This window comes from Geodermatophilus sp. SYSU D00867 (assembly GCF_054050315.1).
Map to the genome: position 1 here is coordinate 1 of NZ_JBJGZC010000011.1, position 55029 is coordinate 55029.

Annotated in this window: 59 protein-coding genes and 1 tRNA gene (1 of these 60 only partly in view); 29 read left to right on the plus strand and 31 right to left on the minus strand. The window is 76.3% G+C overall.

The genetic code is table 11. The annotated features are described in order from the left end of the window. Positions 1 to 263: 263 nt before the first annotated feature. Both ACI8AK_RS11885 and ACI8AK_RS11890 read left to right on the plus strand, forming a co-directional pair. Positions 264 to 815, plus strand: coding sequence for a DUF5994 family protein (locus tag ACI8AK_RS11885; protein WP_387986009.1), 552 nt, complete (start codon positions 264 to 266; stop codon positions 813 to 815). 138 nt (positions 816 to 953) lie between these two features. After that, entirely contained in the window at positions 954 to 1931 is a 978-nt protein-coding gene (locus ACI8AK_RS11890) for an NAD-dependent epimerase/dehydratase family protein (protein ID WP_456956379.1), read from the plus strand. 56 nt (positions 1932 to 1987) lie between these two features. Here the strand turns inward: ACI8AK_RS11890 and ACI8AK_RS11895 are convergent, their stop codons facing one another. The 4 genes from ACI8AK_RS11895 to ACI8AK_RS11910 all read right to left on the minus strand — a co-directional run bounded on the left by ACI8AK_RS11895 (position 1988) and on the right by ACI8AK_RS11910 (position 5585). Then, positions 1988 to 2992, minus strand: coding sequence for a sulfite exporter TauE/SafE family protein (locus tag ACI8AK_RS11895; protein WP_456956381.1), 1005 nt, complete (start codon positions 2990 to 2992; stop codon positions 1988 to 1990). Between the two features lie 302 nt (positions 2993 to 3294). Further along, positions 3295 to 4296 (minus strand): inorganic phosphate transporter, encoded by a 1002-nt coding sequence (locus ACI8AK_RS11900; RefSeq protein ID WP_387986002.1) that lies wholly within the window; start codon positions 4294 to 4296, stop codon positions 3295 to 3297. A gap of 6 nt (positions 4297 to 4302) precedes the next feature. After that, on the minus strand, positions 4303 to 4920 hold the full coding sequence (locus ACI8AK_RS11905) for a DUF47 domain-containing protein (RefSeq protein ID WP_387985999.1): 618 nt from the start codon (positions 4918 to 4920) through the stop codon (positions 4303 to 4305). Positions 4921 to 5027: 107 nt separating this feature from the next. Then, positions 5028 to 5585 (minus strand): sigma-70 family RNA polymerase sigma factor, encoded by a 558-nt coding sequence (locus ACI8AK_RS11910; protein ID WP_456956383.1) that lies wholly within the window; start codon positions 5583 to 5585, stop codon positions 5028 to 5030. Between the two features lie 68 nt (positions 5586 to 5653). Between ACI8AK_RS11910 and ACI8AK_RS11915 the strand changes: the two genes are divergently transcribed. From ACI8AK_RS11915 to ACI8AK_RS11935, 5 genes are read left to right on the plus strand one after another with little or no spacing between them, the layout of a single operon-like run. After that, entirely contained in the window at positions 5654 to 6298 is a 645-nt protein-coding gene (locus ACI8AK_RS11915; protein WP_456956384.1) for a zf-HC2 domain-containing protein, read from the plus strand. Next, entirely contained in the window at positions 6295 to 8100 is a 1806-nt protein-coding gene (locus tag ACI8AK_RS11920; protein WP_456956386.1) for a copper resistance CopC/CopD family protein, read from the plus strand. Before ACI8AK_RS11915 ends, ACI8AK_RS11920 begins: the two co-directional genes overlap by 4 nt. A 31-nt stretch (positions 8101 to 8131) precedes the next feature. Continuing rightward, positions 8132 to 8866 carry a YcnI family protein gene (locus tag ACI8AK_RS11925; protein WP_387985988.1) on the plus strand — a complete coding sequence of 245 codons (735 nt, stop codon included), beginning with the start codon at positions 8132 to 8134 and terminating at the stop codon, positions 8864 to 8866. Then, positions 8863 to 9546 carry an SCO family protein gene (locus ACI8AK_RS11930; RefSeq protein ID WP_456902872.1) on the plus strand — a complete coding sequence of 228 codons (684 nt, stop codon included), beginning with the start codon at positions 8863 to 8865 and terminating at the stop codon, positions 9544 to 9546. Before ACI8AK_RS11925 ends, ACI8AK_RS11930 begins: the two co-directional genes overlap by 4 nt. Beyond that, a complete protein-coding gene (locus ACI8AK_RS11935; protein ID WP_456956387.1) occupies positions 9543 to 10640 on the plus strand; it encodes a hypothetical protein in 1098 nt (365 codons plus the stop codon). The genes ACI8AK_RS11930 and ACI8AK_RS11935 overlap by 4 nt, the downstream gene beginning before the upstream one ends. Before the next feature lie 27 nt (positions 10641 to 10667). Here the strand turns inward: ACI8AK_RS11935 and ACI8AK_RS11940 are convergent, their stop codons facing one another. Genes ACI8AK_RS11940 through ACI8AK_RS11955 form a run of 4 tightly spaced genes read right to left on the minus strand, consistent with a single transcriptional unit; the run spans position 10668 to position 14926 of the window. Then, on the minus strand, positions 10668 to 11486 hold the full coding sequence (locus tag ACI8AK_RS11940) for a phosphocholine cytidylyltransferase family protein (RefSeq protein WP_387985980.1): 819 nt from the start codon (positions 11484 to 11486) through the stop codon (positions 10668 to 10670). Beyond that, positions 11473 to 12600: a CDP-glycerol glycerophosphotransferase family protein gene (locus ACI8AK_RS11945; protein ID WP_387985977.1), complete on the minus strand. Its 1128-nt coding sequence runs from the start codon at positions 12598 to 12600 to the stop codon at positions 11473 to 11475. Before ACI8AK_RS11945 ends, ACI8AK_RS11940 begins: the two co-directional genes overlap by 14 nt. Beyond that, positions 12597 to 13376 carry an HAD family hydrolase gene (locus ACI8AK_RS11950; protein WP_387985974.1) on the minus strand — a complete coding sequence of 260 codons (780 nt, stop codon included), beginning with the start codon at positions 13374 to 13376 and terminating at the stop codon, positions 12597 to 12599. The genes ACI8AK_RS11945 and ACI8AK_RS11950 overlap by 4 nt, the downstream gene beginning before the upstream one ends. Next, a complete protein-coding gene (locus ACI8AK_RS11955) occupies positions 13373 to 14926 on the minus strand; it encodes a mannitol dehydrogenase family protein (RefSeq protein ID WP_387985971.1) in 1554 nt (517 codons plus the stop codon). Before ACI8AK_RS11955 ends, ACI8AK_RS11950 begins: the two co-directional genes overlap by 4 nt. A 504-nt stretch (positions 14927 to 15430) precedes the next feature. Between ACI8AK_RS11955 and ACI8AK_RS11960 the strand changes: the two genes are divergently transcribed. The 3 genes from ACI8AK_RS11960 (at position 15431) to ACI8AK_RS11970 (ending at position 17841) form a co-directional block, all read left to right on the plus strand. Further along, complete coding sequence (locus ACI8AK_RS11960) at positions 15431 to 16336, plus strand: M23 family metallopeptidase (protein ID WP_456902867.1); 906 nt, start codon at positions 15431 to 15433, stop codon at positions 16334 to 16336. A 96-nt stretch (positions 16337 to 16432) separates the two neighbouring features. Beyond that, a tRNA-Ala gene (locus ACI8AK_RS11965) sits at positions 16433 to 16505 on the plus strand. A 484-nt stretch (positions 16506 to 16989) separates the two neighbouring features. After that, the gene (locus ACI8AK_RS11970) at positions 16990 to 17841 is read left to right on the plus strand and encodes an ANTAR domain-containing protein (protein WP_456956389.1); all 852 of its coding nucleotides are present in this window, start codon (positions 16990 to 16992) and stop codon (positions 17839 to 17841) included. A 385-nt stretch (positions 17842 to 18226) separates the two neighbouring features. Here ACI8AK_RS11970 and ACI8AK_RS11975 read toward each other — a convergent pair whose 3' ends face one another. Continuing rightward, a complete protein-coding gene (locus ACI8AK_RS11975; protein WP_456956391.1) occupies positions 18227 to 18856 on the minus strand; it encodes an ANTAR domain-containing protein in 630 nt (209 codons plus the stop codon). Between the two features lie 446 nt (positions 18857 to 19302). On the opposite strand from ACI8AK_RS11975, the gene ACI8AK_RS11980 reads away from it, so the two are divergent. Further along, entirely contained in the window at positions 19303 to 20571 is a 1269-nt protein-coding gene (locus ACI8AK_RS11980; protein WP_456956393.1) for a PP2C family protein-serine/threonine phosphatase, read from the plus strand. 15 nt (positions 20572 to 20586) lie between these two features. Here the strand turns inward: ACI8AK_RS11980 and ACI8AK_RS11985 are convergent, their stop codons facing one another. Further along, positions 20587 to 21018: an ATP-binding protein gene (locus tag ACI8AK_RS11985; protein ID WP_456948687.1), complete on the minus strand. Its 432-nt coding sequence runs from the start codon at positions 21016 to 21018 to the stop codon at positions 20587 to 20589. A gap of 102 nt (positions 21019 to 21120) precedes the next feature. Then, the gene (locus ACI8AK_RS11990) at positions 21121 to 21438 is read right to left on the minus strand and encodes a hypothetical protein (RefSeq protein ID WP_387985945.1); all 318 of its coding nucleotides are present in this window, start codon (positions 21436 to 21438) and stop codon (positions 21121 to 21123) included. 292 nt (positions 21439 to 21730) lie between these two features. Here ACI8AK_RS11990 and ACI8AK_RS11995 point away from each other — a divergent pair, with 292 nt between their 5' ends. Next, the gene (locus ACI8AK_RS11995) at positions 21731 to 23281 is read left to right on the plus strand and encodes a phospholipase D-like domain-containing protein (protein WP_387985942.1); all 1551 of its coding nucleotides are present in this window, start codon (positions 21731 to 21733) and stop codon (positions 23279 to 23281) included. Positions 23282 to 23292: 11 nt separating this feature from the next. Here ACI8AK_RS11995 and ACI8AK_RS12000 read toward each other — a convergent pair whose 3' ends face one another. From ACI8AK_RS12000 to ACI8AK_RS12010, 3 genes are read right to left on the minus strand one after another with little or no spacing between them, the layout of a single operon-like run. Beyond that, positions 23293 to 24594, minus strand: coding sequence for a hypothetical protein (locus tag ACI8AK_RS12000; protein WP_387985939.1), 1302 nt, complete (start codon positions 24592 to 24594; stop codon positions 23293 to 23295). After that, entirely contained in the window at positions 24591 to 25004 is a 414-nt protein-coding gene (locus ACI8AK_RS12005; RefSeq protein WP_387985936.1) for a cupredoxin domain-containing protein, read from the minus strand. Before ACI8AK_RS12005 ends, ACI8AK_RS12000 begins: the two co-directional genes overlap by 4 nt. Then, positions 25001 to 26872: a hypothetical protein gene (locus tag ACI8AK_RS12010; RefSeq protein WP_456956395.1), complete on the minus strand. Its 1872-nt coding sequence runs from the start codon at positions 26870 to 26872 to the stop codon at positions 25001 to 25003. Before ACI8AK_RS12010 ends, ACI8AK_RS12005 begins: the two co-directional genes overlap by 4 nt. 72 nt (positions 26873 to 26944) lie before the next feature. Between ACI8AK_RS12010 and ACI8AK_RS12015 the strand changes: the two genes are divergently transcribed. Next, on the plus strand, positions 26945 to 27709 hold the full coding sequence (locus tag ACI8AK_RS12015) for a MerR family transcriptional regulator (protein WP_456956397.1): 765 nt from the start codon (positions 26945 to 26947) through the stop codon (positions 27707 to 27709). 10 nt (positions 27710 to 27719) lie between these two features. On the opposite strand, the gene ACI8AK_RS12020 is transcribed toward ACI8AK_RS12015, so the two are convergent. After that, entirely contained in the window at positions 27720 to 27917 is a 198-nt protein-coding gene (locus ACI8AK_RS12020) for a hypothetical protein (RefSeq protein WP_456956399.1), read from the minus strand. Positions 27918 to 27994: 77 nt separating this feature from the next. Between ACI8AK_RS12020 and ACI8AK_RS12025 the strand changes: the two genes are divergently transcribed. From ACI8AK_RS12025 to ACI8AK_RS12045, 5 genes are all read left to right on the plus strand, one after another. Then, positions 27995 to 28885, plus strand: coding sequence for an arginase family protein (locus ACI8AK_RS12025; RefSeq protein ID WP_456956401.1), 891 nt, complete (start codon positions 27995 to 27997; stop codon positions 28883 to 28885). 40 nt (positions 28886 to 28925) lie between these two features. After that, the gene (locus ACI8AK_RS12030) at positions 28926 to 29702 is read left to right on the plus strand and encodes a meso-2,3-butanediol dehydrogenase (RefSeq protein ID WP_387985923.1); all 777 of its coding nucleotides are present in this window, start codon (positions 28926 to 28928) and stop codon (positions 29700 to 29702) included. 12 nt (positions 29703 to 29714) lie between these two features. Then, positions 29715 to 30242, plus strand: coding sequence for an SAM-dependent methyltransferase (locus tag ACI8AK_RS12035; RefSeq protein ID WP_456956402.1), 528 nt, complete (start codon positions 29715 to 29717; stop codon positions 30240 to 30242). 33 nt (positions 30243 to 30275) lie between these two features. Next, entirely contained in the window at positions 30276 to 31451 is a 1176-nt protein-coding gene (locus ACI8AK_RS12040; protein WP_387985917.1) for an acyl-CoA dehydrogenase family protein, read from the plus strand. A gap of 115 nt (positions 31452 to 31566) precedes the next feature. Continuing rightward, entirely contained in the window at positions 31567 to 32262 is a 696-nt protein-coding gene (locus ACI8AK_RS12045) for a response regulator (protein WP_456956404.1), read from the plus strand. Here ACI8AK_RS12045 and ACI8AK_RS12050 read toward each other — a convergent pair. The 5 genes from ACI8AK_RS12050 to ACI8AK_RS12070 all read right to left on the minus strand — a co-directional run bounded on the left by ACI8AK_RS12050 (position 32244) and on the right by ACI8AK_RS12070 (position 36129). Next, complete coding sequence (locus ACI8AK_RS12050; RefSeq protein ID WP_456956406.1) at positions 32244 to 32465, minus strand: hypothetical protein; 222 nt, start codon at positions 32463 to 32465, stop codon at positions 32244 to 32246. The two genes, ACI8AK_RS12045 and ACI8AK_RS12050, sit on opposite strands and share 19 nt — an antisense overlap. Positions 32466 to 32537: 72 nt before the next feature. Continuing rightward, the gene (locus tag ACI8AK_RS12055) at positions 32538 to 33716 is read right to left on the minus strand and encodes a sensor histidine kinase (protein ID WP_456956408.1); all 1179 of its coding nucleotides are present in this window, start codon (positions 33714 to 33716) and stop codon (positions 32538 to 32540) included. A 188-nt stretch (positions 33717 to 33904) separates the two neighbouring features. Continuing rightward, positions 33905 to 34633, minus strand: coding sequence for a DUF3618 domain-containing protein (locus ACI8AK_RS12060; protein WP_387985907.1), 729 nt, complete (start codon positions 34631 to 34633; stop codon positions 33905 to 33907). Between the two features lie 51 nt (positions 34634 to 34684). Further along, complete coding sequence (locus ACI8AK_RS12065) at positions 34685 to 35272, minus strand: phage holin family protein (protein ID WP_387985905.1); 588 nt, start codon at positions 35270 to 35272, stop codon at positions 34685 to 34687. A gap of 2 nt (positions 35273 to 35274) precedes the next feature. Beyond that, positions 35275 to 36129 carry an ATP synthase subunit B family protein gene (locus tag ACI8AK_RS12070; protein WP_387985903.1) on the minus strand — a complete coding sequence of 285 codons (855 nt, stop codon included), beginning with the start codon at positions 36127 to 36129 and terminating at the stop codon, positions 35275 to 35277. A gap of 301 nt (positions 36130 to 36430) precedes the next feature. Between ACI8AK_RS12070 and ACI8AK_RS12075 the strand changes: the two genes are divergently transcribed. Further along, complete coding sequence (locus ACI8AK_RS12075) at positions 36431 to 37273, plus strand: siderophore-interacting protein (RefSeq protein WP_387985900.1); 843 nt, start codon at positions 36431 to 36433, stop codon at positions 37271 to 37273. Positions 37274 to 37279: 6 nt separating this feature from the next. Here ACI8AK_RS12075 and ACI8AK_RS12080 read toward each other — a convergent pair whose 3' ends face one another. The 3 genes from ACI8AK_RS12080 to ACI8AK_RS12090 form a co-directional block, all read right to left on the minus strand. Next, complete coding sequence (locus ACI8AK_RS12080; protein ID WP_387985898.1) at positions 37280 to 38074, minus strand: enoyl-CoA hydratase/isomerase family protein; 795 nt, start codon at positions 38072 to 38074, stop codon at positions 37280 to 37282. 4 nt (positions 38075 to 38078) lie between these two features. Then, the gene (gene ypfJ, locus ACI8AK_RS12085) at positions 38079 to 39002 is read right to left on the minus strand and encodes a KPN_02809 family neutral zinc metallopeptidase (protein ID WP_387985895.1); all 924 of its coding nucleotides are present in this window, start codon (positions 39000 to 39002) and stop codon (positions 38079 to 38081) included. A gap of 96 nt (positions 39003 to 39098) precedes the next feature. Continuing rightward, positions 39099 to 39944 carry a formate/nitrite transporter family protein gene (locus ACI8AK_RS12090; protein ID WP_387985892.1) on the minus strand — a complete coding sequence of 282 codons (846 nt, stop codon included), beginning with the start codon at positions 39942 to 39944 and terminating at the stop codon, positions 39099 to 39101. A 126-nt stretch (positions 39945 to 40070) separates the two neighbouring features. Between ACI8AK_RS12090 and ACI8AK_RS12095 the strand changes: the two genes are divergently transcribed. Both ACI8AK_RS12095 and ACI8AK_RS12100 read left to right on the plus strand, forming a co-directional pair. Next, complete coding sequence (locus ACI8AK_RS12095; RefSeq protein ID WP_387985890.1) at positions 40071 to 40451, plus strand: hypothetical protein; 381 nt, start codon at positions 40071 to 40073, stop codon at positions 40449 to 40451. After that, positions 40452 to 41675: a glutathionylspermidine synthase family protein gene (locus tag ACI8AK_RS12100; RefSeq protein ID WP_387985888.1), complete on the plus strand. Its 1224-nt coding sequence runs from the start codon at positions 40452 to 40454 to the stop codon at positions 41673 to 41675. A 3-nt stretch (positions 41676 to 41678) separates the two neighbouring features. Here the strand turns inward: ACI8AK_RS12100 and ACI8AK_RS12105 are convergent, their stop codons facing one another. Then, positions 41679 to 42260 (minus strand): dihydrofolate reductase family protein, encoded by a 582-nt coding sequence (locus ACI8AK_RS12105; protein ID WP_456956410.1) that lies wholly within the window; start codon positions 42258 to 42260, stop codon positions 41679 to 41681. A gap of 50 nt (positions 42261 to 42310) precedes the next feature. Here ACI8AK_RS12105 and ACI8AK_RS12110 point away from each other — a divergent pair, with 50 nt between their 5' ends. Continuing rightward, positions 42311 to 42757: a nitroreductase family deazaflavin-dependent oxidoreductase gene (locus ACI8AK_RS12110; protein ID WP_387985884.1), complete on the plus strand. Its 447-nt coding sequence runs from the start codon at positions 42311 to 42313 to the stop codon at positions 42755 to 42757. A gap of 79 nt (positions 42758 to 42836) precedes the next feature. After that, positions 42837 to 43808, plus strand: a complete 972-nt coding sequence (locus ACI8AK_RS12115; protein WP_387985881.1) for an ABC transporter substrate-binding protein — start codon at positions 42837 to 42839, stop codon at positions 43806 to 43808. Here the strand turns inward: ACI8AK_RS12115 and ACI8AK_RS12120 are convergent. Next, complete coding sequence (locus tag ACI8AK_RS12120) at positions 43805 to 45283, minus strand: FUSC family protein (protein ID WP_456902851.1); 1479 nt, start codon at positions 45281 to 45283, stop codon at positions 43805 to 43807. The two genes, ACI8AK_RS12115 and ACI8AK_RS12120, sit on opposite strands and share 4 nt — an antisense overlap. 89 nt (positions 45284 to 45372) lie before the next feature. Here ACI8AK_RS12120 and ACI8AK_RS12125 point away from each other — a divergent pair, with 89 nt between their 5' ends. Continuing rightward, positions 45373 to 45888 carry a DUF2127 domain-containing protein gene (locus ACI8AK_RS12125; RefSeq protein ID WP_456902850.1) on the plus strand — a complete coding sequence of 172 codons (516 nt, stop codon included), beginning with the start codon at positions 45373 to 45375 and terminating at the stop codon, positions 45886 to 45888. Here the strand turns inward: ACI8AK_RS12125 and ACI8AK_RS12130 are convergent. From ACI8AK_RS12130 to ACI8AK_RS12145, 4 genes are read right to left on the minus strand one after another with little or no spacing between them, the layout of a single operon-like run. Next, positions 45824 to 46795, minus strand: a complete 972-nt coding sequence (locus ACI8AK_RS12130; RefSeq protein WP_456956412.1) for an aldo/keto reductase — start codon at positions 46793 to 46795, stop codon at positions 45824 to 45826. The genes ACI8AK_RS12125 and ACI8AK_RS12130 overlap by 65 nt on opposite strands. A 42-nt stretch (positions 46796 to 46837) precedes the next feature. Further along, complete coding sequence (locus tag ACI8AK_RS12135) at positions 46838 to 47905, minus strand: winged helix DNA-binding domain-containing protein (RefSeq protein WP_456956414.1); 1068 nt, start codon at positions 47903 to 47905, stop codon at positions 46838 to 46840. A gap of 29 nt (positions 47906 to 47934) precedes the next feature. Continuing rightward, positions 47935 to 48573 carry a hypothetical protein gene (locus tag ACI8AK_RS12140; protein WP_456956416.1) on the minus strand — a complete coding sequence of 213 codons (639 nt, stop codon included), beginning with the start codon at positions 48571 to 48573 and terminating at the stop codon, positions 47935 to 47937. Between the two features lie 32 nt (positions 48574 to 48605). Then, positions 48606 to 49136: a GNAT family N-acetyltransferase gene (locus ACI8AK_RS12145; RefSeq protein WP_387985837.1), complete on the minus strand. Its 531-nt coding sequence runs from the start codon at positions 49134 to 49136 to the stop codon at positions 48606 to 48608. A gap of 59 nt (positions 49137 to 49195) precedes the next feature. Between ACI8AK_RS12145 and ACI8AK_RS12150 the strand changes: the two genes are divergently transcribed. The 4 genes from ACI8AK_RS12150 to ACI8AK_RS12165 all read left to right on the plus strand — a co-directional run bounded on the left by ACI8AK_RS12150 (position 49196) and on the right by ACI8AK_RS12165 (position 52272). Then, complete coding sequence (locus ACI8AK_RS12150; RefSeq protein WP_456956418.1) at positions 49196 to 49774, plus strand: class I SAM-dependent methyltransferase; 579 nt, start codon at positions 49196 to 49198, stop codon at positions 49772 to 49774. Between the two features lie 83 nt (positions 49775 to 49857). Then, positions 49858 to 50283: a DUF1801 domain-containing protein gene (locus tag ACI8AK_RS12155; protein ID WP_387985832.1), complete on the plus strand. Its 426-nt coding sequence runs from the start codon at positions 49858 to 49860 to the stop codon at positions 50281 to 50283. A 116-nt stretch (positions 50284 to 50399) separates the two neighbouring features. Next, positions 50400 to 50606: a three-helix bundle dimerization domain-containing protein gene (locus tag ACI8AK_RS12160; RefSeq protein WP_387985830.1), complete on the plus strand. Its 207-nt coding sequence runs from the start codon at positions 50400 to 50402 to the stop codon at positions 50604 to 50606. Positions 50607 to 50652: 46 nt separating this feature from the next. Next, the gene (locus ACI8AK_RS12165; RefSeq protein WP_456902845.1) at positions 50653 to 52272 is read left to right on the plus strand and encodes an ABC-F family ATP-binding cassette domain-containing protein; all 1620 of its coding nucleotides are present in this window, start codon (positions 50653 to 50655) and stop codon (positions 52270 to 52272) included. A gap of 57 nt (positions 52273 to 52329) precedes the next feature. Here ACI8AK_RS12165 and ACI8AK_RS12170 read toward each other — a convergent pair whose 3' ends face one another. Beyond that, on the minus strand, positions 52330 to 53187 hold the full coding sequence (locus ACI8AK_RS12170; RefSeq protein WP_387985824.1) for a DUF4190 domain-containing protein: 858 nt from the start codon (positions 53185 to 53187) through the stop codon (positions 52330 to 52332). A 188-nt stretch (positions 53188 to 53375) separates the two neighbouring features. On the opposite strand from ACI8AK_RS12170, the gene ACI8AK_RS12175 reads away from it, so the two are divergent. After that, positions 53376 to 53765: a hypothetical protein gene (locus ACI8AK_RS12175; RefSeq protein WP_387985822.1), complete on the plus strand. Its 390-nt coding sequence runs from the start codon at positions 53376 to 53378 to the stop codon at positions 53763 to 53765. Positions 53766 to 53870: 105 nt separating this feature from the next. Here ACI8AK_RS12175 and ACI8AK_RS12180 read toward each other — a convergent pair whose 3' ends face one another. Beyond that, positions 53871 to 55029, minus strand: the 3' portion of a protein-coding gene (locus tag ACI8AK_RS12180) for an alanine racemase (RefSeq protein ID WP_387985819.1). The gene runs 47 nt beyond the window's last position; the window shows 1159 of its 1206 coding nt (coding positions 48-1206); its start codon lies beyond the right edge, outside the window — the gene reads right to left on this strand; the stop codon is at positions 53871 to 53873.

The window sequence follows — 55029 nt, forward strand, 5'->3', positions numbered from 1 at the left end:
CCCCCCCCCCCCCCCCCCCCCCCCCCCCCCCCCCCCCCCCCCCCCCCCCCCCGCCCCCCCCCCCCCCCCCCCCCCCCCGGCCCCCCACGCCTCGCCGAGCCCCCGTCCGGTCCGCCGGACGGGGGCTCCTGCGCGTCTGCGCGGAAGTGCCCGCGGGCTGCCGTCACCGGATCGTGACCGGCGGTGATGACCGGCCGTCCGGGCGCGACAGGCCCGGCCGCGGCGCGCGGGGATCCCGCGGCGCGCCGACCTACCGTCGCCCGGTGGGCCCGGACGCGGGCCTGCAGCACGCTGAGCGGGAGGCGGGACTGCTGATGACGACGACGGAGGCGACGGGGACCACGGGGGGCTTCCGTGGCGGCATCGACGTCCGCGTGAGCCTGCGGGCCGACGCCGGGTCGGGGGAGAACGCCTTCGACGGGGCCTGGTTCCCGCGCGGTCGCGACCTCGCCGTCGAGGTGCCCGAGCTGATCGCCGCGCTCGACCGCCGCGGCGTGCGGGTCGAGCGGTTCACCTACGCGCTGGACTCGTGGCTGCCGGCGCCGCGCAAGGTCGTCGTCGACGGCCGGGTGGTGCGCACCGGCGGGTTCCGCAGCATGGACCCCGGCGTCGTGTGCTTGAGCTGGGCCGGCGGCAACCGGCGCGCGGACCTGCTGGTCGTCCCGCCGGAGACCGACGTCATCACCGGCGTGCGCGCGCTGCGGCTGTGCACCCGGCGGGGCCTGCCGCGGTCGCCGCAGATGGTGCTCGCCGCGGCCCGCTCCCAGCCGCTGCCGCAGGTGCCCGACCTCCCGGTGGTCACCCGGGCGGTCTAGGAGGGCCCCGTCCTCCCCGCCCTCCGCACGCTCGGGGCGGGACCCGGGACGGGGCCGTCCGAGTCGAGGACGCCCGGGTCCTTGCGCCGTCCGCGAACCGGGTGGACGGCGGGGGAGCGGCTCCGCTGGGGTGGGCCCGTGCGACTCCTCGTCCTCGGCGGCACCCACTTCCTCGGCCGGCACGTGGCGACGGCGGCCCTCGACCGCGGCCACGAGGTCGCCGCGTTCAGCCGCGGCGTCACCGGCGCGCCGCCCGACGGCGTCCGCCCGCTGCACGGCGACCGCGACGACCCCGCCGCCCTCCCGCGCGCCCTGGACGGCTGGACGCCGGAGGTCGTCGTCGACACCTCCTGCCAGACCCGCCCGGCCGCCGACCACGCCGCGGCCGCCCTGGCCGGCGTGCGGGCGTACGCGTTCGTCAGCAGCCTCAACGCCTACTCGACCTGGCCGCCGGGCCCGGTCCGCGGCGAGGACGGCCCCACCTGGGACACCCCCGACGACGACTACGGCCCGAACAAGGCGTACGCGGAACGGGTGCTGGGCGCGGCGCTGCCCGGGCGGTTCCTCACCGCCCGCGCGGGCCTGATCCTCGGTCCGCACGACAACGTCCGCCGGCTGCCGTGGTGGCTGCAGCGGATCGCCCGCGGCGGCCGCGTCGTCGTCCCCGACGCGCTGGAGCAGCCGATCGCGCTGGTCGACGTCCGCGACCTGGCCGGCTGGCTGGTCGAGATGGCCGCGCGCGGGCAGGCCGGTCCCGTCAACGCCACCGGCCCGGCCGGGATGACGACCCTGGGCGGGCTGCTGGAGACGTGCCGGGAGGTCACCGGCAGCGACGCGGAGCTCGTCCCGGTGCCGGAGGAGGACCTGCTGGCCGCCGGCGTGGAGCCCTGGCTGCACCTGCCGTTCTGGCTGCCCCGGGAGACGGCGGCGACGGCGTGGGACGTCGACACGGCCCGCGCGCGGGCGCTGGGGCTTCCCAGCCGGCCGGTCCGCGACACCGTCGCCGACACCTGGGCCTGGCTGCGGCAGGACCCCGAGCGGCTGCCCACGCCGCACGGCCTGCCCGAGCCCGGCCTCCCCGGGGAGCTCGAGGCGACGCTGCTGGCCGGCCGCTGAGACGACGGGAGGCCCCGCCCGGCGGTTGCCGGACGGGGCCTCCTGCACGGCGTTGCCTAGTCCCGCGGGTCGGCGGGGCGGCCGGCGCGGAGGCTGCGCTCGAGGTCCGCGACGTCCGCCGCGTCCGGGGAGTGCAGGTGCTCGTCCTCGGCCAGGCGGGCGGCCTCGGCGGCGAGGGCGTCGGCCGACTCCTGCGCGCGGTCCTTGCGGTACTGGAGGAAGGAGTGCGCGACGGCGGCGGCCCAGACCAGGTAGATGACCGCGTAGACCGAGTAGCGGACCGGGTCGGAGGCGTCGATCCAGTCGCTGCGCAGCAGCGTGCGGGTGTTGGTCAGGACGATCATGCCGCCGACCAGGGAGCCGAGCAGCCGCGGCGGCACGTGACGCACCAGCCACGCGGCGATCGGCGCGGCCACCAGGCCGCCGGCGAGCAGGCCCAGGGCCCACACGAAGTCGATGCCCTGCGACCCGAGTGCGAGGAGGAAGCCCAGGCTGGCGGCCAGCGCGACGAGGAACTCGGAGGTGTCGATCGAGCCGATGACCTTGCGCGGCTCCATGCGGCCGCTGGCGAGTAGCGCCGGCGTCCCGACCGGGCCCCAGCCGCCGCCGCCGGTGGCGTCGACGAAGCCGGCCACCAGGCCGAGCGGGGCCAGGAAGCGCTTGCGCACCGGCCTGCCGATGTTGCGGCGGTCGACGCCCCGCAGGGTGAAGCGGACGAGCAGGTAGACGCCGAGCGCCAGCAGGATGACCGACATCACCGGGGCGGCGACCTCGGTGGAGAGGCTGGAGAGGACGTGTGCGCCGGCGAAGGCACCGACGGCGCCGGGGACGCCGACCTTGGCCACGACCTTCCAGTCGACGTTGCCGAACTTCCAGTGGGCGACGCCCGACATCAGGCTGGTGCCGATCTCGGCGAAGTGCACGGTCGCCGAGGCGGCGGCGGGGTTGGTGCCGAAGGCCAGCAGCAACGTCGTCGAGGTGACGCCGTAGGCCATGCCCAGGCTGCCGTCGACGAGCTGGGCGCCCAGCCCGGCGAGGGCGAGCACGATGAGGGTCTTCACGGGGGTGGGGGCTCCTGTCCGGCTGGGAGGCGGGCCGCGGGCGCGCGTCAGGGCGCGACTCGGCGCGGGTCGTGCGAGGGGGAGGGGCGCCCCGTAGGGCGCGGGCGTCAGCGGCCCGGACAGGTGGCCGTGCAGACGCGCAGCAGGTCGACGTGGATCCGCCCCACCAGGAGCACCGCCGTCGCCGCCACGGGGTCTATGTCTACCAGATCGATCGGGATATGCCAGCGGGGGGTCGGCGAGACGGAGGTCACCCCGCGAGCGCCCCGCGGGGTGACCCTTCGATCAGGGGAGCGGCGGCGTCAGCCGACGACGAGGCCGGTGAGGAGGTACGCCAGCGCGGCCACCGCCCCGGCGGCCGGCAGGGTGACGATCCACGCGACGACGATGTTGCCGGCCACGCCCCAGCGGACCGCCGACAGCCGCCGCGTCGACCCGACGCCCATGATCGACGTCGTCGTGATGTGCGTGGTCGAGACCGGCACGGCGAAGACCGTCGCCGTCGTCACCATGACGCCGGAGGCCACGGTCTGGGCGGCGAAGCCGCCGGCCGGGGTGAGCTGGATGATCCGCCGGCCCAGGGTGCGCATGATGCGGAAGCCGCCCGCGTAGGTGCCCGCGCTGATGGCGAGTGCCGCGGCGAGCACGACCCACAGCGGCACCTCGAAGTCGTCGATCTCGCCGGCGGTGAACAGCGCCAGCGTGATGATCCCCATCGTCTTCTGGGCGTCCTGCAGGCCGTGGCCGAGGGCCATGGTGGCGGAGCTGACGATCTGCGCGTAGCGGAAGCCGCGGTTGGCGCGGGTGACGTTGGCCCGCCGGAAGGTCCACAGGATGGCGAGCATGAACAGGTAGCCGAGGCCGAAGCCGACCAGCGGCGACACGACCATCGGGATGACGACCTTGTCGACGACGCCCAGCCACTGGACGTCGTGGGCCGCGGCGATCGCGGCGCCCACCAGGCCGCCGATCAGCGCGTGCGAGGACGACGAGGGCAACCCGAAGTACCAGGTGACGAGGTTCCACACGATCGCGCCGACCAGCGCGGCGAAGACGATCTCCAGCCCGCCGGTCCCGGTCGGTGCCTCGATGATCCCGGCGCCGACGGTCTTGGCGACCTCGGTGGACAGCAGGGCGCCGACCAGGTTCATCACCGCCGCCAGCGCCAGCGCCACCCGCGGCGTCAGCGCCTTGGTGGAGACGGCGACGGCGATGGCGTTGGCGGCGTCGTGGAACCCGTTGGTGTAGTCGAACGCCAGGGCGACGACGACGATGACGACCAGCGCGACGAAGGCCGCGTCCATCGACGCTCAGGACTCCTTGACCGCGATGGACTCGACGACGTTGGCCACCTTCTCGAACGCGTCGGCGGCCTCCTCGAGCTGGTCGGCCACCTCCTTGAGCCGGAGGACCTCCAGCGCCTCGAACTCGCCGCTGTAGAGCCGGGACAGCAGCCGCCGGTACAGCTTGTCGGCCTCGTTCTCGATGCGGTTGACCTCGATCCAGTAGTCGGGGAGGCCCTTCATCGTCTGCAGCCGCGGCATCGCCTCGGCGGTGGTCTCCGCGGCGCGCTGCAGCAGCGCCGTCTGCTGGCTCATCTCCGCCGGCAGGGTGCCCAGCCCGGTGAGGACGACGAGGTCGGCGGCGGCCTCCACGTAGTCCATGACGTCGTCGAGGTGGCTGGCCAGGCTGTAGATGTCCTCGCGGTCGAACGGCGTCACGAAGCTGGAGTTCAGCTGCCGGAAGATCGCGTGCGTCGACTGGTCACCGGCGTGCTCGAGGTCGCGCAGCCGGTCGGCGAGCTCCCTGCGGCGGGCGTGGTCGTGGATGAACTCGCCCAGGACGTCGGTGGCCGCCACCAGGTTCTGCGCGGAGTCGCTGAACAGGGTGTAGAAGCTCTGGTCCTTGGGGGTCAGGCTGAAGGGCACGAAGGGGCTCCGGATCGGCGGGGTTCGGGAGGGCGCCCGCCGCGGATGAGCGGTCGCACGGCCGTCGGGCAGCATAGGTACCCGTTCACGCGCGGTTCAGCGCAGGTTCACCCGCGGGCCGCGTCCGGCCCCTCCAGCGCGCCCCCGCCGAGCGCCTCGACCAGGTCGGCGCGGGCCCGGGCGACCCGCGAGCGGATCGTGCCCACCGGGCAACCGGCCACCTCGGCGGCCTCGGCGTAGGAGAGCCCGAGCAGCTGGGTCAGCGCGAAGGCCTCCCGGCGGTCGGGGTCCAGCCGGGCCAGCAGGTCGGTGACGGCGGCGCCCTCGCCCACCCGGTCGGCGTCGTCGCCGCGGCCGAGGGTCTCCAGGTCGGTGTCGTCGCGGACCAGGGTCAGCCGACGGCGGCGCCGCGAGCGGACGGCGTCGGCGCAGACCCGCCGGGCGATCGCCAGCAGCCACGTCCGCAGCGAGGAGCGGCCCTCGAAGCGGTGCAGCGTGGCGAAGGCGCGGGCGTAGGTCTCCTGGGTCAGGTCGTCGGCGGAGTCCCGGTCGCCGAGCGCGGCGCACAGCCGCCAGACGTCGGACTGGGTGGACCGCACGAGGGTGGCCGCGGCGAGGGGGTCGCCGTCGACGGCGGCCGCCGCGACCCGCTCGAGCTCGTCCACGTGTTCCCTCCGTCACATCCGGGCCGGTCCCGGGAACCGGACGGGCCCTCCGTGACGACTACGACGACATGCAGTGTGCCCCCTTCCGCGAGGCGGTCTCCGCGCGACTCGACGGCGAGCCGCTCGGCGTGCCCGCCGCCGACCTCGACCGCCACCTCGCCGCGTGCCCCGCGTGCGCCGGGTGGGCCGACGCAGCGGAGGCGGTGACCCGCCGGGCGCGGCTGGCCCCCGCGCCACCGGTGCCCGACCTCACCGCCGCCGTCCTCGGCGCGCTGCCGCGGCAGCTGCCCGGCACCGCGGCCGCCGCGCGCGCCCGGCTGGTGCGGTCGGCGCTGCGGCTGGCCCTGCTGGCCGTGGGCGTGGCGCAGGCCGGCCTGGCGTGGCCGGCGCTGTCCGGCGGCACCGCGGCGATGAGCGCGCCGGTGCACGTGGCGCACGAGACCGGCGCGTGGAACCTCGCCATCGCGGCCGCCTTCCTCGCCGTCGCCGCCGCGCCCCGGCTGGCCGCGGGTGCGCTGCCGTTCCTCGCCACCTTCACCGTCCTGCTGACCGTCACCACGGTGCGCGACCTGCAGGCCGGGCACGTGCACGCCGACCGCGCCGCCGCGCACCTGCTGCTGCTCGCCGGCGTCGTGCTCATCGCCGTGGTCGCCTGGCGGCAGCGGCCGCGACGGGCGGCCGCGCCCGCGGCGGCCCGGCGGGTGGTCGCGTGAGCACCGCCGTCCCGGCACGCCGCTCGCCGCGGCCGGCCCTGCTGCTGCTCGTGCTGCTCGCCGGCTGGCTCGGCCTCGGCGTGGCCACCGCCGGCCCCGCCGCCGCGCACGCCGAGCTGGTCTCCACCGACCCGGGGGAGGGTGCCCGCCTCGACGCGGCGCCCGGCCAGGTCACCCTGCGCTTCACCGAGGGCGTGTCCCTCGGGGCCGGCTACGCCCGCGTCCTCGGCGACGACGGCGAGCGCGTGGACACCGGCGCCGCGTCGGTGCAGGACGACACTGTCACCGTCCCGCTGCGCGGCGACCTGCCCGACGCCAGCTACGTCGTCACCTACCGGGTGATCTCCGCGGACTCGCACCCGGTCAGCGGGGCCTACGCCTTCGTCGTCGGCGACGGCGAGCTCGCCGACGCCGGGGCGGTCGCCACCGACCCCGACGCCGACCCGTTCGTCGCCACCGCGCTGCCGGCCGCGCGCGCCCTCGGGTTCGCCGGGGAGGCCGTGGGCCTGGGCGTCCCGGCGTTCCTGCTGCTGTGCTGGCCGGCCGGCTGGGCCTCGCGGCGGATGCGGCGGCTGACCACGGCCGGGCTGGCGACGGTCGCCGGGGCCGCGGTGCTCACCTTCCTGCTGCAGGGCCCCTACGCGGGCGGGGTGGGGCTCGGGTCGCTGCTCGACCCGGCGCTGCTGTCCACCACCGGCTCCTCGGCCTACGGACTGACCACGCTCGGCCGCGGTGCGCTCGCGCTGCTGCTCGCCGCGCTGCTGGTGCCGCTGTGGCGCCGCGCGGCCGCGCCGCAGCCGCCGGAGACGGTGGGCGTGGCCGTCCTCGGCGCCGGCGTCGTCCTCACCACCGCGGCGGTCGGGCACCCGGTGGCCGGCAGCGTCCCGGTGCTCGCCACCGCCGTCACCGCGGTGCACGTCGCGGCCATGGCCCTGTGGCTGGGCGGGCTGGCCGCGCTGCTGGCCGGCCTGGTGCGGCCCGGCGTCGAGGCCGGGGAGCTGGCCGCGGCGCTGCCGCGCTGGTCGCGGATCGCCTCCGGCTCGGTGGCCGCGCTGGTGGTCACCGGCGTCGTCCAGTCGGTGCGCGAGGTCGGCTCGCCGGCCGCGCTGGTCTCCACCACCTACGGCTGGATCCTGCTGGCCAAGCTCGCGCTGGTCCTGCTGCTGCTGGCCGCCGCCGGCGTCTCGCGGGTGTGGGTGCAGCAGCACCTCGGCCTCACCCGCCCGCGGCCGGGCGGCCGCCGCCGGGTGACCGCGCACGCCTTCGCCGCCCCCGGCGCCGGCGCCGAGGAGCCGGCGGTCGCCGAGGCCGCCCGCGCCCGCGCCGCGGTGCAGGCCCGCGGCGCCGTCGAGGACGTCGCGCCGCTGCGCCGCACGGTCCTGGTCGAGGCCGCCGTCGCCGCCGTCGTGCTGGTGCTGTCCGCGATGCTGGTGGGCACCCCGCCGGCCCGCGCGACGGCCGCCCAGCCGGTCGACGTCACCCTGCCGCTGCAGTCGTCGGCGGGGGAGTCCGGCAGCGTCCAGCTGTCGATCGACCCGGCCCGTCCGGGCGCCAACACGCTGCACCTCTACCTGTTCGACGACGACGGCCGGCTGGCCCAGCCGGCCGACCTGCGCGTGACGCTCACCGAGCCCGAGCAGGAGATCGGCCCGCTCGACGTCGACCTCGAGCCCGCCGGCCCCGGCCACTGGGTGGCCGACGGGATGTCGATCCCGGGCGCCGGCACCTGGACCGTCGCCGTCAGCGTCCGGCTCGGCGAGTTCACCGCCACCACCGCGAGCACCGAGTTCCCGGTGCGCTGAGACCCCTCCCCGGATCGACAGAAGGAGAACCGTGTCCCTCATCCTGCGACCGCTGGCCCGTGCCGGTGTCGTCCTGGCCGCCGTGCTGACCGCCCTGGTCGCGTCCGTCGTGGTCGCCGCCACCGCGTCGGCGCACGTGACGGTCTCGTCGGCCGACGCCGCCGCCGGCGGCTACGGGAAGCTGACCTTCCGGGTGCCCAACGAGAGCGACACCGCGAGCACCGTCTCGGTGCGCATCTCGATCCCGGAGGACGAGGCGCTGGCCTCGCTGCGGACGATGCCGGTGCCGGGCTGGTCGGTCGTCACGACCTCCGCCGAGCTCTCCTCGCCGGCCGACGACCACGGGACGGAGATCACCAGCTACGTGTCGGTGGTCGAGTTCCGCGCCGACGCCGGCGGCGGGATCGCGCCCGGCCAGTTCCAGGAGTTCTCGCTGTCCGGCGGCCCGTTCCCGGACGCCGACACGCTGTCGTTCCCCACGGTGCAGACCTACAGCGACGGCACCGAGTCGGCGTGGATCGAGCCGACCGTCGAGGGCCAGGAGGAGCCGGCGAACCCGGCGCCGACCCTGACGCTGACCGCCGCCTCGTCCGGGGACGGCGCGGCCACCGACACCGCGGCCGCCACGGACGAGCACGCCCACGACGCCGAGGTGAGCAACGCGCCGGCCGGGCTGGCGCTGTTCCTCGCCATCCTGGCGCTGGCCGTCGGGGTCGCGGGCGTCGCCCTCGGATACCGCGCCGGCCGACGTACCGTGTCCTCGTGACCGCTCCCGGACGCGGCCGGAGCGCCGCGCTGCTCCTCGCCGCCGGCCTGGCGCTGTCCGCCTGCGGCTCCGACGACGGGGACCAGGCGGCGGCCGCCGAGGGCCACTCCCACGCCGACGGGGACCACTCCGGCGGCTCCCTCGCCACGGTGGAGGGGCCCGACGACACCTACGCCGGCCTCGACCTGCCCGACCCCTACCAGCGGCCCGCGTTCACCCTGACCGACCAGACCGGCGCGTCCTACGACTTCGCGTCCGTCACGGCGGGGCGCCCGACGCTGCTGTTCTTCGGCTACACGAACTGCCCCGACATCTGCCCGACGACGATGGCCGACGTCGCCCTCGCCCTGCGCGACACCGACCCGGCGCTGGCCGAGCAGGTGCAGGTGGTGTTCGTGACCACCGACCCGGCCACCGACACCCCGCAGGTGCTGGGGGAGTACCTGGACCGGTTCGACGCCGACCTGTCCACGCAGTTCGTCGGGCTGACCGGCGACCAGGACGCGATCGACCAGGCGCAGCTGTCGGCCGGCGTGCCGCTGGCCGAGGAGGACGGCCGGCTGCACAGCTCGCTGCTGCTGCTCTACGGCGCCGACGACCAGGCGCACGTCGCGTTCGACGCCGGCAACACCGCGCGGGACATCGCCGGCGACCTGGCCCTGGTCGCCGACGGCGCGTGAGCGGCGCCGTGCAGCGGGGCCGGGCCGCCGGCGCGCGGCTGCTGGTCGTCCTGCTCGGCGTGCTGGCCACGCTGGCCCTCGCCGGGCCGGCGCAGGCGCACGTCGGCGGGGAGGTCGCCGGCAGCGACTTCGACGGCCGGGTCACCTCGGTGCAGCCGCCGGTGCCCGGGGTGAGCGTCCGGGTGCTGGAGTTCGGGGACTCCCTGGAGCTGGTGAACACCACCGGCACCGAGGTGGCCGTGCCGGGCTACTCCGACGAGCCCTACCTGCGGATCGGTCCGGACGGCGTCTGGCGCAACGCGCACAGCCCGGCCACCTACATCAACCTCGACCGCTTCGGCCGGGTCGCCCTGCCCGCGGACGCCGACCCGCGGGCCGAGCCGGAGTGGGTGCGCGTCTCCACCGAGCCGCAGTACACCTGGCACGACCACCGCACGCACTGGATGACCGAGGGACAGCTGCCGCCGGCGGTCGCGGCCGACCCCGACCAGGCGCAGACGGTGTTCGCCTGGACCGTCCCGATGCGGCACGGCGACACCGCGCTGACCGTGCGCGGGGTGCTCACCTGGAGCCCGCCGCCGCCGACGGCGCTCACCTGGGGGCTGCACCTCGCGCTGGCCGCCGCCGTCGCGGCCGCCGGCCTGCTGGCCCGGTCGCCGCGGCCGCTGGGCTGGGCGCTGGCCGCGGGCGGCGCCGCCGCGCTCTGGCACGCGGCGAGCACGCCCGAGCCCCCGGTGACGGTGTCCTCGCACGCGGCGGCGGTGGTGTCCGCGCTGCTGCCGGCGGTCACCGCGGCGCTGGTGGCGGTGCTCGGCCGGGTCGCCGCCCGGCGCGGCCGCGGGGTCGTGGCCGGGCTGTGCGCGGTCGTGCTCGGCTGGCTGCTGCTGGTGCAGGGCCTGCCCGACGTCGACGTGCTGTGGAGCGCGCACGTCGCCACCGGCGGCCCGGAGCTGCTGGCCCGGGTGGCGGTCGCCGTGCTCGTGGCCGGTGGTGCCGGTCTCGTCGTCGGCGGGCTGGCCGCCGCCCGGCGCTTCCGCGACCCGGAGCGGGCCCGCCCGCAGGACCCCGCCCCCGAGCCCCAGCCGGTCGCCTGACCGGCCGGGGCCCGGGGGCCGTTCCGGCTAGGCGGTCCCGTCCGGCACCGGGTGCAGGTGCGGGCGCGCACCGGAGAGCATCTCGTTGGCCCGGTCCAGGTCGGCCTCGAAGTCGACCTCGACGGCGGCCCACCGCGAGATGTCCACCGGCCGGAAGCGCACGCCGGCCTCGATGATCGCCGTCTCCATGCCGCGCTCGAAGTAGTCCTGGTCGCCGCAGCCGTCGAGGTGCTCGACCAGCACGGCCTTGTCGGCCGAGGAGACGTAGTTGATGCCCACGGCCTCGCCCAGGCCGCCCTTCACCGTCTTGGACAGCTCGGCGATGTAACCCTCCCCGTCGAGGGTGTACTTGACCTCCTCGTCGGCGACGGTGGAGGTGTCGACGCACACGAAGCTCTCGTCGGCCTGCAGCGCGGGCAGCACGGCCTCCAGCACGGCGGCGTCGAAGACGACGTCGCCGTTGAGCCACAGCACGCCGCCCTCGCGGGTGGTGCGCAGGCCGCGCAGCAGGCTCTTGGAGGTGTTGGTCCGCGCGAAGTGCGGGTTGTAGGCGAAGCGCAGGTCGGGCGCGGCCTGCATGAGCAGCTCGCACTGGAACCCGACGACGGCGGTGACGTCGACGGCGGGGCCGAAGACCTGCGCGAGCGTGTCCAGCTGGCGGTGCAGGATGCTGCGGCCGTCCACCAGCGGGGTCAGCGGCTTGGGCAGCGGGCGCCCCAGCCGGGTGCCCATCCCGGCGGCCAGGATGACCACCTGCGGCGGGAAGGGCTGCGTGCGGGCGGCCGGCCGGACTGCTCCGGTCCTGCGGCCGGGCACTCGGGTCTGCACGAGGTCAGCGATGCGCACTGTCGTCCCCTCCTCGGGTCGGGTCAGCCGCGCCGGCGGGGCCGCCGGGCGGGAAGAACAGGTCGAGGACGCGCCCGGTGGCGTTGCCGTCCTCCAGGGCGGTGTAGGTCTCGCGGAAGGACCGGTAGCGGTCGGCGTGCTCCGCGGTGACGGCGTCCAGGTCGGCGAGCGCGTCGACCAGCTCACCGCTGGTCGTCACGATCGGCCCGGGCGCAACCTCCTCGAGGTCCACGTAGAAGCCGCGCAGCCGGTCGCGGTACTCGTCGAGGTCGTAGGGGAACAGCAGGATCGGCTTCCCGGTGACCGCGAAGTCGAACATCGTCGACGAGTAGTCGGTGACCAGCACGTCGGCGGCCAGGTACAGGTCGCGGATGTCCGGGTACGACGACACGTCCTGCACCGGCATCCCGTCGATCGACTCGAGCCGGTCGGAGACCATGTTGTGCAGCCGCAGCAGCAGCACGTGGTCCTTGCCGAGCCGGTCGGTGAAGTCCGCGAGGTCGACCGGGAAGTCGAAGTCGCGCTCCCCGGTGCCCTCGAAGACCAGGTCGTCGCGCCAGGTGGGCGTGTAGAGGACGACGCGGGCGTCGTCGTCGATCCCGAGCCCGGCCCGCACCCGCGCGCGCACCGCGTCCCGCTCGGGGCTGGAGAGCAGGTCGTTGCGGGGGTAGCCGGTCTCGTGCACCGGCCCGCGGAAGCCGAAGGCCTGGCGGAACCGGCCGGTGCTGTAGGGGTTGGGGGAGAGCATCGCGTCCCAGCGGGCGATGTCGTGCTCCAGGTAGGCCAGCCGGCCCTCCGGCGCCCAGAGGACGTCGTTGTGGATCCGCTTGAGCGGGGTGCCGTGCCAGGTCTGCAGGTAGAAGGCGTCCGGGCGCTTCTCCCAGTCCAGCGGCACGTGGTCGTTGGACACGACGACGTCGGCGGCCTCGAGCGCGGCGATGCTCTCCGGGCTGCCGAACGGGACGGTCTCGACGTCGGCCGGGAAGGCGGACTCGGCGACCGGCGCGGTCAGCCACGTGTGCGTGACGTCGTCGCCGCGCGCCACCAGCGCCTCGTAGACGGCGCGCGGGCTGTCGGAGAACAGGCCGCGGAAGCTGGTGTAGACGATCCTCATCGACCACCTCCGGTCAGGACGGGCAGCAGCAGGTCGGCGAGCTCCTGCCAGGACGAGACGACGGCGAGCACGCCGGCCTCCCACAGCGCGGCCTCGCGCTCGGCGCGCTCGGCGGGCTGGACGAACAGCAGGTTCCCCACCGTGGGACAACCCGCGCGGACCGCGGAGAGTGCCCCCGGGACGGAGTCCTCCACGGCGAGGCCCTGCCCGGGGGCGATCCCCAGGCGCTCGCAGGCGTACAGGTACACCGCCGGGTCGGGCTTGCTCGTGGGCACCGGCAGCGAGTCCTCGGCGCTGAACCGGGCCGACGGCGGGATCAGCGCGTCCAGGTCCGTGGCGGTGAAGCAGGCGGCGAGCCGGGCCAGCGCGCTGGAGCTCACCGCGGCCAGTCGCAGGTGCGGGGCGAGCGCGGTGAGGGCGGCGTTCGTCGGCCCGTGCGGGCGCAGGTGCTCGCCCAGGTAGGCGGTGACCGCGCGCTTCTCCTCGGCCACCCACGGCTCGACGTCGACCTCGGGGCGGCCGGCCTCGGCGGCCAGCCGGCGCGACGTCGTCCGGAAGTTCATCCCGGTGGTGGCCAGGCGCAGCTCCTCCGGGGTGTACCGGCGCGCGTCGCCGAGCTCGGCGAGGAAGCGGTTGGTGACCTCGGCGGAGGCGACGAAGGCCGGCTCCTCGGAGGGGAACAGGTTGCCGTCGGCGTCGCACAGCAGCGCGGTCAGGCCCGCGACGACGTCGCGGGGGAGGACCGCGGCCGCCCCGCCGGTGCGGGGCGCGCTCACCGGGCGCTCGCGGCGGTGGCGGCGGCGACGGTCTCGCGGACGCCGTCGCACCGGAGCCGGCGCACGGCGTCGGCGAGTTCGTCGGGGAACCCGGGGACCGAGCCGAGGTCGCCGAAGACCGGCTCGTCGGTCAGCAGCAGGCGCGGGTCGTCGCCGCCGGCGCGGGCCAGGGCCTGCAGGTGCGGCCCGCGGTCGTCCTCGATCGGCAGCGACCGGCCGTGCTCGTCGACCTGCTGCAGGTAGCGGACCCAGCCGGCGAGGGCCAGGGTCAGCAGCGCGTGCGGGCGGTCCTCGGCCAGGGCCTGGCGCAGAGACGGCAGCAGGTGGTGCGGCAGCTTGGTGGACCCGCGGCGGCACAGCCGGGACAGCCGGTCGGCGATGGCCGGGTTGGCGAAGCGCTGCAGCAGCGTGGCCTTGTACTCGTCGAGGTCGATGCCCTCCGGCACGGGGATCAGCGGGGTGACCTCGTCGTCCATGAGCCGGGCGGCGTACGCGGCGAACACCGGGTCGCCCATGAGCACGTCGATCCGCTCGTGCCCGGCCAGCGTGCCGAGGTAGCCGAGCGCGGAGTGGCTGGCGTTGAGCAGCCGGGTCTTCATCAGCTCGTGGTCGGTGACGTCGCGGACGAACCGGACGCCGACCGCGTCCAGCGGCGGGCGGCCGTTGCAGAAGGAGTCCTCGATCACCCACTGGGAGAACGGCTCGGTGACGACCGGCCAGCGGTCGTCGATCCCGTGCCGGCGGGCGAGCGCCTCGCGCTCCTCGGGCGTCGTCTGCGGGGTGATCCGGTCGACCATGCTGCTGGGGAAGGCGACGCGGTCGGTGATCCACCGGGCGAGGACCTCGTCGCGCAGCGCGGCGAACCCGGTGACGGCGGTGCGGGTGGCGTCGCCGTTGCGGTGCAGGTTGTCGCAGGAGACGACGGTGAACGGCGCCGTGCCGGCCCGGCGGCGGCGGTCGAGGGCCTCGACGAGGAAGCCGAAGACGGTGCGCGGGGCGCCGGGGTGCGCGAGGTCGTGCCGGACGTCGTCGTCGGGGGCGAAGACGCCGGTCGTGGGGTCGAGCAGGTACCCGGCGCCGGTGATCGTCATGGTGACCACGCGGGTGCGCGGGTCGCTGAGCCGGTCGAGGACCGCGTCGGGGGCGTCGGGGGCGAACAGGTAGTCGGTGAGGACGCCGACCACCCGGGCGCGCTCGCCGTCGGGGCTGCGCTCGACCACGGTGTAGAGGTTGTCCTGCGGCGCGAGGGCCTCCCGCAGCCGCCGGGCCCGCAGGCCGACGCCCACGACGCCCCACTCCGCGGAGATCCGCTGCTGGGCGACCTCGTCGAAGTAGATGAGCTGGTGGGCGCGGGAGAACCCGCCCACGCTCAGGTGCACGACCGACGGGATCAGCGCCGCCCGGTCGTAGGTGGGGACGGTGAGCCGGGCCCCGTGCTGCTCGAGCGTCGCCGCGGTCAGCGGCCGGACGCGGCCGACGGGGAGTGCCGTCGGCTGCGCGGCCGTGCCGGCCCGCGGGAGGTGCCGCGGGAAGCGCTCGGGCTGTGCCATCGAGGCATCGGTCCTTCCTGTCGGTGCTCGGCCGGCGCACGACCGGCCGCCCCCGCGCGCGGCACGGGACGATCATGGGACCACGCCGGCCGATCCGGGTGCACCTCCAGGGGCGGAGGGTCGCGGTGAAGCCGTCGTGCGGTGCGTCGCGCCGGTGGGTCGCGACACTGCCCGCGGAGTGTGCTCACGCGGGCACCTGGCGTGGGGGCGTCGGCCCGGCGGTCTCGTCGGACCGGCGCGGGCTGCTCCACGCCGGATGAGGTCATGTCCCCCGGAGGACCACGGCGTAAACACAGCAGCCGCGCGTGACACAGCGCACACGGCGTGTCACGCGCGGACACGCCGCACTCGGGGTCACGGCGAGGTCACGGTGTGTTTGTATCGACACGACTCGATCGGGCCCGCACGGGCCGCTTCCCACGAGCGAGCGGGGTACGCGCCTTGGCCAGTCACCGGAGTGATGCGGGTCTGCTGACCCGTCCCGCCAGCGGCTCCCTCGCGGCGGTGCCCGGTCCCCGGACCGGCGACTCCTGGACCGCGGCGGACCACCCGGTGTCCCCGCTGCGCGGCTTCCCGCCGGTCCGCCCCGCCGGCGTCCCCGTCCCGCGGTCCGCCGCCGAGGCCGCCGACGACGTCCCCGCGCCGGCCACCACCGCCCTGCCCGTCCCCGCCGCGGCCGCCGGACCGGCCACCACCGCGCTCGCCGCCCCGCGCGCCCGCCGTCGCGGCCTGCGCGACCGCCGTCCCCAGCTGCTGCTCGCCGCGCTCGTGGCCGGCGCGATCGGCGCCGGGGTCGTCGGGGTGCCCGGCGGGTCCGGGGCGGAGGCCGGGTCCACGGCGGTGCTCGGCGCGCAGATGGAGCTGGCCACCGGCGAGGAGTCCCTCGAGGTCATGCCGATGGCCTCGATCACCGAGGCGGAGGCGCAGGCGCGCCTGCAGGAGGTCGCGGCCAGCCGCGCGGAGCGGGCCGCGGCCGAGGCCGCCGCCGCGGAGGCCGCCCGCGAGGCGGCACGGCCCAAGGCCGTGCTGCCGGTCGACGGTGCGCGGTTCACCAGCGGCTACGGCTCGCGGTGGGGCACCTTCCACTACGGCATCGACCTGGCCGCCCCCATCGGGACGCCGGAGTACGCGGCCGTGGACGGCGTCGTCGTCCGGGCCGGTGCGGCCAGCGGTTTCGGCCTGGCCGTCTACGTCCTCCACGAGAACGGCGACGTCACCGTCTACGGCCACATGGAGGAGATCCTCGTCGAGCCCGGCCAGTACGTGGAGGCCGGCGAGACGATCGCGCTGCTGGGCAACCGCGGCCAGTCGACCGGGCCGCACCTGCACTTCGAGGTGCACCAGGGCGGGATGGACGGTCGCAGGATCGACCCGGTGCCGTGGCTGGCCGAGCGCGGGGTCGAGGTCTGACCCGCGACGCGCGGGACGCCCCCCCCGCCGCAGGGGGCCGTGCCGGACGTCGTATAGTTCTCCGTGGCCTGAGCGAGACCGGGCGGGCCGAGGAACGGGGCTGTGGCGCAGCTGGTAGCGCACCACACTGGCAGTGTGGGGGTCAGGGGTTCGAGTCCCCTCAGCTCCACCCGTGTGACCAGGCCGTCCTCCCTCGGGAGGACGGCCTGAGTCGTCTCTGGTCGCAGTCGTGGTCGCCGTTTGATTCCACGAGCAGCGCGGCGCCCGTGCGGTCGGCGGCCTCACGGGCCGGTGCCGGCACGACGTGCTTCGTCCAGGCGTCGTGGTCCGTCCTCGCGTCGATCGGCCGGCCGTTCGGGCGTGCCCGCTCCTGGGCTCCTGGTGGACGAGCCCGCCGCCCCGGACGCGGTGCACGGCGTGCCGGACGGTGAGGGTGTCGTCGAGCAGGTCGTCGTCCTCCGACGCCGGCGGCGACGCCCCATCCGCTCGGGGACGGGACCCCGACGGGCGAGTACGTTGCCAGCGGCGCCGCATCAGCGGCCCCTGACAGGTCATGCAGGTGGCCCAGCGGATCACGGGCCACCCGTCACGGGCGACTCACTCCGGGGTCGAGGACCTCCGTCGACCAGCCGGACCTGACGGAGCGGACCGCGATGAGCCCCGACGACGATCAGCGGCCGTCCGAGCCTCTGGACGTCCACGACGCCTTCGCCGAACTCGGGCAGCTGTCCTTCAGCGACACCTCCCTGGACGCGATGCTGCAGAGGATCGCCGACCTGGCCAAGCAGGTCATCCCCGGCGTCGCGGAGGCCTCGGTCAGCCTGGTGGAGAACGACAAGGCCACCACCGCCGCCTTCACCGGCAAGCTGGCGCTCGACCTCGACGAGTCGCAGTACGGTCGCGGCTACGGTCCCTGCCTGGAGGCGGCGGTCGGTGAGGAGATCCGCGCGATCACCGACGCGCGCGAGGAGAGGCGCTGGCCGGACTACGCCCAGGTGTGCGTCGAACGCGGCTCCCTGAGCTCCGTGTCGGTCCCCGTACCGGTACGACAGACCGTCCACGGTGCACTGGACCTCTACGCGGTCGAGGCTGCCGCGTTCGACGACGAGGCCAGAGACGTCGCTCGGGCGTTCGCCTCCTACGTCGCCGTGGCGGTGCACAACATGCACCTCTACGAGAGCACCCGCGAGCTCGCCGAGAACCTGGACCGGGCGATGCAGACGCGCGCTGTCATCGAACAGGCCAAGGGCATCCTGAGGAGCCAGCGACGCTGCAACGCGGCCGAGGCCTTCCAGTTGCTCGCGACCGCCTCGCGGCGGTCCAACCGCAAGCTCCGCGACATCGCCCAGGCCGTCGTCGACGGTGCGAGCCGCACCCGAGCAGCGAGGCCTAGCCGGCTCGACGACGTCCCGGACGTGTCCCCGGCAGGTCGGGCTCGGAGGTGCCGCTCGCGGACAGGCGGAACCCCCGGGGGAGCAGGACCGTGTGCGTCGCCGTGCTCGTGAAGGCGTGCGAGACGCGTGCAGGCGAGCCGGCCGGTGGCGCTCCGTCAGGAGGGTCGGAGCTGCGGCGTCCGGTCCTGATCCACCTGGTCCCGTTCCCCGTCGGCGAAGTCGCCGGCCGTCTTCGGCGCGTGGGTCGGCGAAACGGGCGCAGCTGCATCGTCCGTCGGCCGGTCCCGTCGCTCGCGTCGGAGGCAGGCCACCGCGCCGGCGCCTCGGGGGTGCGGAGGGCGGCCCCGCCACCCCGGGTCTGGAGTGGCGGGGCCTGACCGCGGCACGCCCCCCGGGTGGCCGCCGCGGCTGCTCGGGGTGCAAGCAGACGCTATGCGTCTCGCCGGTGCACCGCCTGCCCAGTGGATCGTGGGGGCCGGGCTGGGACGAGCGGCAGCTAGCCGGTGAGGACGAGGCGCTCGGCGATCTCGCGGACCTTGACGTTCCTCCTCATGGACACCGTGGCGAGGGCTTCGAAGGCCTGATCGGGGGTCAGCCTGTGGCGCTCGATCAGGATGCCCTTGGCCTGCTCGATGACCGCTCGGGACTCGAGCGCGATCCGGAGGTCGTCGGCCGTCTGCCGGGCCCTGCGGTACGCCTGGACGGTTCCGGCGGCGACCGCCGCGTAGGGGGCGAACCCGGTGGCCACCGCTCGGCTGGCCTCGTCGAAGGCCTCCGGCCTCCGGGCGTAGACGTTCAGCGATCCCGCGACCTGCTCCTCCCCGGCGAGGACCAGGGGCACGGCCAGCAGACTGAGGACGCCGTGCTCGGCGACGTAGCGGCCGTAGTCGGGCCACCGGCTGTCCACGCGGGTGTCGCTGATCTCGACCAGGACGCCGTCGTGGGCGGTGTGCAGGCACGGCCCGTCCCCGCGGCGGTACTGGGCCTCGTCGAGGCCGAGGGCCAGTGGCCCGGTGTCGACGACCGTTCGCGGCTCGTCCCCGATCAGCAGCGTGACCGATGCCTCCGGGTCACCGGGCATGACCCTCTTGGTGAGGTCCGCCATCGACTGCAGCAGGCTCTCCATGGAGAGTTCCTGCAAGGACCTCTGGCCCAGGTGCTCCAGGGCCTCCGCTGCTCTCGTGGACCGTTGCTTCCCGCTGTGGGCCACCGCAGGCCTCCGGTCTGATCGATACCGGGGCACGACCTCGGCGGCGAACCCCACGGTGGGCTCCGCATCTGGGCTACGCCGCTGCCTGACGCAACATCGACGCCCGACGCCGGGCGCTGGAGGTGACCCTATCCGACTGCCTGGCCGGCACAGTGGCGGTCTCGGACGTCGTCGGGCGTCCTCGAACCGCCTCGGTGACGTCGGGAGACGGCAGGGCCTCAGCCGGGCGCGGGTCCGCCGACGTGGCCGCAGTCGTGGTTGCAGCTGGGTCGGACCTGCGGCGACACAGGTCGGACCCTCGTCGTCGTTAGGGGGTCGGCGCGGCCGCACGGCAGCCGGGGACTCCTCCCTAGAGTTGCCCCATGTCGATGCGGCCGGTCTCCGGCCTCGACGTCGGCGTCCTGCTCGAGCGGGTCGAGGGGACGGCGCCGATCGGGGCCCTGCAGGCCGCGGCGGAGGCGCTCGCGGAGATGCTCGGGGCGCGGGACCTGACCTTCCTCATCGCCGACTTCAGCGGCCGCGCCGTCGTGCGTCTCACCACGGGGATCGCCGGAGCCGAGGGCGGTCGCTCGCAGGCGGGCGCGCACGCGGAGACCCTGCCGCTGTCCGGCACCGTGTACGACCGCGTGCTGCGGACCCAGGAGGTCGACGTGCGACCGCTCGACGACGGGGCCCTGGTGGTCGCCCCGGTCAGCGACCGGGGGGACGCGATCGGGCTGCTGGAGCTGGTCCTGCCGGCGCACCCGGACCCGGCGGTGGTCGCCGACGTCGCCGCCGCCGCGCACGCCCTGGCCTACGTGGTCATCGCCGCCCGCCGGTACACCGACGTGTTCGAGTGGGGTCAGCGCACGACCCCGTTCTCCCTGGCCGCGGAGATCCAGCGCCGGCTGCTCCCGGCGTCCTACACCTGCGAGGCCGGGCAGTTCACCCTCGCCGGCTGGCTCGAGCCGGCCGCCTCGGTGGGCGGGGACACCTTCGACTACACCCTCAACCAGGACTCGCTGCACGTGTCCGTCACCGACGCCGTCGGTCACGAGGTCCGGGCCGCCCTGCTGGCCACGCTGCTCGTGGGCGCCCTGCGCAACGCCCGCCGGAAGGGCCTGGACCTCGCCGGGCAGGCCCGCTACGCCAACGACGCCCTCGCCGACGACGCGGCCGGGCAGTTCGTCACCGGGCAGCTCCTGCGCGTGGACCTGTCGTCCGGGACGGCCGTGGTCGTGAACGCCGGTCACCCGCTGCCGCTGCGGCTGCGGGACCGCAGGGTGCAGGAGATCGGCCTGGACGTCGAGCCGCCGTTCGGTGTCGTGCCCCGCGCGTCCTTCCGGCCCCAGGAGCTCCGGCTGGTACCGGGGGACCGCGTGGTCCTCCTCACCGACGGGATGCAGGAGCGCAACGCCGCCGTCCTGGACGTCGCGGCGGCCCTCCGCGACACCGCGGACCTCCACCCCCGGCAGGTCGTCCAGGAACTGGGGGCCGCGGTCCTGCGCGCGACCGGCGGCGACCTCCGCGACGACGCCACGGTGGTGTGCCTGGACTGGTACGGAGGTCCCCCGCGCCGGCGGGACAGCGCGCACGGCGCCGACGCCGGCCGCGCCTCGTCGGCGCGGTCGCCCCGCCGCCCGGACGCCTGACCGCGGGCGCGGACCTCACCCGGCGCCGAAGCGGGCCCAGACGTGCTTGCGGTCGTCGGCGACGGTCCACCCGCGGTCGACGCTGAGGTGGGCGACCATGCGCAGGCCCATGCCGCCGAGGGCGGGATCCCGGTCGGCCGCGGGCTCGGGTGCGGTGCGCGGATCGCCGTCACTGACGTCGAGCAGCACTCCCCGCCCCGTGCGGACGGCGAGGACCCGCACGGGTGCACGGCCGTGCCGGAGGCCGTTGGACGCCAGTTCGTCGACGGCCACCACGAGGTCGTCGACGACCGCTCCGTCCGCGTCGGACCCCTCGGCCCCGCCCGCCGCCCAGACCCGCAGCTGCGCCCGTACGGTGCGCAGGTCCGCGGCGTGGGAGATCTCGCACTCGTAGCGGGGTCCCGTGGTCTCGGGACACGGCCGCCGCGGCCAGGGCTCCAGGTCCATGGGCTCGTTCCGGTCCGGGGATGTCCCGGCAGCAGTGCCCCGTCGCCGGCGTTCCGAACCCGTCCGGGTCGTCGCGCGACCGTCCGTGCCCGTCGTCGGGTCTCAGGACGGCCGGTCCGCCCCGCGCTCGGCGGCGCGGTCGCGCTCCCGCGACGCGAACTCGCGGGCCTCGCGGGCCTCGCGGCGGAGCCGCTCGCCGTCCTCCGGGCGGGTCTCGGCGAGCTGGTCGAGGGTCTCGGCGAGCCGCGTCTCGGTGTCGGCGATGGTGCGGGAGGTCCGGGCGAGCGCGTCGGCCAGTGCCTCCTTGCGGAGCAGGAGGTCCTCGGCCCGGCGCCGCACGGCCTCGGCCCGCCGGGCGAGGTGCCGGGTCCGGTCGACCTCGCCGGCGGGGGGCGCTCCGCCGTCCCCCCGGGGCTCCACGGCGGACAGCGTGACGCACCGGCGTGCGCCGCGGCACCGTCCGCTGCGTCCCGCGGCGACGATGTGGGCGTGCGCCGCCGCCGCCGCCGAGCAGACCGCCGAGGTGCAGCGGCTGGTGGGCCTCGGCGCCGAGCGCGTGGACGGGACGCCCACCCCGACGATCCCGACCCCGTCGTCCTCGCCGACCCCGAGCGCGACCGGTTCCGCGTGGTCGACCGGGCGCACGGCTGACCCCACCCCGGACGGGGGAGGGTGCGGCGCGGCCGCTTGCGCAGGTCGGCAGACTGCCGGGGTGATCGAGAGCGCCGACGCCGCCGGGACGACCGCACGCATCCCCTCCCTCCCGGCCGCCCGGACCGCTCCGGTCCCCGCCCCGTCCGACGACACGCTGCTCGTCCCCGGGGAGACCTGCTGGCGGATCGAGCGCGCCGACCGCCACGCCGTCTTCGTCGACGCCGCCGACTACTTCGCCACCCTCAAGCGCGCGGTGCTGCGCGCCGAGCGCCGGGTGCTGTTCATCGGCTGGGACTTCGACCCGCGCATCCGGATGGACCCGCGCACGCCCGGCCGCGCCCGCGACGACCGCCTGGGCCGCGTGCTCGAGCACGCCGTCCGCGCCAACCCGCGGCTGGAGATCGGCGTCCTGCAGTGGGACCTCGGCATGGTGGTGGCGCTCACCCGCCGCATGGCCCCGATCGTGCTGCTCGACCGGCGCACCCCCGACCGGCTGCGGTTCACCGTCGACACGCACCACCCGCTCGGCGGCGCGCACCACCAGAAGATCGTCGTCATCGACGACTGCCTGGCCTTCGCCGGCGGCATCGACGTCACCGCCGACCGCTGGGACACCTCCGAGCACCGCGACCGCCACCCGCTGCGGCACCGGCCGCACACCACCCGCCTGCGCGGGCCCTGGCACGACGTCACCAGCCTGGTCTCCGGCCCGGCCGCCCGCGCGATCGGCGACCTCGCCCGCGAGCGCTGGGAGAGCGGCACCGGGGAGCACCTGGAGCCGGTGACCGACGTCGAGGCCTGCTGGCCCGAGGAGGTCGAGACCTTCCTCACCGACGTCGACGTCGCGGTCTCGCGCACCCGCCCCGAGTACGGCGGCGCCGAGCTGGTGCACGAGATCGAGCTGCTGTGGCTGGCCGTGGTCGCGGCCGCCCGGCGCACCGTCTACGTCGAGACGCAGTACTTCGCCAACCGCCGGGTCGCCGAGGCGATCGCCGAGCGGCTGCAGGAGCCCGACGGGCCGGAGTTCGTCGTCGTCCTGCCGCGGTCGGCCGACGGCTGGCTGGAGAGCAAGGCCATGGACACCGCCCGGGTGAAGCTGTTCGACCTGGTCACCCGCGCCGACCGGTACGACCGGTTCCGGCTGCTCGTGCCGGTCACCGAGGAGCGCCGGCCGATCTACGTGCACGCCAAGGTGACCTGCCTCGACGACCGGCTGCTGCGGATCGGCTCGGCCAACCTCAACAACCGCTCGATGGGCCTGGACACCGAGTGCGACCTGTCGATCGAGGCCCGCACCGGCGACCCGCGCCACGACGAGCTGGCCGCGGCGGTCCTGGGCATGCGCCACCGCCTGCTCGGGGAGCACCTCGGGGTCGCGCCGGAGGAGGTCGCGGCCGCGGTGGAGGAGCACGGCGGGTCGCTGGTCCGCGCCGTCGACGCGCTGATGCGGCCGGCCGGGCGCTCGCTGGTCGCCTTCGAGGCGCCGGAGCTCGACCCGGTGGAGCGGCTGCTCGCCGAGACCGAGCTGCTCGACGCCGAGCACACCCCGAACCGCTGGCGCCGGGTGAAGCGGGCCTTCGCCGGCCGCCGGCGCCGCCAGCGCGGCTGAGCGCGGGCGGGTCAGAAGCCGAACAGCAGGCCCAGGCCCGCGACGGTGAACAGCACCATCACCAGCACCAGCGGCAGCTGGTCCGACGCCGGGGCCCGCGGCGCCACGCGCAGCGCCTTCTCGTGGGCCAGCAGCACGCCGACGACGTGGCCCAGCACCACCGCGCCGACCTGCACCCAGGCGATGACGTCGGGGCTCACCGCGCGCAGGTCCACCACGTCGGCCGCCGTGCCGAACAGGTCGGCGCCGGTTCCGAACGGGTCGCTGGCGAGGATCCACGTCGTCTGCCCGTCGAGGGCGAGCAGCGAGAAGTAGTGCGCCACGGTGTAGCCGACCGCGATCGGCACCACCGACGCCGCGTACAGCCGGGGCTGCGGGCCCAGCGGGAGGCGGCCGAGGCGGCCCGAGAGCCGGGTGCCCAGCAGGTACAGGACCGCGACCAGCGCGGTGCACGCGACCAGTCCGACGGTGCCCGAGGCGGTGTCGCCGGCCGCCCCCGGGCCGGTCTGCCACCACGCGGTGCGGGAGAGCCCGTCGAAGCCGGTGGAGCCGAGCAGCACCACCACGACGGCGGCCAGTCCCGGGGAGTCCGGGCCGGCCATCGCGTTGGTCAGCGGCGAGCGGACGACGACCACGCCGTCGTCGCGCCGGCCGACGACCGACAGCCGGCCGAGGACGGCCGAGTACACCTCGAAGCCGTCGCCGCGGGCGAACCACCCCTCACCGAACCAGGCCGCCGCGGCCAGGTGCACGACCGCGTGGGCGGCGAGGAAGACCGCGACCGCGACCGGCTCCGACCGGCCCGGGTACACCAGCTCCAGCCAGACGAAGGCCAGCAGCGAGCCGGCCGCCGGCCACAGCCCCAGCGCCGGCAGCCGGTCGGCGCCGCGCGGCGGTCCCGTGAGCACCCGCAGGCCGCGGGCGAGCAGCCGCAGCGGGTTGAGCACCCGCCACACCGGCCCGAGCAGCAGGCTCACCGGCACCAGCCCCACCCAGAAGGTCACGTAGAGGACCCAGGGCGCGAGGTTGTCCGCCGTGTCGTCGGGGCCGGCCAGCGCCACCGCCAGGACGAGCACGGCGACGGCGAGCGCGACCGCCTGCAGGCCCCGGCGCAGCGGAGCGCTGTCCGCGGCGCGCTGCACCCAGGCCGGCAGCGGGTGCCCGGAGGCGGCGTCGCCGAGCCTCGGCCGGCGCCAGAACAGCAGCAGGACGGTGAAGCTGACCAGGATCGCCGCGCCCGCGCCGTAGAGCGCCAGGCCGAGGGGGAGCGGCAGGTCGGTGCGCGACCCGACGCCGTGCGCGAGGACGGTCACCCGACCTGCAGCGACAGCAGCACCGTGCCCGTCCCGTGCAGCTCCACCTCGAACACCCCGGGGATGTCCGCGGTGAACCGCACCGTCGCGGGCGTGCCCGGGGCGAGCGCGGCCTCCAGGTCGTAGCCGTGCACGTGCACCTCGTCGGCGGCGTCACCGGTCACGGTGAGGGTCACCTGCTCCCCGAGGGGGACGGGGACGCGGCCGGTGTCGCCGGTGGCCCGCCCGCCGGCGACCTGCACCGCGAGCGCGCGGCCGGCCGGGGTGGGTGCGGCCGAGGACGGGGCCGGGGGCGGGGCCGAGGACGGAGCCGCCGTCGCCGACGGCGCGCCCGCGTCGGACGGTGCGGTCCCGGCACAGCCGCTCAGGGCCACGACCGCGAGAGCGGCCAGGGCCAGGCGGCGGGTCACCGGCCGGCCCCGCTCGGCGCCGGGGCCGTGCTGCCCACCGGCCGGTCGGGGGACCGCTCGCCGGCGCTGCCGCGGCGCGAGCAGCGGGCCACGCCCCAGGAGATGGCCGCGACGATCGCGATCGTGCAGGCCAGGACCACGAGGTTGGCCACGGTCCACAGCCCGCCGCCGGCGTCCTTCAGCTCCCGCTGCAGCAGGTCGACCTCCGGGACCGCCGCGCGGGTGACCCCGTCGGTGGCGGCGATCTCGCCGGCCGGGATGGCCGGGTCCTCGGGCAGGTAGACCGGCACCGCGGTGAGCACGCGGCCGTCGTGGATGCGCAGCATCGTCTTCCAGTCGTCGTGCACCGGCACCGGCTCGGTGGTCCGGTACTCACCCGGCCCGGTGCGCTCGAGGTCGGTGACGACCAGCCCCTGGCCCTGCCACGCGGTGATCTGCACCCACGCCGGGTCGTCGAGGGCGTCGGCGGGGTCCAGCCGCACGGTGACGTGCGCCGTCCGCGGGTCGGTGGTGACGTCCTCGATCGCGAGGGTGGCCTCGAGGTCGCCGGGCACGGTCGCGACCAGCCCGTTGGCCACGCCGCCGGCGAGGGCCAGCAGGCCCAGGACGAGCACGCCGCGCGCCACGGCGGGGCGCGGCAGCCGGCGGCGCAGGCCGAGCGCGAGCAGCGCGCCGATCAGCCCGCCCGCGACGCCCCCGACGACGGCCATGAGGGTGCCCTCGACCAGGACGTCGCCGTTCCACTCGAGCACCTGGGTGACCCGGGTCCACAGGCCCTCGACCGCCGTGCCGACGGTCCCGACCAGCACGCCGGCGACGGCGCCGAAGGCCAGCGGGCGGCGGGCGAGCGGCCAGGCCAGCGCGAGCAGTTCCACCAGCAGCGCGGAGCCGAGGTAGAGCGGGAACTGCGGCGTGATCTCGCCGAGGACCGGGCCGACGACGACGGCGATCGTGCCGCGGACGACGAGGAAGAACCCGGCGGCGGCCAGCGCCCCGCCCCGGCCCATCCAGAGCCGGGCGGCGACCAGCGCGGCCCCCGCGGCGCCGGCGATCATGAACGGCTCGAGCACCAGGCGGAACTGCGGGACGTCGAAGTCGAACTCGCCCTGGAACACCGACAGGCCCAGCAGCAGGCCGCCCATGGCCGAGGCCCGGCGGAGGAACCGGGCGCGGTCGCCCCCCTCGCGGCCGCCGTGCACCCGGCCACCGTGCACCCGGTCGCCGTGCACCCGGCCGCCGTGGCCCTCCGTCTCCAGCACCAGCAGCCCGACGATCGACAGGCCGGCGCCGCCGATGAGCATGAGGTGGGTGGGGCCCCACAGCGTGACGTCCTGGCCGAACAGGCGGTGCCAGACGTCGTCGAGGGGGAAGCCGAGCAGGGCGTAGAAGCCCGCGGCGGTGAGCAGCACGCCGCCGACCGGGACGTCCCAGCCGCGGACGAACCGGACGGCGGCCGGGCCGGGGCGCTCGTCCAGCGGCATGGAGCAGGCCAGCACGCCACCGGCGAAGACCCCGAACAGGCCGAACAGGATGAGGTAGTGCGCGGGGTTGGCCAGCGGGCCCTCGTCGCGGCCGACGCCGACGTGCAGCGCGATGTCCCACATCATCCCGAGCAGCGCGACCAGCAGCGACGCCGTCGTCAGCACGGTCGGGAGGGCGACCCAGCCGGGGACGTGGGTGGCCCGGCCGAGGGCGCTCCCGGCGCGGGCGAGCACCGTCGTCCGGCGGGTGCGGTGGGCCCACACCAGGCCGAGCAGGACGGCGGTGAGGGCGAACCCGATGGCGGAGGCGAGCACGACCTCGCCGACGGCGGCACCGCCGGCGGGACGGTCCTCCACGGCGAGCAGCACTGGTCCCAGGGACGTCACGCCGCTATAGAACACTGATCGACGTCACATGGCAAAGTGGCACATCGCCTCCACCGTTACGATCGGGTCCTGATGGAGGCTGAGGAGCGGGCTGCCGAGCACGACGGCGAGCGGGAGATGACGGTCGACGAGCTCGCCGCGCGGGTGGGCATCACCGTGCGCAACGTGCGGGCGTACGCGGCCCGCGGGCTGCTGCCCCCGCCCCGGCTGGTGGGGCGCACCGGCTACTACGGCTCCGAGCACGTCGCCCGGCTGCTGCTGGTGCGCGAGATGCTCGCCGAGGGCTACTCCCTCGCCGTCATCGAGCGGACGCTGGCCACCGCCCCCGCCGTCGGCGGCTCGGCCACCCTCGCGCTGCACCGCGCGCTGCTCGCGCCCTGGCTGCCGCCGGAGCCGGAGGAGACCACCGCCGAGGAGCTCGCCGCCCGGGCGGGCGTGCCGGTGGACCCGGCCACCGTCGACGAGATGGTCCGGCTCGGCCTGGTCGAGCGGCTCGACGACGGCCGGCTGCGGGTCACCGACCCGCCGCTGCTGACCGCGGGCCTGCAGGTCGTCCGGCTCGGCGTGCCGCCGTCGGCGCTCATCGCCGCCCAGGCCCGGGTCATCGAGCTGGTGCGGGAGATCGCGGCCACCTACGTCGGCATGTACGTCGACACCGGGTGGCGCGCGCTGTTCGCGGAGGGCTCGCCGCCGGACCAGCTCGACCGGGTGCGGGCCGTGGTGGACCGGCTGCAGCCGGCCGCCGCGCAGGCGCTGCTGGCGAGCTTCCGCACCGAGATGGCCGCCGCGGTCGGCGCCGCGGTCGAGGCCGAGCTCGGCGCGCTCGCCGAGGAGTGAGCCGGGTCGCCTACCCGTCGCGGCCGGCCGACGGCTCGTCGATGCGCTCGTGGGAGCCGTCGAGCCCGTCGCGCTCGCGGGCGGCCAGCCGCCGGTCGCGCACCACCGCGGCGACGACGACCGCGACCAGGACCGCCGCCGGCACGGAGAACCCGGCGGTGGCGATCAGGCTCAGCCCGTCGGTCGCCAGGACGCTCGTGCCGGACACGTCCTCCATGTGACACCGATCGGTGTCACGGTGTCAAACCGGCGCACCCTGTCGGCACCCGGCGGTAGGACACCGCCATGAGCCCGCGCCGCCCGCTCGACCTGCTGGCCGCCCCCTCCAGCGCCGCGGCGCACTGGCCCGGGCAGGAGCGCGCCTGGGCGGCCCTCACCGCGGCGGGCCTGACCGGAGAGCTCGGACGGGCCCGGGAGGTCGCCGTCCGGGAGCTGTTCCCGCCGGTCCGGTGGGCCGCCGGCCCGGCCCCGGCGGGGCGGGTGCGCGACGCCGCCCGCGTCGTCGCCGGCCTGGCCGCGGTGCGGGACGCGGTCGCCACGACGCTGGACGCCGGCCGGACGCCGGTCGTGGTCGGCGGCGAGTGCACGACGACGGTGGGGCTGGTCGCCGGTGCCCGCGCCACCGGCCGGTCCCCGGGGCTGGTGTACCTCGACGGCGGGGTCGACCTGCGCACGCCGGCCGACAACCCGACCGGCGTCGCGGACTCGATGGCGCTGGCCCACGTGCTGGCGCTGCCCGGGTGCGATCCCGACCTGCTCGCGGTCGGCCCGGTCCGGCCGCTGCTGGCGGTGGACGACGTCGTGGCGGTGGGGGCCCGGGACGCCGAGCCGGACGCGACGACGGCGCGCCGGATCGGCCTCGCCGCCGTCCCGGCCGACGAGGTGGCGGCCGACCCCGACGGCGCCGCCGCGGGGGCCGCCGCGGCGGTGGACGGGCCCGACGGCTTCCTCGTGCACCTCGACGTCGACGTCGTCGAGTTCCTCGACCTGCCGCTGGCCGACGTGCCGGACCACGGGCGGGGGCTGCCGCTCGAGGTCGTCGCCGCGGTGCTGCGCCGGCTGTGCGCCGAGGACGGCTTCCGCGGCCTGTGCCTCACGGAGGTCAACCCCGACCACGCGCCGGACCCGGGGGAGGTCGCCCGGCTGGTGGCGGTCCTCACCGCCGCGCTGGCCTGAGCCACGGTTCCGCGCGGGCGCCGCGGGGGAGGAGCAGGGCATGAGCGGTTCTGCGACCTTCGACTTCACCGGCTCCGTCGTCCTCGTCACCGGCGGCGGGACCGGCATCGGCCTGGCGATCACCCGGGCCTTCCTCGACGCCGGCGCCACCGTCGCGATCACCGGCCGCCGGCGGGACCGGCTCGAGTCCGCCCTCGAGGGCGTGCCCGCCGAGCGCGGCGCGGCGCTGCCCGCGGACGTCTCCGACCCGGCCCAGGTGCGGCGGCTGGTCGCCGACGTCGTCGACCGGTTCGGCCGGCTCGACGTCGTGGTCAGCAACGCGGCCGGCTACGAGAGCGGGGAGGTCACCGACCTCGCCGACGAGGCGTGGGAGCAGATGCGCGCCACCAACGTCGACGCGTTCTTCCACCTCGCCAAGGCCGCGCTGCCGCGGCTGGCGGAGTCCGGCGGCAACCTGGTCGCCGTCTCCTCGGTGTCGGGGCTGCGCGGTGACTGGGGGCAGGCCGGCTACAACGCCACCAAGGCGGCGCTGACCAACTTCGTGCGGTCGCTGGCGCTCGACTGGGGCCCGCGCGGCGTGCGGCTCAACGCCGTCGCCCCCGCGTTCACGTTCACCGAGCTCAACGCCGACGCCCCCCGCGACGACGAGTCGCTCGCGCCCTTCCGCAACCGCATCGCCCTGGGACGGCCCGGGGAGCCGGAGGACATCGCGCCGTCGGTGCTGTTCCTCGCCTCCGAGGGTGCGCGGTACGTCACCGGCGCGGTGCTGGCCGTCGACGGCGGCACCAGCGCCTCCACCGGCCAGGCCCACGTCTGAGAGGGCGCACGGGTGACCGCCCGCGCCGCCTCCGACCGGCTGGCGTTCGTCGCCGGCGTCGTCGCGGGGGCGCCGGGGGAGCGGGTGCTCGAGGTCGGCTGCGGCGCCGGCGTGCTGGTCACGGAGCTCGCGGCCGCGGTCGGCGACGGGCGGGTGGTCGCGGTGGACCGGTCGGCGCGGATGGCCGCCGCGGCCGCCCGCCGCAACCGGGAGGCGGTCGACGCCGGCCGGGTGCGGGTCCTCGCCGCGCCGCTGCTCGACGCCGACCTGGCCGGCGAGCGCTTCGACGCCGTCGTCGCCGTCGACGTCCGGGCGTTCTGGACGCCCCCGGCGCCGGAGTGGGACGTCGTCGCGCGGGTGCTCGACCCCGGCGGCCGCGTGGTCCTCGGGTTCTCGGTCATGCGCCCGGACGACCGGGACCGGGTGCGGGCGGCCGTGGCGCGGGTGGCGGGGGAGCGCGGGTTCGCGGTGACCGCGGCCGCGGAGGCGGCCACCGCGCCGTTCCCGACCGCCGCGGTCGAGGTGCGCCGTCCCGGGTAGGGGAGGGGCCACCCACCGACGGAGGACCCTGCGATGACCGACGAGCTGCCCGGCGACCTCTACGGCTACGAGACGCTGCTGGACGACGACGAGCGCAAGGAGCTGGCGGGCATCCGGCGCTTCCTGGCCGAGGAGGTCCGGCCCCGGGTCAACGACGCCTGGGCCGCGGCGGAGTTCCCGATGGACCTGGTGCCGCGCTTCGCCGAGGAGGGCATGGTCGGGCGCAGCTACGACCTGGAGCACCGGCCGCGCGCCTCCCGGCTGTTCACCGGGTTCATCGCGCTGGAGGCCGCGCGGGTCGACCCGTCGATGGCCACGTTCCTCGGCGTGCACAACGGCCTGTCGATGGGCTCGATCGTGCTGCTGGGCTCCGACGAGCAGCGCGCCCGGTGGGTGCCGGACATGGTCGCGCTGGACAAGGTCGGCGCGTTCGCGCTCACCGAGCCGCACGGCGGCTCCGACGTCGCCCGCGGCCTGGAGACCACCGCCCGCCGCGACGGCGACGAGTGGGTCATCGACGGCGCCAAGCGGTGGATCGGCAACGGCACCATCGCCGACGTCGTCGTGGTGTTCGCCCGCGACGTCGCCGACGACGCGGTCAAGACCTTCGTCGTCGAGAAGGGCACGCCCGGGTTCACGCCCACGAAGATGGAGGGCAAGTACGCCCTGCGCACCGTGCAGAACGCCGACATCGTCTTCGACGGCTGCCGCGTGCCGGCGGGGAACAAGCTCGAGCACGGCAACTCCTTCACGGACGTCAACCGGGTGCTCAAGCTGACCCGCGGCGGCGTCGCGTGGTCCGCGGTCGGCTGCCAGATGGGCGCCTTCGAGGCGGCGGTCGCCTACGCGAAGGAGCGCGAGCAGTTCGGCCGCCCGATCGGCGGCTTCCAGCTGATCCAGGACCTGCTCGCCCGGATGGCCGGCAACGTGACCGCGAGCCTCGGCATGGCGGTGCGGGTGTCGCAGCTGCAGGAGGAGGGCGTCTTCCGGGACGAGCAGGCCGCGCTGGCCAAGGCGTTCGTCACCGGCCGCGCCCGCGAGACGGTGGCGCTGGCCCGCGAGCTGTTCGGCGGCAACGGGATCCTGCTGGAGAACGACGTCGTGCGGTACTTCGCCGACGCCGAGGCCCTCTACTCCTACGAGGGCACGCGGGAGATCAACAGCCTGATCGTCGGGCGGGCGCTGACCGGGATGAGCGCCTTCGTCTGAGGAGGGCCCCTCGCGAGGGGGAGGCCGCCCCGCGCCCGGCTGCACGCCGCGGCGCGGGGCGCCGATGCCCTCCAGCAGACGGGCGGGACCGCCGCCCGCGGGCCGGGGAGGTGCGGTGGGCCGGCAGTCGGTGCTCGTCGTGGAGGACACCGAGGAGATCCGCGAGCTGGTGGCCACGGTGCTGGAGCGGGCCGGGCTCGACGTCCGCGCCGTCGGCTCGGGCGCGGAGTGCCTGGCCGAGGTGCGCCGGTCGGCGCCCGACCTCGTCGTCCTCGACCTCGGGCTGCCCGACGGCGACGGCACCGAGGTGTGCCGGCAGCTGCGCGCCGAGAGCGGCTGCTACGTCCTCATGCTCACCGCCCGCGCCGAGGAGGTCGACCTGCTCGTCGGCCTCGCCGTCGGCGCCGACGGGTACATGGCCAAGCCGTTCTCCCCGCGGGAGCTGGTCGCGCGGGTGCAGGCGATGCTGCGCCGCCCGCGCACGGTCGTCGCCGTGCCGGAGCCCGACGACGCCGTCGTCCGGCTGGCCGACCTCGAGGTCGACGAGGACACCCGCGAGGTGCGCGTCGACGGCGTCGTGGTCGACCTGACCCGCACCGAGTTCGACCTGCTCGCCGCGCTCGCGTCGCGGCCGGGCCGGGTGCTGCAGCGCGAGACGCTGCTGCGCGAGGTGTGGCGCACCGACTGGGCCGGCAGCCTGCGCCTGGTGGAGGCGCACATGTCCAACCTGCGCCGCAAGCTGACCGCCGCGGGGCTGCGGGCGGCGCAGATCCGCACCGTCCGCGGGGTGGGCTACCGGCTGGTGGCCTGACCCCGCCGGGGCTCGGGGACCCGGCTGCCGGCGCAACAGGTGGCCCGGGCGCGCAGCCGCCGCACCAGGACCGGGTCGGCCGCGGGGGACTGCGGGGCGGCGGGCGCCGTGGCGGAGCCGGCGAGGAAGGCCAGCAGCCGGGCCGGCAGCTCGCCGCCCGGGCCCGGGGTCGTCCGCACCGTGTCACCGTCCTGCGTGCTCACGACGGGGAGCCTGCCACCGGCCGCGCAGCCGGTCCGCGGGACCCCCGCGCGATCCGCGCGCGACCGGTGTGCTCAGCGCGGCAGCACCAGGGTCGCGGTGGTGCCGCGGCCCTCGGCGCCGGCGAGCTCCAGCCGCCCGCCGTGCGCCGCCGCGATGGCGTGCGTGATCGACAGGCCGAGCCCCACGCCCGGCACGCCGGCCCGCACGGCGGTGGTGGCGCGGGTGAAGCGGGTGCCCAGGCCCGCCCGCTCCGCGCCGGGGATGCCGACGCCCGTGTCGCGGACCTCGATGCGCACCTCGCCGTCGTCGGCGGTGCCGAGGCCCAGCTCGACCCGCCCGCCGCGGGGCGTGAACTTCACGGCGTTGGACAGCAGGTTGTCGACCGCCTGGCCCAGCCGCAGCGCGTCGCCGGGCACGACCGGCCCCGCCGAGGGCGCGGTCACCGCCAGCGCCACCCCGGCGGCGTCCGCGGTGACCCGTGCCGACTCCCCGGCGGCGCGCACGAGCGCGGCCAGGTCGACCTCGCCCGGCGTCAGCGCGAACCGGCCGGCCTCCACCTGCGCGGTGAACAGCAGGTCGCCGACGAGCCGCTCGAGGCGGGAGGCGTTGCGCTGGACGGTGGTCAGGTACCGGCGGTGGCCGGCGCCCAGCGCCGGGTCGTCGAGCACCAGCTCCAGGTAGCCGAGCACCGACGACAGCGGGGTGCGCAGCTCGTGGCTGACCAGGGCGACGAACTGGTCCTTGAGCCGCTCGGCCGCGCGCGCCTCGGTCGTGTCGGTGCCGACGAAGGTCCAGCCGGCGGGGCCGCCGTCGTCGTCGGCGCGGGGGGTGACCGCCACCGAGACGGTGCGCCGGGTGCCGTCGGCGGCCACGTACGTCCAGTCCCGGACGTCGCTGCCGCGCGCGGAGGCGACGGACACCAGCGCGTCCAGGCCGCGGCCGGCCAGCTCGGCGGGGTCGTGGAAGTCGGTGATCCGGCGACGGCGGACGACGTCGGCGCGGGGGAGCCCGAGCAGCCGCTCGGCGCCGGGGTTCCACACGCGGACGACGCCGTCGCGGTCGGTGCCGACGACGGACTGCTCGGTGATCGCGTCGACGACGCTGGTCATCGTGGCGGCGCGGGCGCGCAGCACGCGGGCGGCGACGGCGAGGTCCTCGCCGCGGGCGTCGACCAGCGCGGTGAGCGTGGCCCGCTCGGCCTGCAGCGCGGCGACCTGCGCGCGCAGCTCCGCGACCTCGGCGTCCGTCACACCGGCAGCGTCGGCCGCGGCCGGGCGCGGCTGCAGCGGGGGCCGGACCGGGTCACCCGGCGAGGGGAGACGCGGCAGCGCCCCGCCGGGACGGACCCGGCGGGGCGCTGCGCTGGTGAGGTGCGGGAACGGCCCCTCTGCGGGGTCCCGCCGCGAGCGTGCGAGCGGTGGGGCAGAGGGGTCCTTCCTCAGCTGCTGCTGGAGGCCTGGCTCTGCACGGACTCGCGGGACTGCTGGGCCTGGCCCTGCACGTCCTGCGCGGCCGACTGGCCCTCCTGCTTGACGGTCTGCGCCGCGTCCTGCGCGGTCGACCGGACCTCCTCGACGGCCTGCTGGGCGGCCGGCTTGAGCTGCTCGCCGACCTCCTGCGCCGCCTGCTTGGCCGGGGCGAGCAGCTCGTCCTTGTGCTCGCGGACCGCGCTCTCGGCCTGCTCGGCCAGCTGCCGCTCCTTCTCGGTGGCGGGCAGCAGGCTGGACACCAGCCAGCCGACGCCGAAGGCGATCAGCCCGGCCGCGAGGGGGTTGCCCTGCGTCTGGCGGATCACCGCGTCGGGGGCCTGCTGGACGGCGTGCGCCGCCTGGGAGGCGGCGTCCTGCACGGTGCCGGCCGCGGAGGACGCCGCGCCCTGCACGGTGCCGGCGGCGTTGGACGCCGCGCCCTGCACCGAGCCCACGGCGTGCTGCGCCATGCCGCGGGCGTCCTGAGCGGTGCCGCGCGCCGAGGACCGGGTGTCGTGGGCCGAGCCCATGACCTTGTCCTTGACGTTGGCGAAGCGGCCCTTCGCCGAGGCCATGCGCCGGTCGATGACGCGGGCGGGGTTGACCTTCTCGTTGAGGGCGTCGACGTCGTAGCTCAGCTCGCGACGCGTCTCCTCGATCTGCCGCCGGATGACGTCCGGGTCACTGCTGCTGGTCATGTCTGCTCCAGGGGGTGTGGTGGCCTGACCGGTCGGGTCGCGGGCCGAGGGTCAGTGGGGCTTGAGGGCGCCGGGGACCTGCTGGAGGGTGTCCACGGTCCGTTCGGGCTTCGGGTTCACCTGCCGGAACTTCTTGCGTCCCATGGCGTAGGCGACGGCCCCGATGACGCCCCAGATGACCGCCACGATCAGTGCGGCCAGGCCGGCGTCCATCACGTTCTCCAGCGCCCACCACAGGGCGAAGGAGAGGAACAGCACCGTCATGTAGCCGGCGAAGCCCGCGGCGCCGAACATGCCCGCGCCCTGGCCGGCCTTCTTGGCCTCGACCTTGAGCTCGGCCTTGGCCAGCTCGAGCTCCTGGCGCATGAGCACCGAGAGGTCCGTGGTGACCTCGCTGATGAGCTCGCCGACGGAGGTGCCGCCGACGTCGGGGCGGCCGGCCTCGGTCATCGGGGTGCCGCGCTCACCGGCGTGCGCCCCGTAGGACTGGGTCGGGTACTCCTGCTGGCCCGCGTAGTCCTGCTGGCCGGCGTAGCCCTGCTCGTAGCCGGGGGTCACGGCGTAGTTCGCCTGCGGCGGCTCCGGGGGGTAGCCCTCCTGGCCGCCCACCGGCGTGGCGCCGGAGTAGGGGGAGCTCATGGTCAGACCCCCTGGCCCGGGCGGCGGGTCGGGTCGTCCCACCCGGCGGGCGCCGACGGGGGCACCACGCTGCCGGCCGGCGGGACCGTGCCGTACGGCGGGGGCGGCACCGGGGTGCCGGGGGTGGCGGCGTGCTCGCCGTAGGAGCCCGTCGTCGTCTCGTAGCCGCCGGTCGTCCCGTAGCCGGTGGTCGACTCGTAGCCCGAGTAGGTCGGGGCCGGGTCGACGTAGGTGCCGGTGGTGGAGGACGACGGCGTCGAGGCGAACTGCTGCGAGCCGGACGAGGAGCCGTTGCTGTGCGCGGCCTTGACGCCGCTGGTCAGCCGCCCGGCGAGGACGCCGGCGACGGCGGCGCCGAGCAGGAAGGTGCCGGGCCGACGGCGGGCGAAGGAGCGGACCTCCTCGAGCAGGTCGGCCGGCTCGCGGTTCTGCAGCATGTCCGCGAACTCCTGGACCTTGCCGGCGCCCTGCTGGATCAGGTCGCGGGCGGGGCCGGGGGCCGGGGCGTTGCCGTCGACCATGCCGCGCAGCTGCTCGGCCAGGCTCGACAGGCTCTGGCCGGCCTTCTGCTGCTGCGACACGACCTGCTGGCGGGCCTGGGTGCGGCCCTGCTCGACCAGGCTCTGCGCCTGCTGCTTGGTCTCGGCGACGACGTTCCTGGCCTGGTCCGCGGCGGTCGAGGCGACCTGCGAGCCGGCCTCCTTCGCGGTCTGGCCGACGTTGCGGGCCTCGTCCTTGGCGACGTCGGTGGTCGACGGCGAGCCCGAGCTGGTGGTCGAGGTCGTACTCGTCTCCCCGTAGCCGGTGGCGCCCGAGGAGGGCGGCGGCGGGAGGGGGGCGTCGATGGAGTGGGTCATCGTTCCTCCTGAGTGGATCTCGGTCGAGGCTGGCGCTACCCAGAAATGGATCACTCACACACGTCCCGGCGCCGGCCGTCGCCGGGACGGATGCGGGTGGAGCAGGGCCGGCGATGCGTGGCGCCGGCCCGGTGAGCCGTGGGGAAGACGCGGTCGGGGAGCCGGCCGGCCCGGGCGTCCGTGCCCGGCGGCGTCGCCGTTCCCGCAGGCCACGGGCTACCCGGACGCACGGGTCCGAAACGGCGGCCGGGCTCTCGGGCGGCGCAGGTAAGGTGAGCCTTCCCTGATCCGAGGAGAGCTCATGGCCGACCAGTCCCCGCGCCGCAGGCGGACGCCCCGCACCGGCACCGTCGTGCGCACCAGCCGCGTGACGCCGCACGTCGTCCGCGTCGTCCTCGGCGGGGAGGGGCTGTCCGGCTTCGCGCCCGAGCACACCGACTCCTACGTCAAGCTGCTCTTCCCGCCGGCCGGTGCGCCCTACGCCGCCCCGTTCGACCTCGACGACGTGCAGGCCCGCCTGCCGCGCGAGCAGTGGCCCGCCACGCGCACCTACACGGTCCGCTCCTGGGACGCCGCGGCCGGGGAGCTGACCGTCGACTTCGTCGTCCACGGCGACCAGGGCGTGGCCGGCCCCTGGGCCCTGGCCGCCCGGCCCGGCGACACGCTGCAGCTGTTCGGCCCCGGCGGCGCCTACAGCCCGGCCGCCGACGCCGCCTGGCACCTCATGGCCGGTGACGAGACCGCGCTGCCGGCGATCGCCGCCGCGCTGGAGGCCCTGCCCGCCGGGGCGCGGGCGGAGGTCTTCGTCGAGGTGGCCGGGCCCGAGGAGGAGCAGGACCTCGCCACCGGCCCGGGTGTGCGGGTGACCTGGGTGCACCGCGGCGCGGCCCCCGGGGTGGCGCTGGTCGCGGCCGTCGTCGCGGCGGACCTCCCCGACGGCGACGTGCACGTGTTCGTGCACGGCGAGGCCGGCGCCGTCCGCGAGCTGCGCCGGTTCGTGCGCACCGGGCTCGGCGCCCCGCGCGAGCGGCTGTCGGTCTCCGGCTACTGGCGGGTCGGGAGCACCGAGGACCGCTGGCAGGCGGAGAAGCGCGAGTGGAACGCCGCCGTCGAGGCGGAGGAGCAGGGGCTCGGCGTCGCCTAGCGCCCCTCAGGGCGTCCAGGGGAAGCGCGGGGTGCGCCGCTCGGTGAAGGCGGCCACGCCCTCGGCGAGCTCGCCGGCGGCGATGGTCTCCCGGTACCAGCGGCGGGCCACCTCCTCGCCGTCGCCGCCCGCGGCCAGCGCGGCGGTGACCTCCTTGGCCGCGTGCTGGGTCAGCGCCGAGCGGCCGGCCAGCACCCCGGCGAACCGGCGCACCTCGCCGGCCAGGTCGCCGGCCGGCAGCAGCCGGTCGACCAGGCCGGTGCGCAGCGCGGTCTCGGCGTCGACCAGCTCCCCGGAGTACAGGAGGTAGCGGGTCGTCGCCGGGCCCACGAGCTGCATCAGCTGGCGGGTCGACGTCGGCGTGTACACGATGCCGACCTTGGCCGGGGTGACCCCGAAGACGCCGGTCGGGTCGGTGAACCGCAGGTCGCAGCAGGTGGCCAGCTCGACGCCGCCGCCGATGCAGTGGCCGCGGATCATCGCGATCGTCGGCCGCGGGAAGTCCCGCAGCGCCGCCTGCGCGGCGAGGTTGTCGCGGCGCAGGTGCGCCATGGGGTCGTCGGTGTCGGGTCCGCCGAGCAGGTCGGAGATGTCGGCGCCGGCGCAGAAGGTGGTCCCGGCGCCGGTGAGCACGAGCACCCGCACGGAGGGGTCCTCGGCCAGCCCGGCCAGCACGCGGGGGAGCGCTGCCCACATGCCGGCGGTGAGCGCGTTGCGCTTGTCCGCGCGGTCGATGGTCAGCACGGCGACGGCGCCGTCGCGGCCGACGCGCAGGTGGTCGGCGGGGTCGTTCGAGGTCACGCGCTCAGCCCAGGTCGTCCGTCGAGAAGGTGTCGCACTGCCGCGGGTCGCCGGTCTCGTACCCGGTCAGGAACCAGCGCCGGCGCTGCTCGGAGGAGCCGTGGGTGAAGGTGTCCTGGTCCACGGTGCCACCGCCGAGGTTCTCCTGGATGAAGTCGTCGCCGATGCGGCCGGCGGTGTCCAGTGCCCGGTCGACGTCGTCCTGGGTGATCTCGGCGATCAGGGGTGCGCCGGACTCGTCGGGGACCGTCTCGGCGTGGTTGGCCCACACGCCGGCGTAGCAGTCGGCCTGCAGCTCCAGCCGCACGGTGCCGCTGGCCGGGCCGGTCTCGCCCGGGGTCACCTGCCGGTTGGCGCCGAGCAGGTTCTGCACGTGGTGGCCGTACTCGTGGGCGAGCACGTAGGCGTTGGGGAAGGCCCCGCCCTCGGCGCCGAACTGGCTGCGCAGCGTGTCGAAGAAGGTCAGGTCGATGTAGACCAGCTGGTCGGCCGGGCAGTAGAACGGCCCGGAGCCGCTGGTGGCGCCGCCGCACTGCGTCTGCACCTGACCGGAGAAGAACACGGTGTCGGTGGGGACGTAGTCCGCGCCGAGCGCCTGCGACCAGTAGTCCTGGATCGAGTCGACGTCGGCGACGACGGCGCACTCGACGGAGGTGTTGGCGTCGCCGCTGTCGTCGCAGGACTGCTCGAGGGCGCTGTTGTCGGCCGTCTCGCCCTCGCCCAGGCCGCCGGACAGCGCGCCCAGCCCGGCCCCGGCGGTGCCCCCGCCGCCGCCGAGGACCTGGAACAGCACGACGACCAGGAGCCCGACGAGGCCGATCCCGCCGCCGCCGACCGCGAGCCCCCGGCCCCCGCCCAGGCCCCCGCCGCGCCCGCGCCGGTCCTGGATCGACGACGTGTCGAGGTCGCCGCCCTCCCTGTACCTCATCCGCTGCTGTCCTCCCGGTGCCTGGCCGTCGTCCGACCGTGCCACCGGCCCCCGCGCTCCGCGACCGGAGCGTCAGCCGCGGAGGGGAGGGGTGGGTCAGGCGCGCTCGGCGGGCTCCGCGCCGGTGCGCGGGGCGGCGTCGCGGTCCTCGCGCAGGAACAGGTACCAGTACGACGTCCCGACGAAGACGACCGCGCCGACGAGGTTGCCCGCACCGGCCAGCAGCCAGTTGGTCAGGGTGTCGCCCCAGTTCGCGCCCTCGACGCCGGCGAACACCGCCGCCGGCAGGAAGAACATGTTGGCGACGACGTGGTCGAACCCCATCGCGACGAACGCCATGACCGGGAAGAACACCGCCAGGATCTTGCCCGCGACGCTCGAGGACGCCAGCGACATCCACACCGCCAGGCAGACCAGCCAATTGCACCCGACGCCCCGCAGGAAGGTCTCCCACGCGGTGTGGTGGGTCTTGCCGTCGGCGATCTCCGCGAGCCGGGTGAAGGTCAGCTGCGCGCTGCCGGTGCTGTCCGGGTCGCCGATCACGCCGGTGGAGACGGCGAGGAAGTAGGCGACGAACAGGGCGCCGAGCAGGTTGCCGAACAGCACCAGCGTCAGGTTCCGGAGGACCTCGCCGGCGGTGATCTTGCCGTTCATCGCGCCCAGCGGGACCAGCATCATGTTGCCGGTCGCGAGGTCGGAGCCCGCGATGAGCACCAGCACCAGGCCGAGGGTGAAGGCCGCGCCCATGAACAGCGTCGGCAGCGTGCCCCACGTCTCGGCGGACAGGCCCGAGGAGACGGTGATCGCCACGAGCGCGCCGAAGGAGATGTAGGCGCCGGCGAGGAAGGCGCTCACCAGCACCCGGTCCCAGCTGCGGTGCACCTTCTTGGCGCCGGTCGCGCTGGCGACCCTGGCGACCTCGGCGGGTTCCTTCGCGGTCATCGCGCCTCCCGGGACGGCGGGCTCGTCCCGGGACGCTAGTGGAACAGCTCCGTCCGCGCCGCCCGGGGACGCCGACGCCGCAGGTCGGGCCTAGGGTCGGGCCGACGATCTCACGGGGAGGAGCCCATGGCGTTCGGCAACCGGGTGCGCAGCGCCCTGACCACCACGGTGCTGGCCACCGCCGCCACCGGCTTCCTCGCCGGCTGCGGGTCCGACGACGAGCAGGAGCAGGTCGCCTACTGCACCAACGAGGACGGCGAAATCGTCGACGACGACTACTGCGACGACGACTACCGCGGGGGCGGCGGCCTGTTCTTCCTCTACCTGGGCGCCTTCCGTCCCGGCCTGCCGGTCGGCACGGTGCTGCCCGCCGGCGGCACCCGCGTCAACCCCACCGACACCGCGGCCCGCCAGCGCTACGGGCTGCCCGCCACCGGCAAGGTGTCCGCCGGCCAGCGGGTGACCGGCGGCATCGGCTCGGGCGTCGGCGGCGGGTCGGGCTCCTGAGTGCGGCGCGTCGAGGGCGGCGTCGTCCGGCCCGGCTGGGAGGCCGAGGTCGAGGCGCAGGGGCTGGTCTACAACCGGACGACGACGCCGGGCGGTGAGGTCCGCAGCTACTGGCGCGAGGGCCCGTTCTACGACTTCACCGCCGCGGAGGTCGAGCGGCTCGAGAGCGCCGTCGCGCAGCTGTTCGAGATGTGCGTCGCCGCCGGCGACCACGTCATCGAGCACGACCTGTTCGACCGGATGGGCATCCCGCTGATCGCCCGGTCCGGCATCCGCGCCTCGTGGGAGGCCGAGCCGCCGAGCGTGTACGGCCGCTTCGACCTGCGCTACGACGGCGAGGGCCCGCCGAAGCTGCTGGAGTTCAACGCCGACACCCCGACCGGCCTGGTCGAGGCGGCGGTGACCCAGTGGAACTGGCACCTGTTCACCGGGCAGGGCCGCGACCAGTGGAACGCGCTGCACGAGAGGCTGGTCGCCGCCTGGCAGCGCAACCTCACCCGCTGGGAGCGGCGCACCGGGGTGCGGCCGCGGGTGCACCTGGCGTGGACCAGCGCGGAGACCTCCGGCGAGGACCGGATGACCGTCGCGTACCTCATGGACACCGTCGTCCAGGCCGGCTACGAGGCGGTCGAGGTCCTGGTCGAGGACATCGCGCTGGACTCCGGCGACGGCCGCTTCTACGACCCCGCCGGCCGCCACCTCGACGTCGTCTTCAAGCTCTACCCCTGGGAGTGGCTGGTCGACGACGAGTTCGGCGCGGCCGTCCTCGCCGACGCCGCCCGGCCGGGCGGTACCACGTGGGTCGAGCCGGTCTACAAGATGCTGTGGAGCACCAAGGCGCTGCTGCCGGTGCTGTGGCAGCTGTTCGGCAGCGACCCGGTGCTCGGGCAGTACCTGCTGCCGGCCTACTTCGCCGACGAGATGCCCTCGTCGTGGCGGGACTACGTGCGCAAGCCGCTGTGGGGCCGCGAGGGCGCCAACGTGCAGGTCGTCCGCGGCGGGCAGGTGGTCACCGCGATGCCCGGCCGGTACGGCACCGAGGGGTTCGTCGTCCAGGAGTTCGCGCCGCTGCCGGACTTCGCCGGCGTCGACGGGCCGCACCACCCGGTGCTCGGCGCCTGGGTGGTCGACGGCGAGCCCGCGGGCCTGGGCATCCGCGAGAGCGACGGGCTGATCACCGACAACCTGAGCTTCTTCGTCCCGCACACCGTGGACGCCCGCTGACCGTCACGCCGGCCGGTGGGTGAGCAGCGTGACCCCGCCGGCGAAGGTGCGGGCGCCGGTCGCGGCGAGCCGGACGTCGGCGCCGTCGGGGAACAGCCGCCGGCCGCGGCCGAGGACGCGGGGGCGGACGAACAGCCGGTGCTCGTCGGGCAGCCCGGCGCCGATCAGCGCGTGGCACAGCGTGATGCTGCCGGTCACCCCGACCTCGCCGTCCCGGCCGGCCACCAGCCGGCGGACCTCCTCGACCGGGTCCCCGGACAGCACCGTGGTGTTCGCCCGGCCCGGGTCGGTGAGGGTGCGCGAGACGACGGCCTTCTCCACCGCGTCGAGGTGGGCGGTGATGCCGGTGGTGTCGCCGGCCTGGTGCGGCCGGTGCGACCGCATGTCCTCGAACGTGCGCCGGCCGAGCAGGAGCACCGACTCGCCGGCCATGTGCTCCCGGACGACGTCGAGCTGGTCCGAGGCGTCGACACCGTCGTCCTGCGGCGCGAACCAGTCGTCGACGGCCTCCACCACACCGTCGACGGTGACGTTCTGCGTGACCACCAGCCGTGCCGTCCCGGTCTCCTCCCGTCGGGTCTCCACGAGGGACGACCGGCCGGGCGGCCCGGACTCGTCGGACCTACGGTCGGGACATGCCGCTGGAGGGTGAGTACGAGCCGAGCACGCAGCAGTGGGTCCGCGACCAGGTCGAGCGCTACGAGGCGACCGGCGGGCGCGAGGCCAACACGCTGCGCGACACCGGCCTGCCGGTCGTCGTCTTCTCGACCCGCGGGGCGACGACCGGGAAGGTCCGCAAGCAGCCGCTCATGCGGGTGGAGAAGGACGGCGTCTACGCGATGGTCGGCTCCCAGGGCGGGGCGCCGAAGGACCCGGCCTGGGTGGCCAACCTGCGCAAGCACCCCGACCAGGTGACGGTGCAGGACGGCCCGGAGCCCTGGGACGGCGTCGCCCGCGAGATCACCGGCGAGGAGAGGGCCGAGTGGTGGGAGCGCGCGGTGGCCGCCTACCCGCCCTACGCCGACTACCAGCGGAAGACCGACCGCCAGATCCCCGTCTTCCTGGTCGAGCGGAAGGGCTGACCCGCCCGCTCGACTGAGGGAAGGCTGCCCTAAGTTCACTCCCGGCGCCGGGTGGTCCGGCGCCGGGAGGAGGGCGACGGTGCTCCTGGTGAGGACGGGCCGGCGGATCGCCGGGACGACGGCGGGCGGGCTGCTGGCGGCGGCGCTGCTGACCGGGTGCGGGGACACCGACCCCGTGGCCGAGGCGGCGCCCGCAGAGGAGACGCGCACGGTCGAGCACGCGATGGGGGAGACCGAGGTCGCCGGCACCCCGGAGCGGGTCGTCGTCCTCGACACCGGTGAGCTCGACGCCGCCCTCGCCCTCGGCGTGACCCCGGTGGGCGCGGTCCGCACCGACGTCAGCGACGAGCTGCCCGGGTTCGTGGCGGAGGCCGGCGTCGACCCCGCCGACATCGCCGCCGTCGGCACGATCGCCGAGCCCGACCTGGAGGCGATCGCGGCGCTGCAGCCGGACCTCATCCTGTCCAACTCCGTGCGGCACGCCGACGTCTACGGGCAGCTGGCGCAGATCGCCCCCACGGTGTTCGCCGAGGCCATCGGGGAGAGCTGGCAGGAGAACCTGCTGCTCGCCGGCGAGGCGCTCGGCCGCCAGGAGCGGGCGCAGGACCTGCTCGACGAGTTCGCGGCGCGGGCCGAGGAGGTCGGCGACCTCTACGGCGACCCGGCGCAGACCGAGGTCAGCGTCGCCCGCTTCCTCGACGGCACGGTCATCCGCCTCTACGGCGAGGGCTCGTTCATCGGGTCGGTGCTGGCCGACGTCGGCTTCGCCCGGCCGGAGCTGCAGCGGACGGCGGAGACCTTCGTCGAGGTCTCGCCCGAGCAGGTGACCCAGGCCGACGGCGACCTGCTCTTCCACGGCGCCTACGGGGCCGACGGCGCGACGGCGGCCGACCAGGTCACCGCCGGGCCGCTGTGGCAGTCGATCCCCGCGGTCGCCGAGGGGCGCGCGGTCGCGGTGGACGACGACCGCTGGTTCCTCGGCCTCGGGCCGCTGGGCGCCGGGCTGGTGCTCGACGACCTCGAGGAGCTCGCGCCCCGGCTGGCCGGCTAGGACGCGGCGAGCCGGCGGCCGAGGTCGGCGGCCACGGCGTCGTCGCCGCGGGCGCGGGCGCCGAGCAGGCCCCAGCCCAGGTCGGCCACGACCCGCGCGGCGTGCACCCGGGCGGTGAGCGCCGGCGTGGGCAGCAGCTCGGCCCGGGCGGCGGCCGACACCTCGGCCAGGTGGTCGAGTGCGGCGTGCAGCCGCCGGTCGTCGCCCGCGGCCGCCGCGGCGGTCACCTCCCGCACCGCCGCGGGCAGCCGCCGGCTCGACGCGCGCGGCAGCAGCGACAGCCCGACCGCCAGCGCGACGGCGACGCCGACGCCGGTCTCGGCCAGCCGCTCGACCACCAGGTGCCCGGCGGTGGGCGTCGGGTTGCCCAGGTGCACCAGCAGCAGCGCCAGCGGGGTGATGCAGGAGACGGCGAGCACGTACTGCGCGGCGACGAGCAGCTCGACGGCCAGCTGCAGCACCCCGGCCAGCGCGATCGCGACGCCGACCGGCGGGTCCAGCGCGACCAGCACCCCCGCGACCAGCACGCCCAGGGCCGTGCCGACCGCGCGTTGCAGTCCCCGGGTGCGGGTGGCGCGGGCGTCGGTGCCCAGCTGCACCGCGACCGCCGTCGTCACCGCCCAGTAGGGGCTGGACAGCCCGAGCGCGACGGCGGCCAGCCCCGCGGCGGCCGACCCGACGCCGAGGCGCAGCGCGGTCGCCGCCGCGGGGGCGTGCCACCACCGCGGCGGTGCCGGGTCGAGGGGCGGGGCGGTCGCGGGCGGGGGCGCGGCGGGCAGCGCGGCGAGGAACCGCCGCTCGACGTCGTCGAGGCGGGCGCGCAGCCGGCGGTCGCCGCGGCCGCTGCCGCCGCGGACCGCGACGTCGGCCAGGCGCACCGCCCGGGCCGCGCCCGCCGGTGGGCCGCCCACCCCTGCCCTCCCCACCGCGGACTCGGCCGCCTCCAGGGCGCGGCGCTCGGGGCCGGCCGGGTCCCACACCCAGGGCAGCATGCAGCCGGCCCAGGCCAGCGCCGCGCCGGCCGCGGCGGCGAGGGCGTGCGCGCCGAGCCCGCCCGGCGTGGTGCCGAGCGCGCTGGAGCCGCCGGCCACCAGGACGACGCCCAGCGGGCCGGGCGGGCCGACCCGCCAGACGACGCTCGCCGCGGCGGCCGCGGCGGCCGGCGCCGCGCAGGCCAGCACCAGCGCGACCGGGTGCCCGCCGGCCAGCGCGCCCAGGGTGCTGCTGGCCACGAGCACCACCGCGACGACGGCGACCACGCCCGCGCGGCGGCGGTAGGGCAGCGCGTGCCCGTAGACCGCGGTGAACGACGCCAGGCCCGCCGCCGAGCCGAGGTCCGGGCGCCCCAGCGCGACGCCGGCGGCCAGGGTCAGCACCAGGCAGGCCGCCGCGGTCACCCCGCGGCGCCCGCCGGCCCGCCACAGCGCCCGGAGCGGGGGGACCGGCGGGCCGAGCAGCGGGCGGACGGCGGTCACCCTCCCATCGTGGCCGTGCCCCGCGGGCCCGGCCGCGAGCCGCGGGCGTGATCCCGGTCCCTGGACGCGCCCCCTCCGGCTCCGGGACCATGCCCGGCACGACCACCGACCGGCTGCTGCGCGCCGCCCTGCTCCTCAAGGGACTCGACGGCGCGGTCGAGCTGCTCGCGGGCCTGGCGCTGCTCGCCGTCGGCCCGCGGGCGCTGGACGGGCTGACCCGCCGGGTCGTCGCGCACCACCTGCTCGGCAGCCCGGACGGCGCGCTGGCCGAGCGCGTCACCGCCGGGGAGGCCGCGCTGAGCGGCGGCGCCCACACCTTCGCCGTCGTCTACCTGACCCTGCACGGCCTGGTGAAGCTGGGCCTCGTCGCCGCGCTGCTGCGCGAGGTGCTGCCCGCCTACCCGGTCGCCGCCGCCGTGCTCGGGGCGTTCGGCGGCTACGAGGTGTACCTGGCCGTGGACCGGGGCTCGTGGGGGATGTGGGCCGCGGGCGGCCTCGACCTGCTGCTGACCGCGCTCGTGCTCCGCGAGTACCGGCGGCTCAGAAGCCGACGACGGCGTGCGGGCGGTACGGCTCCTCCAGGCGGGCGACCTCCTCGTCGGTGAGCCGCAGGTCGACGGCGGCGACGGCGTCGTCGAGGTGCGCGGCCCTGGTGACGCCGACGATCGGCGCGGTGACCACCGGCTTGGCCAGCAGCCAGGCCAGCGCCACCCGCGCCCGCGGGACGCCGCGCTCGCGGGCCACCTCGGCCACCCGCTCGACGATCGCGCGGTCGCTGGCCTCGTCGTAGAGGCGGCCGCCGAACGCGTCGTTCTCCGACCGGTGCGTCGTCTCGTCCCAGTCGCGGGTCAGCCGGCCGCGGGCCAGCGGGCTCCACGGGATCACGCCGATGCCCTGGTCGGCGCACAGCGGGAGCATCTCCCGCTCCTCCTCGCGGTTGAGCAGGTTGTAGTGGTCCTGCATCGACACGAACCGGTGCCAGCCGCGCTCGCCGGCCAGGTGCAGCGCCTTGGCGAACTGCCAGGCCCACATGCTGCTCGCGCCCAGGTACCGGACCTTGCCGCTGCGGACGGCCGAGTCCAGCGCCTCCAGCGTCTCCTCGATCGGCGTGGCCGGGTCCCAGCGGTGGATCTGGTACAGGTCGACGTGGTCCACCTGCAGCCGCCGCAGGCTCGCCTCCAGCTCGCGCAGGACGGCCACCCGCGACAGCCCGCCGCCGTTGGGGCCCGGGCGCATCCGGCCGTGCACCTTGGTGGCCAGGACGACGTCGTCGCGGGTGGTGAACTCGCGGATCGCCCTGCCGGTGATCTCCTCGCTGGAGCCGGCCGAGTAGACGTTGGCGGTGTCGAGGAAGGTGACGCCGGCCTCGAGCGCCTTCCGGATCAGCGGCATCGCCTCGTCCTCGGGCAGGCTCCACGGCGTCATCCCGCGGTCGGGCTCGCCGAAGCTCATCATCCCGAGGCAGATCCGCGAGACCTCCAGGCCGGTGGCACCCAGGCGCACGTACTCCATGCCCCCACCCTTCCCCGGAGGCGCGGTGGTCGCCTCCCGGCGTCAGGGGAGCGCGGCGGCCAGCTCCGGCACGCGCTCGGCGACGCCCGGGGGGAAGGCGGTGAACGGCTCGGCGTCGGCGACGGGCTTCGCGCCCCTGCCGGTCCACCGCCACGTGCCCACCACCTGCCCGCCGCAGACCACGGTGGACCGGAACACCCCGTTGCCGCCGGGCACGATCCGCTCGGCGAACTCCGGCGGCACCGTGCAGCTGCGGTCGGCGTAGCCGAGGACGACCTCGTCGAAGCCGGGCAGCAGGTGCAGCCCCTCGGCGTCGGCGCGGCAGGCGGCCAGCCGCTCCGGGGTCTCCGGGTCGAGGTACGCCTCGGTGCCGCCGACGTCGACCGTCGCCAGCCGGTCCCGCACCGGCGCCAGGCCCGCGCGGGCGTCCCGGACCGTCGTGCCCGCCCAGCGCACCAGGTCCGCGACGGTGGCCGGCCCGTGCCCGGTGAAGAACCGCAGCGCGAGCTCAGCCAGCGCCTCCTCGCGCTCCAGGCGGCGCGGCGCGGGCACCCACTCGTCGAGCAGCACGAACGCCTGGTCGCCGTCGTCGGTGGGGCCGAGGACCAGCGTCCCGGTCTGGGAGAGGTACCAGAGCGTGTGGTAGCCCCTCTGGCCCGCGACGTCGCAGCCCGCGTCGGCCAGGGTGGCGAGCAGCGCCTGCCGGCCCAGCCGCCGCCCGCCGGTCAGCGCGGCGACGGCGGCCTCCCGCGACCGCTCGAGGTCCTCCTCGGTCAGCCCGACGACCGCCCGCCGCTTCGCCGCGCCGGCCAGCACCCGCCCGCCGAGCAGCTCGAGCATCCAGGGCAGGTCCTCGGCGGCGACCAGGTGCAGCGTCCCGCGCATCGGCCAGGAGCGGACGACGTCGCCGGCGTCGAGGGCCGCGGTGACCCCCGCCCGGGAGCGGCCGGCGGTGCGCAGCGCCACCGACGTCAGCGCGCCGGGCAGGTCCTGGCCCTGCACCGCGCCGAGCGCCCGCACCGCCGCCGCGGCCTCGGGGAACGGCGGTCCGGCCACCCGCTGGGCCACCAGGCGCAGCAGCGCGACCTCCCGGGGCGTCACCGTGGTCATGCCGGGAGGGTGCCAGCAGGGGGTGACCGTCAGGCGTCCTGCCCGCGCTCGATCCCCAGCGTGGCGAGCAGGTCCTCGTGCAGCTGGATCCACACCGTGTGGCAGGAGTCGACCTCGGGGGAGTCCACCCAGCGCCGCTCGCCGTGGTCGACCCGGGCGAGCGCGGCGGCGTAGCGGTCGGCGTAGCCGTCCAGGCGCTGCAGGCAGCGGGCCAGGGGGTCGGTCACCGCGGCCAGGTCGCGGCCGAGCGTCCCCAGCGCCCGGAGCACGCGCTCGTCCCACCTCCAGTCGGTGTGGTCGTTGGCGGCCATCGGCTCGGTGCGGGTCGGCCGCAGCTGCCAGTCGGTGCACACCTTCCCGAACCGGCGGTTCAGCGGGACGAACCGGCCGTGGGCCTCGGTGACCAGGTCCCGTGCACCGGTCAGCTCCAGCTCCGCGCCCATCCGCCGCTCGTCCTCGGCCCGGCCCGCCTCGGTCAGCGACCACCCGGCGCTGTCGGCGAAGCGGGTGTGGGTGACCCAGCCCCGGGTGGCGTGCTCGAGCAGGCGGTCCTCGACCTCGTCGCGGTCGAGCCCGTAGCGGTCGGCGATCCGCCCCGGGGAGGCGAAGCCCAGCACCCGGGGGCCGTGCAGCGCGAGGTCGTCGGGGTCGGAGACGTGTGCGGGCACGGGGCCATCCTCGGTCACGGCACCCGCGCCGGTCAGCGCTCCAGGCGCAGGTGGACCACGTCCTCGGCGTCGGGCTCCGTGGTCAGCGGGGTGAACCCGGCTGCGGCGGCCACCCGCAGGCTCGCCGCGTTGTCCGGCTCGATGCCCAGGACGAACTGCTCGACGTCGGCGGTCTCCGGCGCGGCGACCAGCGCCCGCAGCGCGGCGCTGCCGTGGCCGCGCCCCCGGCGCGCCGGGTCGACGACGTAGGCCACGCCCATCGTGCGGCGCCCGTCGGTCGCGAGGACCCGCTCGGCCACCGGGTCCCACGTCGTCCACCGGTCGTAGACGTCCCCACCGATCTGGGCGACCGGGCGGCCGGTGTCGTCGAGCGCGACGAACGAGTGGCTGCGCAGCACCCGGCGCCCGCGGAACTCCTCGGTCCACCGCGTGCCGCGCAGGGCCATCTCCCGCACCGGCCACTCGCGGCCGCCCAGCCGCCGCCGCGTCGCCTCGTCGTCGAACCAGGGCGTGACGGCGGGGAGGTGCTCCGGCTCGAAGGGGACCAGCCGGAGGGTGCTCACCCGCCCACCCTGACCCCGACCCGGACGGCGCGCACGTCGTCGCTGCCACACTCCGGCCCGTGCAGGCCGAGGACTGGGACGCGCGCTACGCCGAGCGGCAGCAGTGGTCGGGGGAGCCCAACCCGCTGGTCGCGGCGCTCGTGGCGGACCTGCCGCCGGGCGACGCCGTCGACCTGGCCGCGGGGGAGGGGCGGCACGCGCTGTGGCTCGCCCGGCGGGGATGGCGGGCGACCGCCGTCGACTTCTCGGCCACCGGCCTGGCCCGCGGGCAGGCGCAGCCGGACGCCGACCGGGTCACCTGGGTGACCGCCGACGTCACCACCTGGACGGCGCCGCCCGCCTCCCTGGACCTGGTGCTGGTCGCCTACCTGCACCTGCCGGACCCGCCGATGACCGACCTGCTCCGCCGGGCCGTCGGCTGGCTGCGCCCCGGCGGGCGGTTCCTGCTGCTGGGGCACGACGCCGAGAACGTGACCGCGGGCGTCGGCGGGCCGCAGGACCCGGCGATCCTGCACAGCACCCGGCGGCTGGCCCCGGTCGCCGGCCTGCTCGCCGTCGACCGGCTCGAGCCGGTCCGCCGGGAGACGCCCGCCGGCACGGCGCTGGACACCCTGCTCTGGGGACGGCGGCCCGCCTGAACCCGGGAGGACCCCCTGCCCCTCGCCGCTCGCACGCTCGCGGCGGGACCCTGCAGGGGGCCGGGGTCGATACCGTCCGGTCCGTGACCGACACCGTCGAGGAGTGGTTCGCCGCGGCCGGGCCGCGCGAGGCCGAGCTGCGGCGGGTGGACGCCCTGGTCCGCGAGGCCGCGCCCGGGCTGGACCGCGAGCTCGTGCCGGCCGGGTCGGGGCACGTGCTCGGGTACGGCCTGCTGCCCTACCGGCCGCGCTCGGCCAGGGAGACCACCCGCTGGCCGCTGGTCGCCCTCGCCGCGCAGAAGCGGCACCTGTCGCTGTACGTGTGCGCCGTGGTCGACGGCGAGTACCTGCCCGAGGCGCGCGCCGCGCGGCTGGGGAGGGTGTCCTGCGGCAAGAGCTGCGTCCGGTTCACCTCCCTGGACCGGATCGACCGGGCGGAGCTCGCCGCGCTGGTGCGTGACGCCGCCGCCGTCACGTCCTCGGGCGGCAACGCCTTCTTCGTGTCCTGACCGACACGCCGCAGCGGTCCTCGGAGGGGGACGAAGGTCCCTGTTTAACACGCGTCCCACCCGCCACCGTGGACGCCGTACCCCCGCACGGACCGAACGAGGAGTCCCGCGCGCCCATGACGCCGATCGAGCAGCTCCCCGCCGACCCCAGCGTCGAGCAGGCCGTCACCCGGCTCGTGGACGAGTTCGGCGCGCGGTTGCGACCCCAGGTCGTCGGCAACGTCGTGCGCATGTGCCGGCAGGACCTCAGCGGCGTGCCCGTGACCGCCCTGCCGGAGATGGTGGAGCGGCTGGCCCGGACCCGCCTGCAGGCCGTCGGCTGAGGGAGGCCCTGCCGAATCCGGTTGCCCGGCCCCGGACGATGTCGGGGTGGGCTACGTCGACGTGAGCGGGGTCCGGCACACGCTGCCGGGCGGCCGGGTGCTGCTGGACGACGTCTCGTTCCGGATCGGCGAGGGCGCCCGCGCGGCGCTGGTCGGCGAGAACGGCGCGGGCAAGACGACGCTGCTGCGGATCGTCGCCGGTGACCTCGTGCCCGAGGCCGGCGCCGTCGCCCGCAGCGGCGGGCTCGGCGTCATGCGGCAGTTCATCGGCTCGGTGCGCGACGACACCACCGTCCAGCGCTTCCTCGTCGACCTCTCCGCGCCCGCGGTGCGCGCCGCCTGGGACGCCGTCGAGGCCGCCGAGCTGACCCTCATGGAGACCGACGACGAGCCCGCGCAGCTCGCCTACGCCGACGCGCTCGCGCAGTGGGGCGACGCCGGCGGCTACGACGCCGAGGTCACCTGGGACACCGTGACCGTCGCGGCGCTCGGCGTCCCCTACGACCGGTGCAAGTACCGCGAGCTGTCCACGCTGTCCGGCGGCGAGCAGAAGCGGCTCGCCCTCGAGGCGCTGCTGCGCGGGCCCGAGCAGGTGCTGCTGCTCGACGAGCCGGACAACTACCTCGACGTCCCCGGCAAGCGGTGGCTGGAGCAGCGGCTGCTCGAGACGCGCAAGACGGTGCTGTTCGTCAGCCACGACCGCGAGCTGCTCGCCACCGTCGCCGACCGGGTGGTCACCGTCGAGGGCGGGACGGCGTGGGTGCACGGCGGCGGGTGGTCGTCCTATCCCGAGGCCCGCGAGGCGCGGCACGAGCGGATGGCCGAGCTGCGCCGCCGCTGGGAGGAGGAGCACGAGCGCCTCGTCGACCTGGTCCGCACGCTGCAGCAGCAGGCGGCCAACTCCCCGGACATGGCCTCGCGGTACCGGGCGATGCAGACCCGGCTGGCGAGGTTCGAGGCGGCCGGGCCGCCGCCGGACCGGCCGCCGCAGCAGCGGGTGACGATGCGGCTGCGCGGCGGGCGCACCGGCGTGCGGGCGGTCGTGGCCGAGCAGCTGGAGCTGACCGGGCTCATGCAGCCGTTCGACCTGGAGGTCTGGTACGGCGACCGGGTCGGCGTCCTCGGGGCCAACGGCGCGGGCAAGTCCCACTTCCTGCGGCTGCTGGCCGGCCAGGACGTCGCCCACACCGGGTCCTGGCGGCTCGGGGCGCGCGTCGTCCCCGGCTCCTTCGCCCAGACGCACGCGCACCCCGACTGGCAGGACCGGACGCCGGTGGACCTGCTGTGGCACGGCGAGCCCGGCCGGCCGGGCGTCGACCGCGGGCGGGCGATGGCGGTGCTGCGCCGCTACGGGCTCACCGACTCCGCCGACCAGCCGTTCCGGACCATGTCCGGCGGGCAGCAGGCGCGGCTGCAGGTGCTGATGCTCGAGCTGTCCGGCGCCACGCTGCTGCTGCTCGACGAGCCCACCGACAACCTCGACGTCCTGTCCGCCGAGGCGCTGGAGGAGGCGCTGGCCGCGTTCGACGGCACCGTGCTCGCGGTGACCCACGACCGCTGGTTCGCCCGCTCCTTCGACCGGTTCCTCGTCTTCGGCTCCGACGGCCGGGTGTACGAGTCGGACGAGCCGGTGTTCGACGAGACGCGGGTCGCCCGCGCCCGCTGAACGACACCGGCCGGACCCCCGTCGTGGGGGGTCCGGCCGGTGGCGGGGGAGCGGGGACTACGGCAGGGCGTAGAAGACGCGGTCGTCGGAGTCGAAGCTCATGGTGGGCTCGACCGACAGCTGCCCACCGGCGACGGCGGCCGGCGGCACGTCCATGCAGAACTGGAAGGTGTCCGACCCGCCCGGGTTGAGGGTCGGGGCGTCCATCGCGTCGTCGGCCAGGACCGCCGTGCACTCGGCGTCGCTGTACTGCCGGGCGTCGGACCCGTGGAAGACGGCGGTCAGGTCGAAGCCGGGCATGCCCTCCGTCTCGCCGGTGTAGGTCACGCTCAGCTGGGCGAGCACGTACTGGCCGGTGGCCGGCTCGTTGAAGTCGTTGGCGGCCTGCACGGACGCGTCGGCGTCGAGCTCGACCGCGTCCACGGTGACCTGGTAGTCGCCGACCTGGGCCGGGACGCCGAGCGGCACGACGTCGGCGGCCGGGGCCTCCTCGGGAGCGGGCTCGACCAGCCCCGCCGTCCCGCCGTCGGGCAGGGCGCCGTCCGACGGGACGGCGCTGCTGAGCTCCTCGTCGAGGCTGTCGGCGACCTCGTCGATGACGCTGGCGTAGAAGGCCTGCGTCGCGATCACCACGGCGATGGCCACCAGCGAGGTGACGAGGCCGGTGACGGCCAGCCCCTTGCCGCGGTGGGTGCCGCGCCGGGCGCGCAGCAGCGCGGGGATGCCCAGCGCCAGGCCGACGACGGCCACCACGGCGGCGACGTTGTTGATGATCGGCACCCAGCTCAGCAGCAGCGCGATGATCCCCAGGACCATCGACGCCACGGCCAGGCCGGCGCCCTTCTGCTGGGGGACGTACGGCGGCTGGACCGGAGCGTAGGGCTGCTGGTACGGCGCCTGCGGGGGGTGGGACACGGAACGGCTCCTCGCGGGGGCTGGGCGGAATCGGATCGAGACCGTGTCGTTCTTCGGCCGGACCACGCCCACGAGTGACCCGAACCGCCCGGAGGCACCCCGGCCGCCGCAGGAGCACCACCCGTCCCGAGGGCGCGGACCGGGGCAGGGGCTCGTGCCTGTCAGGCCGTCCTGACGGAGGATGGGTCATGGACCTCGACGACCTCGAACGGCGGCACACCCTCGCCAGCGCCGTCCGCCGCTACGACGAGTTGCGCACGCGCGACTCGCTGGCCGACCCCGACGACCCGGCCGGACCGCGGCCGCTGACCCGTGAGGAGGCGCTGGAGCTCCTGGCGCTGGGCGAGGTCGTCGCCCGGCGGGCGGCCCAGGGGCGCCAGCTCACCGTCCGGACGGCGCGGGCGACCGGTGCGTCGTGGGCGCAGATCGGCCGGGCGCTGGGCGCCACCCGGCAGTCGGCGTGGGAGGCGCACCGGCGCTGGATCGACACCCAGGTCGACCACCCGGACGGCTCGGGCGGGCTCACCGAGGACGAGGCCGCCGAGGCCCGCGCCCTGCTCGCCAACGACGCCGACTGAACGGCTCGGCTCCGGCGATCACCGGAGGTGTGCACGGCCGGCCGGCGCGTCCCGCCGTGTCGCGTGCACGCACCCGGTGATCACGCCGAGCGAGCGAGTCGGGGCTCAGCCGAAGGACCGGCCCTCGCCGCGGTAGGTGGGGACGGCGCCGGCCAGCCGGTCCCCGGCCAGCGTGTGCAGGACCTCGACGTGCTCGCACACCTCGCCGGCCTTGGCGTGCCGGAACCAGACGCGGTCGCCGACGGCGAGCCCGCCGGCGTCCGGGCCGCGCAGCGGCGTCTGCACCTCCCCGGCGCCCTCGGTGCCGAGCACCCGCAGCCGCGGCGGGTGCACCGGGCGCGGCAGCCGGTCGGCGCCGGGCGGCCCGGAGGCGATCCACCCGCCGCCCGCGACGGTCACCGTCCCGCGCGCGGGGCGGCGGGTGACCGGCAGCGCGAACAGCAGCGCCGGCCGGCCGCGGAAGGCGCGGTACCCGTCGAACAGCGTCGGCTGGTACAGCCCCGAGCCCGCGGCGACCTCGGTGACCGACGGGTCGGCCGCGGTCCGTTCCAGGCTCCCGGTGCCGCCGCCGTTGACGAACGCCAGCGGCGCCACGGCGGAGACGGCGGCCACCGCGGCGGCGCGGCGTCCGGTCAGTTCCCGCACCGACAGCGCCTGCACCCCGCGCACCGCCAGGCCGCGCAGCGGGCGCCCGGGCGGCGCGTCCGGCACGCCCGCGACCTGGGCCTCGTAGGCCATGAGCCCGACCAGGGCGAAGCCGGGCCGGTCGCACACCGCCCGGGCCAGCGCCGCGGCGGCCCCGGGGTCGTGCACCGGCGACCGGCGCACCCCCACGTGCAGCCGCCCGGCCCGCAGCGACGCGTCGAGGTCCAGGCAGATCCGCACCGGCGGCCGCGACCCGGCCGGCGCCACCGCGTCGACGGCGTCGAGGTGGTCGGGGGAGTCGGCCATCAGCGTCACCCGCGCGGCGAGCGCGGGGTCGGCCACCAGCGCGCGCAGCGCCGCGCGGTCCACCGAGGGGTAGGCGACGACGACGTCGTCGGACACCGGGTCGTCACCGCCGGCCAGCCAGAGCGCCTCGGCCAGCGTGTACGCGAGCACGCCGGCGAAGCCCGGCCGGGCCAGCACCCGCCGCAGCACCGCCCGGCTGCGCACCGACTTGCTCGCCACCCGGACCGGGCGCCCGGCGGCGCGGCGGACCAGGTCGGCGGCGTTGGCGTCCAGCGCGTCGAGGTCCAGGACGGCCAGCGGCGGGTCGAGGTCC

Excerpts from the sequence above, each read along its gene's own strand:
- ACI8AK_RS11900 (WP_387986002.1), bottom strand. The coding sequence starts at position 4,296 with ATGGACGCGGCCTTCGTCGCGCTGGTCGTCATCGTCGTCGTCGCCCTG.
- ACI8AK_RS11915 (WP_456956384.1), top strand. The coding sequence starts at position 5,654 with ATGCAGTGTGCCCCCTTCCGCGAGGCGGTCTCCGCGCGACTCGACGGC.
- ACI8AK_RS11945 (WP_387985977.1), bottom strand. The coding sequence starts at position 12,600 with ATGAGGATCGTCTACACCAGCTTCCGCGGCCTGTTCTCCGACAGCCCG.
- ACI8AK_RS11955 (WP_387985971.1), bottom strand. The coding sequence starts at position 14,926 with ATGGCACAGCCCGAGCGCTTCCCGCGGCACCTCCCGCGGGCCGGCACG.
- ACI8AK_RS11970 (WP_456956389.1), top strand. The coding sequence starts at position 16,990 with ATGAGCCCCGACGACGATCAGCGGCCGTCCGAGCCTCTGGACGTCCAC.
- ACI8AK_RS11975 (WP_456956391.1), bottom strand. The coding sequence starts at position 18,856 with ATGGAGAGCCTGCTGCAGTCGATGGCGGACCTCACCAAGAGGGTCATG.
- ACI8AK_RS11980 (WP_456956393.1), top strand. The coding sequence starts at position 19,303 with ATGTCGATGCGGCCGGTCTCCGGCCTCGACGTCGGCGTCCTGCTCGAG.
- ACI8AK_RS11985 (WP_456948687.1), bottom strand. The coding sequence starts at position 21,018 with ATGGACCTGGAGCCCTGGCCGCGGCGGCCGTGTCCCGAGACCACGGGA.
- ACI8AK_RS12015 (WP_456956397.1), top strand. The coding sequence starts at position 26,945 with ATGGAGGCTGAGGAGCGGGCTGCCGAGCACGACGGCGAGCGGGAGATG.
- ACI8AK_RS12025 (WP_456956401.1), top strand. The coding sequence starts at position 27,995 with ATGAGCCCGCGCCGCCCGCTCGACCTGCTGGCCGCCCCCTCCAGCGCC.
- ACI8AK_RS12030 (WP_387985923.1), top strand. The coding sequence starts at position 28,926 with ATGAGCGGTTCTGCGACCTTCGACTTCACCGGCTCCGTCGTCCTCGTC.
- ACI8AK_RS12040 (WP_387985917.1), top strand. The coding sequence starts at position 30,276 with ATGACCGACGAGCTGCCCGGCGACCTCTACGGCTACGAGACGCTGCTG.
- ACI8AK_RS12060 (WP_387985907.1), bottom strand. The coding sequence starts at position 34,633 with ATGACCAGCAGCAGTGACCCGGACGTCATCCGGCGGCAGATCGAGGAG.
- ACI8AK_RS12065 (WP_387985905.1), bottom strand. The coding sequence starts at position 35,272 with ATGAGCTCCCCCTACTCCGGCGCCACGCCGGTGGGCGGCCAGGAGGGC.
- ACI8AK_RS12070 (WP_387985903.1), bottom strand. The coding sequence starts at position 36,129 with ATGACCCACTCCATCGACGCCCCCCTCCCGCCGCCGCCCTCCTCGGGC.
- ACI8AK_RS12075 (WP_387985900.1), top strand. The coding sequence starts at position 36,431 with ATGGCCGACCAGTCCCCGCGCCGCAGGCGGACGCCCCGCACCGGCACC.
- ypfJ (WP_387985895.1), bottom strand. The coding sequence starts at position 39,002 with ATGAGGTACAGGGAGGGCGGCGACCTCGACACGTCGTCGATCCAGGAC.
- ACI8AK_RS12090 (WP_387985892.1), bottom strand. The coding sequence starts at position 39,944 with ATGACCGCGAAGGAACCCGCCGAGGTCGCCAGGGTCGCCAGCGCGACC.
- ACI8AK_RS12095 (WP_387985890.1), top strand. The coding sequence starts at position 40,071 with ATGGCGTTCGGCAACCGGGTGCGCAGCGCCCTGACCACCACGGTGCTG.
- ACI8AK_RS12110 (WP_387985884.1), top strand. The coding sequence starts at position 42,311 with ATGCCGCTGGAGGGTGAGTACGAGCCGAGCACGCAGCAGTGGGTCCGC.
- ACI8AK_RS12125 (WP_456902850.1), top strand. The coding sequence starts at position 45,373 with ATGCCCGGCACGACCACCGACCGGCTGCTGCGCGCCGCCCTGCTCCTC.
- ACI8AK_RS12130 (WP_456956412.1), bottom strand. The coding sequence starts at position 46,795 with ATGGAGTACGTGCGCCTGGGTGCCACCGGCCTGGAGGTCTCGCGGATC.
- ACI8AK_RS12135 (WP_456956414.1), bottom strand. The coding sequence starts at position 47,905 with ATGACCACGGTGACGCCCCGGGAGGTCGCGCTGCTGCGCCTGGTGGCC.
- ACI8AK_RS12160 (WP_387985830.1), top strand. The coding sequence starts at position 50,400 with ATGACGCCGATCGAGCAGCTCCCCGCCGACCCCAGCGTCGAGCAGGCC.
- ACI8AK_RS12175 (WP_387985822.1), top strand. The coding sequence starts at position 53,376 with ATGGACCTCGACGACCTCGAACGGCGGCACACCCTCGCCAGCGCCGTC.